The sequence below is a fragment of the Aurantibrevibacter litoralis genome (assembly GCF_034651555.1).
Classification (GTDB): domain Bacteria; phylum Bacteroidota; class Bacteroidia; order Flavobacteriales; family Flavobacteriaceae; genus Aurantibrevibacter; species Aurantibrevibacter litoralis.
The window spans coordinates 6,263-63,933 of record NZ_JAYEEQ010000007.1; the positions used below are offsets into that span (position 1 = coordinate 6,263).

40 protein-coding genes and 1 tRNA gene (1 of these 41 cut by a window edge) are annotated in these 57,671 nt (G+C 40.5%); 29 read left to right on the forward strand and 12 right to left on the reverse strand.

The window, feature by feature from the left end:
* Positions 1–136 precede the first annotated feature (136 nt).
* A tRNA-Met gene (locus U1E44_RS07750) sits at positions 137–210 on the reverse strand.
* 136 nt (positions 211–346) lie between these two features.
* Here U1E44_RS07750 and U1E44_RS07755 point away from each other — a divergent pair.
* Together U1E44_RS07755 and U1E44_RS07760 are read left to right on the forward strand one after the other, a co-directional pair.
* Positions 347–730, forward strand: coding sequence for an START-like domain-containing protein (locus tag U1E44_RS07755; protein WP_322930495.1), 384 nt, complete (start codon positions 347–349; stop codon positions 728–730).
* A gap of 62 nt (positions 731–792) precedes the next feature.
* The gene (locus tag U1E44_RS07760) at positions 793–1,638 is read left to right on the forward strand and encodes an aminotransferase class IV (protein WP_322930496.1); all 846 of its coding nucleotides are present in this window, start codon (positions 793–795) and stop codon (positions 1,636–1,638) included.
* Between the two features lie 107 nt (positions 1,639–1,745).
* Here the strand turns inward: U1E44_RS07760 and U1E44_RS07765 are convergent, their stop codons facing one another.
* Positions 1,746–3,083 carry a GntP family permease gene (locus tag U1E44_RS07765; RefSeq protein WP_322930497.1) on the reverse strand — a complete coding sequence of 446 codons (1,338 nt, stop codon included), beginning with the start codon at positions 3,081–3,083 and terminating at the stop codon, positions 1,746–1,748.
* 15 nt (positions 3,084–3,098) lie between these two features.
* Positions 3,099–4,829 carry an IlvD/Edd family dehydratase gene (locus U1E44_RS07770; RefSeq protein WP_322930498.1) on the reverse strand — a complete coding sequence of 577 codons (1,731 nt, stop codon included), beginning with the start codon at positions 4,827–4,829 and terminating at the stop codon, positions 3,099–3,101.
* Between the two features lie 174 nt (positions 4,830–5,003).
* Between U1E44_RS07770 and U1E44_RS07775 the strand changes: the two genes are divergently transcribed.
* From U1E44_RS07775 to U1E44_RS07865, 19 genes are all read left to right on the forward strand, one after another.
* Positions 5,004–5,750, forward strand: a complete 747-nt coding sequence (locus tag U1E44_RS07775; protein ID WP_322930499.1) for an SDR family NAD(P)-dependent oxidoreductase — start codon at positions 5,004–5,006, stop codon at positions 5,748–5,750.
* Positions 5,751–5,978: 228 nt separating this feature from the next.
* Entirely contained in the window at positions 5,979–6,473 is a 495-nt protein-coding gene (locus U1E44_RS07780) for a heme-binding domain-containing protein (protein ID WP_322930500.1), read from the forward strand.
* 272 nt (positions 6,474–6,745) lie between these two features.
* Positions 6,746–10,156 (forward strand): ThuA domain-containing protein, encoded by a 3,411-nt coding sequence (locus U1E44_RS07785; RefSeq protein ID WP_322930501.1) that lies wholly within the window; start codon positions 6,746–6,748, stop codon positions 10,154–10,156.
* Between the two features lie 31 nt (positions 10,157–10,187).
* The gene (locus U1E44_RS07790) at positions 10,188–11,078 is read left to right on the forward strand and encodes an EboA domain-containing protein (protein ID WP_322930502.1); all 891 of its coding nucleotides are present in this window, start codon (positions 10,188–10,190) and stop codon (positions 11,076–11,078) included.
* A gap of 1 nt (position 11,079) precedes the next feature.
* Positions 11,080–11,988 (forward strand): TatD family hydrolase, encoded by a 909-nt coding sequence (locus tag U1E44_RS07795; protein ID WP_322930503.1) that lies wholly within the window; start codon positions 11,080–11,082, stop codon positions 11,986–11,988.
* A complete protein-coding gene (gene eboC, locus U1E44_RS07800; protein WP_322930504.1) occupies positions 11,988–12,890 on the forward strand; it encodes a UbiA-like protein EboC in 903 nt (300 codons plus the stop codon). The genes U1E44_RS07795 and eboC overlap by 1 nt, the downstream gene beginning before the upstream one ends.
* A gap of 11 nt (positions 12,891–12,901) precedes the next feature.
* Positions 12,902–14,071, forward strand: a complete 1,170-nt coding sequence (locus U1E44_RS07805) for a 3-dehydroquinate synthase (RefSeq protein WP_322930505.1) — start codon at positions 12,902–12,904, stop codon at positions 14,069–14,071.
* 266 nt (positions 14,072–14,337) lie between these two features.
* Positions 14,338–14,697 carry a four helix bundle protein gene (locus U1E44_RS07810; protein WP_322930506.1) on the forward strand — a complete coding sequence of 120 codons (360 nt, stop codon included), beginning with the start codon at positions 14,338–14,340 and terminating at the stop codon, positions 14,695–14,697.
* A 156-nt stretch (positions 14,698–14,853) separates the two neighbouring features.
* On the forward strand, positions 14,854–16,065 hold the full coding sequence (gene eboE / locus U1E44_RS07815; protein ID WP_322930507.1) for a metabolite traffic protein EboE: 1,212 nt from the start codon (positions 14,854–14,856) through the stop codon (positions 16,063–16,065).
* Positions 16,058–17,431, forward strand: a complete 1,374-nt coding sequence (locus tag U1E44_RS07820; protein ID WP_322930508.1) for an alkaline phosphatase family protein — start codon at positions 16,058–16,060, stop codon at positions 17,429–17,431. The genes eboE and U1E44_RS07820 overlap by 8 nt, the downstream gene beginning before the upstream one ends.
* Positions 17,432–17,437: 6 nt before the next feature.
* Positions 17,438–17,800 (forward strand): transmembrane 220 family protein, encoded by a 363-nt coding sequence (locus U1E44_RS07825; protein ID WP_322930509.1) that lies wholly within the window; start codon positions 17,438–17,440, stop codon positions 17,798–17,800.
* Between the two features lie 209 nt (positions 17,801–18,009).
* Positions 18,010–18,477: a nuclear transport factor 2 family protein gene (locus U1E44_RS07830; protein ID WP_322930510.1), complete on the forward strand. Its 468-nt coding sequence runs from the start codon at positions 18,010–18,012 to the stop codon at positions 18,475–18,477.
* 168 nt (positions 18,478–18,645) lie between these two features.
* Complete coding sequence (locus tag U1E44_RS07835) at positions 18,646–19,197, forward strand: hypothetical protein (RefSeq protein WP_322930511.1); 552 nt, start codon at positions 18,646–18,648, stop codon at positions 19,195–19,197.
* 680 nt (positions 19,198–19,877) lie between these two features.
* Entirely contained in the window at positions 19,878–20,534 is a 657-nt protein-coding gene (locus U1E44_RS07840) for an ankyrin repeat domain-containing protein (RefSeq protein ID WP_322930512.1), read from the forward strand.
* A gap of 205 nt (positions 20,535–20,739) precedes the next feature.
* Positions 20,740–25,566, forward strand: coding sequence for a RecQ family ATP-dependent DNA helicase (locus U1E44_RS07845; protein WP_322930513.1), 4,827 nt, complete (start codon positions 20,740–20,742; stop codon positions 25,564–25,566).
* Positions 25,567–25,900: 334 nt separating this feature from the next.
* Positions 25,901–26,077, forward strand: coding sequence for a DUF4411 family protein (locus tag U1E44_RS07850; protein WP_322930514.1), 177 nt, complete (start codon positions 25,901–25,903; stop codon positions 26,075–26,077).
* A 438-nt stretch (positions 26,078–26,515) separates the two neighbouring features.
* Positions 26,516–27,058, forward strand: a complete 543-nt coding sequence (locus U1E44_RS07855) for an HNH endonuclease (protein WP_322930515.1) — start codon at positions 26,516–26,518, stop codon at positions 27,056–27,058.
* Between the two features lie 214 nt (positions 27,059–27,272).
* The gene (locus U1E44_RS07860; RefSeq protein WP_322930516.1) at positions 27,273–29,651 is read left to right on the forward strand and encodes a DUF2339 domain-containing protein; all 2,379 of its coding nucleotides are present in this window, start codon (positions 27,273–27,275) and stop codon (positions 29,649–29,651) included.
* A 10-nt stretch (positions 29,652–29,661) separates the two neighbouring features.
* Entirely contained in the window at positions 29,662–30,867 is a 1,206-nt protein-coding gene (locus tag U1E44_RS07865) for a DUF3999 family protein (RefSeq protein WP_322930517.1), read from the forward strand.
* A gap of 226 nt (positions 30,868–31,093) precedes the next feature.
* Here the strand turns inward: U1E44_RS07865 and U1E44_RS07870 are convergent, their stop codons facing one another.
* The 7 genes from U1E44_RS07870 to U1E44_RS07900 all read right to left on the reverse strand — a co-directional run bounded on the left by U1E44_RS07870 (position 31,094) and on the right by U1E44_RS07900 (position 42,223).
* Positions 31,094–32,503 carry a purine-cytosine permease family protein gene (locus tag U1E44_RS07870; RefSeq protein WP_322930518.1) on the reverse strand — a complete coding sequence of 470 codons (1,410 nt, stop codon included), beginning with the start codon at positions 32,501–32,503 and terminating at the stop codon, positions 31,094–31,096.
* A gap of 9 nt (positions 32,504–32,512) precedes the next feature.
* Positions 32,513–33,664 carry an alpha-hydroxy acid oxidase gene (locus U1E44_RS07875; RefSeq protein ID WP_322930519.1) on the reverse strand — a complete coding sequence of 384 codons (1,152 nt, stop codon included), beginning with the start codon at positions 33,662–33,664 and terminating at the stop codon, positions 32,513–32,515.
* Positions 33,665–33,667: 3 nt separating this feature from the next.
* On the reverse strand, positions 33,668–35,041 hold the full coding sequence (locus tag U1E44_RS07880) for an FGGY-family carbohydrate kinase (RefSeq protein ID WP_322930520.1): 1,374 nt from the start codon (positions 35,039–35,041) through the stop codon (positions 33,668–33,670).
* A gap of 10 nt (positions 35,042–35,051) precedes the next feature.
* Entirely contained in the window at positions 35,052–36,332 is a 1,281-nt protein-coding gene (locus U1E44_RS07885) for a sugar isomerase (RefSeq protein WP_322930521.1), read from the reverse strand.
* 174 nt (positions 36,333–36,506) lie between these two features.
* On the reverse strand, positions 36,507–38,612 hold the full coding sequence (locus U1E44_RS07890; protein WP_322930522.1) for a bifunctional aldolase/short-chain dehydrogenase: 2,106 nt from the start codon (positions 38,610–38,612) through the stop codon (positions 36,507–36,509).
* Between the two features lie 382 nt (positions 38,613–38,994).
* Complete coding sequence (locus U1E44_RS07895; RefSeq protein ID WP_322930523.1) at positions 38,995–40,017, reverse strand: GntR family transcriptional regulator; 1,023 nt, start codon at positions 40,015–40,017, stop codon at positions 38,995–38,997.
* Positions 40,018–40,588: 571 nt separating this feature from the next.
* Positions 40,589–42,223 (reverse strand): carboxylesterase/lipase family protein, encoded by a 1,635-nt coding sequence (locus tag U1E44_RS07900; protein WP_322930524.1) that lies wholly within the window; start codon positions 42,221–42,223, stop codon positions 40,589–40,591.
* Positions 42,224–42,330: 107 nt separating this feature from the next.
* Between U1E44_RS07900 and U1E44_RS07905 the strand changes: the two genes are divergently transcribed.
* The 8 genes from U1E44_RS07905 to trxB all read left to right on the forward strand — a co-directional run bounded on the left by U1E44_RS07905 (position 42,331) and on the right by trxB (position 56,227).
* Positions 42,331–43,044, forward strand: coding sequence for an NUDIX hydrolase (locus U1E44_RS07905; protein ID WP_322930525.1), 714 nt, complete (start codon positions 42,331–42,333; stop codon positions 43,042–43,044).
* Between the two features lie 374 nt (positions 43,045–43,418).
* On the forward strand, positions 43,419–44,390 hold the full coding sequence (locus U1E44_RS07910; RefSeq protein ID WP_322930526.1) for a sugar phosphate isomerase/epimerase family protein: 972 nt from the start codon (positions 43,419–43,421) through the stop codon (positions 44,388–44,390).
* Between the two features lie 241 nt (positions 44,391–44,631).
* Positions 44,632–48,300: a family 78 glycoside hydrolase catalytic domain gene (locus tag U1E44_RS07915; protein ID WP_322930527.1), complete on the forward strand. Its 3,669-nt coding sequence runs from the start codon at positions 44,632–44,634 to the stop codon at positions 48,298–48,300.
* 147 nt (positions 48,301–48,447) lie between these two features.
* Positions 48,448–50,067, forward strand: coding sequence for a carboxylesterase/lipase family protein (locus U1E44_RS07920; protein WP_322930528.1), 1,620 nt, complete (start codon positions 48,448–48,450; stop codon positions 50,065–50,067).
* Between the two features lie 105 nt (positions 50,068–50,172).
* A complete protein-coding gene (locus U1E44_RS07925; protein ID WP_322930529.1) occupies positions 50,173–52,485 on the forward strand; it encodes a glycoside hydrolase family 3 protein in 2,313 nt (770 codons plus the stop codon).
* A 314-nt stretch (positions 52,486–52,799) separates the two neighbouring features.
* A complete protein-coding gene (locus U1E44_RS07930; protein ID WP_322930530.1) occupies positions 52,800–53,963 on the forward strand; it encodes a formylglycine-generating enzyme family protein in 1,164 nt (387 codons plus the stop codon).
* Positions 53,964–54,002: 39 nt separating this feature from the next.
* The gene (galK, locus tag U1E44_RS07935) at positions 54,003–55,121 is read left to right on the forward strand and encodes a galactokinase (protein WP_322930531.1); all 1,119 of its coding nucleotides are present in this window, start codon (positions 54,003–54,005) and stop codon (positions 55,119–55,121) included.
* A gap of 131 nt (positions 55,122–55,252) precedes the next feature.
* Positions 55,253–56,227 (forward strand): thioredoxin-disulfide reductase, encoded by a 975-nt coding sequence (gene trxB, locus U1E44_RS07940; protein WP_322930532.1) that lies wholly within the window; start codon positions 55,253–55,255, stop codon positions 56,225–56,227.
* Between the two features lie 72 nt (positions 56,228–56,299).
* Here the strand turns inward: trxB and U1E44_RS07945 are convergent, their stop codons facing one another.
* Positions 56,300–56,746 (reverse strand): hypothetical protein, encoded by a 447-nt coding sequence (locus U1E44_RS07945; RefSeq protein ID WP_322930533.1) that lies wholly within the window; start codon positions 56,744–56,746, stop codon positions 56,300–56,302.
* 131 nt (positions 56,747–56,877) lie between these two features.
* A protein-coding gene (locus U1E44_RS07950; protein ID WP_322930534.1) for an aminotransferase class I/II-fold pyridoxal phosphate-dependent enzyme crosses the window boundary here: on the reverse strand, positions 56,878–57,671 show its 3' portion. Its footprint extends 250 nt past the window's final position; only the last 794 of its 1,044 coding nucleotides appear in the window; its start codon lies beyond the right edge, outside the window; the stop codon is at positions 56,878–56,880.

A 57,671-nucleotide genomic window follows, 5' to 3' on the forward strand; every position in this document is an offset into this window, starting at 1 on the left:
GCGATTTAAATCTTTGAATAAGGTCGGAAGTAATTCCCTTATAAAATACATTATGGGATTCGGAATAAAGTATGTAAACAACAAACTCGCACATAGTATTAAAAAAAGCTACCTCTTGCGAAGTAGCTCTTTTGCGTAGCGAGAGGGGGGCACGATCCCCCGACCTCCGGGTTATGAATCCGACGCTCTAACCAACTGAGCTACCTCGCCTACTCATTTTTTAAAATGGCTGCAAATATAAAGTTTAATTTCTGGACCATCAAAATAAGAACCGCAAAAATAAAATGAGCTTTTATTTTTTTATCTTTTAGAAATCTATATATTGCCCAAAAGAAATAGCATTGGCATGAGCGATAAAATTAAGTTTGAAATTGAGTTTGTAATACAGGCTTCGCCGCAGCTTTTATACCAGTATTTATCAACGCCATCGGGTCTTTCCGAGTGGTTTGCAGAAAACGTTAATTCTAGGGGGGAGATCTTTAGCTTTATATGGGACGATTCTGAAGAGGAGGCCAAACTTTTAAAAAGGAAGAGCGATGAATTTGTGAAATTTGCGTGGACTGCTTTGGACGATGGTAGTTTTTTTGAAATGAAGATCATTGTAGACGAAATAACCAAAGATGTGTCCTTGTTTATTACCGATTTTGCCGATCCTGATGAAGTGGAAGAGGCTAAGATGCTATGGACCAATCAGGTATCCGATTTAAAGCAGGTTTTAGGATCGGCCTAGAGGTTGCGCCAAATTTTCTTTAAAGAATACTATATTTGGCCTTGAATTTTCAAGGCTTTTTTATGGTTAATTTTAATGGGCAACTTTTTAACGAACTTCATACCTTTCTTTCGTATAAAAATCGAGGATTACGCTATGGTGATGCCTTATTTGAAACTCTCAGAACACGCGAGGGTAAAATTATTTTTTGGGAAGATCACTACCTGAGACTCATGGCTTCTATGCGCATGTTGCGTATGGAAATTCCCCTGAATTTTACCATGGAATTTCTAGAAGAACAAATAACCGGCACGCTACGTGTAAATGGGTTAGATACGGTTTCGGCACGGGTTCGATTCACAGTTTTTAGGGATAGTGATGGACTGTACCTACCCGATCAGAACGATATTGCATACATTATAGAGGCGCATCCACTAACGCACCCTTTCTATATTTGGACTAAAAAATCCTACGAAGTGGAACTTTTTAAGGATTTTTACGCCAATGCAGATCTGTTGTCTACCTTAAAAACGAATAATAAAATGCTTAATGTCTTGGGCAGTATCTATGCTAAAGAAAATGGGTATCAAAGTTGTTTGCTTTTAAATGGAGCAAAGCAGGTTGTGGAGGCCTTACACGGAAATTTATTTTTGGTACAAGGTGCGACTATACGAACACCTCCTATAAGCGATGGAGCTCTGAACGGAATTATCCGTAAAAAACTGCTAGAAATAGGTAAGAAGCTCGATACGTATAGCATAGAAGAAGCTTCAATATCGCCTTTTGATCTCCAAAAAGCCGACGAACTTTTTATCACGAATGCCATTATAGGCATACAACCTATTACCAAATACAGAAAAAAAGAATTTGCCACTACAGTAGCTCAAGAACTTTTAGGGAAACTGAATCTGTTAGCGCGATTACACTAAGTTCAATCAAAGTAAATCTTAACAACATCATTGGAAACCAGTTTCAGATTTGATTTTTAAAATAGACCCCAAAACGTCTCATTCAACTCACCCTGCTAAAGACCCATTTAGAAAATCATCGAGGCCAAATAAATAAAGAAACCGGCGGCAAGACCCACCACTAGGGTTCCAAGGGTATAGGCTTTATATCCTGTTTTAATATCGATGCCGGAGAATTGGGTCAGAATCCAAAATCCGCTGTCGTTGGCGTGAGAGACGACCATAGCTCCGGCGCCTATTGCGGAGACTACCAAGGCCTTATCCAAATCGGAAACAAACCCCAGTGCTGGTAATAGCGGCGCAATGATGGATGCGGTGGTAATAAGGGCAACGGTAGACGACCCTTGCGCTGTTTTTATGGCTGCACAAAGTAAAAATGGCAGCCATATACCAATATGCGCGCCCGAAAGCGCATCGGCCATAGTAATGGCAATACCACTATTCTGTAAAATAGTGCCAAAAATACCGCCCGCACCGGTGATTAATAAAATATTCGATGCATCGCCCATTGCCTTTCCTACCCATCCTGTGGTAGAGAGGATTTCTTTATCCAGTTTTTTGGGGAGTAAAAGTGCAAATAAAAGACCTATTAACAAGGCGATTACCGGCGAACCTATAAAATTGATGATTGCAAAAATGAGGCCGTTGCTACTCCCTTCCTCGGTTGTAAATTCCATAATGGATTTACTTATAATAAGGGCAATAGGCACAAGAATTGGCAAGAAAGATTTCAGGGCACTTGGTGCCTTCTTAATTTTTTCCGCAATAATGTCGTCCGATAAATCGGGGTTGGGATCGATATAGTATTTGGCAGCCACGTGTTTTGAATATAGAATGGCTACGAATAAGGATAAAATACCCACAACCAATCCAACCATCATGACCAATCCTACGTCGGCACCAATTATCCCTGCCGCGGCAATGGGCCCCGGCGTGGGCGGTATTAACACATGAGATACCATTAGTCCCAACAGTAAGGCCACAGCAGTGCCCACAATGGAGAGTCCGGCACGTTTGGTTAAACTTTTATTTAAAGGGGTGAGAATGATAAAACCACTATCGGCAAACACAGGTATGGAAACAATAAACCCCACAATACCCATGGCCGCATGCACCCTTTTTTTACCGATAACACTAAGGACAATTTCAGCGAGTTTAAAGGCACCCCCGGATTGCTCTAGAAAGGCACCGATAATAACACCTACTACGATGACGATACCTATTTTACCTAAAGTGCCCCCAAAACCCGTATTAATAGATTCTACAATTTTTTGCAAATCCATTCCTGAGCTCAGCGCAAAAAATAGGGCTACTCCCAAAAGTGCCAAAAAAGGATGTACATTCCATTTTACGGTAAGTAGAATAAGAAGCCCGACACTTAAAAGTAACAACAAAAAGGAGATCATAATTCGTGATTTTGTTTAGTGTGCATCCCGCGTTACGGCTTCTGTTGATTTCCCCCGAAGAAAATCAAGATCGGCGCCAAGATGCGCTTGCTGCACTGTTTTTGTGTATAGACTTACATACCCTCTTTCCAATACCGGTTTTGGGGCTTCCCAAGCAGTGCGTCGTTTTTGAAGCTCTTCTTCGCGGACTTCCAAATGCAATTTTCGGCCCGGGACATCCAGAACAATGTAATCACCGGATTGCACCAGACCCAAAACCCCTCCAATGGAGGATTCGGGCGAAACGTGTAGTACTACCGTGCCAAAGGCTGTACCACTCATTCTACCATCGGAGATGCGTACCATATCTTTAATTCCTTTTTGAAGCAATTTCTCCGGAATTTCCATATTACCTACCTCGGGCATTCCGGGATACCCAACCGGACCCACCCCTTTTAGAACAAGAACACTATCTTTGTCTACTTCCAATTCAGGATGGTCTACATTGGCTAAAAAATCTTCAATAGTTTCAAAAACCACGGCTTTCCCCCGATGACTCATTAGTTCGGGCGTTGCCGCAGAAGGTTTAATAACGGCACCATTTTCACAAAGATTTCCGTAAAGTACCGCAATACCTGCTTCTTCCAAAAATGGGGTTTCAATATTCGCAATAACCTCCGGATTGTAACATTCTGCTTTTTCGTTGTTTTCGCCTATAGGTTTACCGTTTACGGTTAGGGCATGGTTATGCAGGTGAGCTTTCATTTGTTTAATGACTACGGGGAGACCGCCGGCATCAAAAAAATCTTCCATTAGAAATTTACCGGAGGGCATTAAATTGACCAAAAGTGGAATTTTACTTCCGAGGGTATCAAATTCCTTCAGATCTAACTTCACACCAATTCTTCCTGCTATGGCCAGTAAGTGAATGATGAAATTGGTAGATCCACCCACGGCGGCATTTATTTTAATTGCATTTTCAAAGGCCTCTTTGGTTAGTATTTTAGACAATTTTAAATCCTCTTTAACCATAGCCACAATGCGCCGACCAGAGAGTTGGGCCATCACTTTTTTACGCGAATCTACTGCAGGTATTGCAGCAGCCCCTGGAAGCGTAAGGCCAAGTGCCTCAACCATACAGGCCATGGTTGATGCGGTACCCATGGTCATACAATGACCTGCGCTGCGTGCAGAACATATTTCGGCTTCAGTTTGATCCTCAGGAGTAAATCCTTCATTTTTTATTTTGTCTTTTAACGTCCAGACAAAGGTTCCCGAACCAATACGTTCTCCTTTGTACTTTCCGTTAAGCATGGGGCCGCCGGGCACAACAATGGTGGGCAAATCTACACTGCATGCGCCCATGACGGTGGAAGGGGTGGTTTTATCACAGCCTGTTAATAGCACAACACCATCGAGTGGATTCGCTCGGATGGATTCCTCGGTATCCATACTGGCCAAATTTCGAAAGAGCATGGCTGTAGGACGCATGAGTACTTCACCCAAACTGGTCACCGGAAACTCAAAGGGTACGCCACCGGCCTCTAGGACTCCTTTTTTAACAAATTCAGCAAACTCCCGCAAATGCCCGTTACATGGCGTTAATTCGGACCAGGTATTGCAAATTCCAATGACGGGTCTTCCTCGAAAATAATCGTCCGGATACCCCTGATTGCGTAGCCAAGAACGATGAATAAATCCTGATTTTGGGTCTTTTGGATTAAACCAATCTTCGCTCCTTAATTTCTTTTTAATGTCTTTTGCCATGTATTCAAATTATATTTCGAAAATTACTACTTTAATTTGTGAATATGATAATTAAGGAATGAAAGTATCCACTTTATCACAATAATCAAAATAGAAGTGTATTAAATTCATAGGGTTGTCATTCAGATTCTACGTATCTTAGACGTTTAGAACACAACAACGAATGTACACCATATGAATCAGCAATGGCAACATAAAACAGCCGTAATTACCGGAGCAGCTAGCGGATTGGGAAAAGCGTTAACACAGCAACTTTTACTATTTGGAGTTAAGGTAGCTGCCCTAGACATAAATAAGGATATCTTAAATCCTTCTTTTTTTGGAAGCCATGAACAAGTGTTTCCTTATGTCGTTGATTTGGTCGATGAAACTGCCGTGAAACAGGCATTTGAAGATTTTTATCAAAACGTTTCCCGAATAGATATCTTAGTAAATTGTGCCGGCATCACGGGGGTTACCAATATAAAGAGTCATGAGGTAGCCTTGGCCGACTTTAATCGGGTTATGGCGATAAATGTAGTGGGAACGTTTAATAGTTTTAAAGCGGTTGTTCCGCATATGCTACGTAATAATTATGGCCGTGTACTTCATGTGGCGTCTATTGCGGGCAAGGATGGTAATGCCGGTATGCTAGCCTATTCTACCTCTAAAGCTGCGGTTATAGGGATGACCAAGGTGCAAGGTAAGGAGTATGCCGAAACAGGAATTCGAATAAACGCCATTGCTCCTGCGGTGATACAAACGGAAATGTTAGATGGGATGCCCCAATCGCAAATCTCTTATATGACCGACAAAATACCCATGAAACGCTGTGGTACCCTAGAAGAATTTGTAAACGCCGCCTGCTTTATTATTTCGGACGACAATAGTTTCAGTACCGGATTTACTTTTGACCTTAGTGGAGGAAGGGCTTTGTATTAAATTCGAGATTTATGGTTGATACATAGGAACGTATCCATTATAGGTTGTTTTTCTTAAAAACCTTACATTTTATCCAAGGTTAGGTAACGACCAAATGAATATTTCATAACTTTGGGTTAAACCTTTTAGGTATAAAATCAATCCAATAAAAATGGGGTGTGTTTTTATTTTTTTGAGACGAAACCCATGTACCTTTCTAGAAATTAAATAATTTAAATAGGAGTTGTTATGTTAAAAAAAATAGGCATAGGCTTGGCTGTTGTGTTTATTGGGATTCAATTTATTCGTCCTGAAAAAAATCTTTCCAACGATCGTACGTACGACATAGGTCAAAAATACGCAGTGCCAGAAGAGGTAAACGCCATTTTAAAAGTTTCCTGTAATGATTGTCATTCTAATAAAACGGAATATCCGTGGTATGCAAATATACAGCCGGTAGCCTGGTGGCTCAATGATCATGTGGTAGATGGGAAACGCCATCTCAACTTTTCTAGTTTTACCAAGCTTCCCATTGCGGTTCAAAACCATAAGTTTGAAGAAACCATAGAAATGGTAGAAGAAAACGAAATGCCGCTTCCGTCCTATACCAATTTTGGGTTGCATAAAGAAGCCAAACTTACCGATGCGCAGCGTGCCTTGGTTATTGAATGGGCAAAAGCGCAAATGACCCATTTAAAAAACACCTATCCGGCGGATAGTTTGGTGCTGAAACGAAGATCGTAACCCGCACCTAAAACCGGATGTAGTCCCTAACACAATGCAATAGGCTTTGCTACTTCGTTGTTTTGAAAAAGAATTAGGAGACAAATCGAGTTTCACTTGTACAAATGTCTCCTTACAAAACGGCTTATTTTTAAGATGGATCGCTTTTTGTTCAGAGGTTTGCCATCACAATATCGAGTAAAATCGTTAAGGAAAAATCAATTTCAATATATAATTGTTTCAATTTGATTACTTTTAAACGCTAAAATCAACAATTCAATCAAAACTAATTTATGAAAAATTATTTTTTAACGGCGCTCGCGTGCTGTTTGATTTTGTTTGTAGGCTGTACCGGCAAACAACGAGAGGGAAATGCAAAAGTATTGGTATTTTCCAAAACCATGGGTTTTAAACACGCTTCCATTCCCAAAGGGATTGAAGCACTTCAGAAATTGGGCTCTGAAAATAATTTTCAGGTAGATACCACAAAAAATGCGGCACTATTTACCGATGAAAACTTACAGCAATATTCGGCCATCGTTTTTTTAAGCACAACAGGCAATGTACTAGATGCCAAGCAAGAAGCTGCTTTTGAACGCTACATACAAGCAGGTGGCGGTTTTGTTGGCATACATGCCGCTACCGACACCGAATATGATTGGGGCTGGTATACCAAATTGGTGGGAGCCCAGTTTTTGAGCCATCCGTCCGGTACTCCCGAGGCGGACTTTATTATCACAGATCGCAATTTTCCGGCTACCGAATTTTTTACGGATACGGTTTGGCATCGCACGGATGAACTTTACAATTACAAAAACATGAACCCCGATGTAAATGTGATAATGACATTGGATGAATCTACCTATGAAGGCGGTCAAAACGGTGACCACCATCCTATAGCATGGTATCACGAATATGATGGCGGCAGGGCGTTTTATACCGGTGGCGGACATACAGACGAGAGTTACACGGAGGACTTGTTTTTAAAGCATGTATTGGGCGGTATTCAATACGCTATCGGCAAGAATGAAATTCTGGACTACGGAAAGGCCACTTCTCAAATTCCACCCGATACCAACCGTTTCAGTAAAGTACCTTTAGTAGGAGGTGATTTTTTTGAACCTACGGAAATGACCATATTACCCAATAACGACATTTTAATTGGGCAGCGTAGAGGTGAAATATTACATTATAGTGCCACTACCAACGAAATGAAGCAAGTGGCACTCTTAGATGTGTATTTTAAAACGTTACAGACGCCCGGAGTAAATGCCGAGGAAGGATTGATGGGGCTTCAAAAAGATCCCGATTTTGCTGTGAATAATTGGGTATATGTTTATTATGCGCCTACAGGAGAGGCATGGACTAATCGGTTATCGCGCTTTAAATTCATAGATGGTGTTTTTGATACCGCTACCGAGCAAGTTATATTAACGGTAGACAGTCAGCGCGAAATTTGTTGTCATACTGGAGGTTCCATAGCTTTTGGCCCAGATAATTTACTGTATTTATCTACAGGAGACAATTCTACTCCTTTTAATGAAAAGGATCAGAAATACGTAAATAATGGTTTTGCGCCTTTGAATGACGCTCCCGGGCATGAACAATTTGACGCGCGAAGATCATCTGCAAATACCAACGACTTAAGAGGAAAAATACTGCGTATAAAAGTCAACGAAGACGGTTCGTACGATATTCCGGAAGGGAATTTGTTTCCGGTAGGCACCGACAAAACCCGCCCCGAAATTTACACCATGGGGCACCGAAACCCTTACCGTATTTCGGTAGATCCCAAAAACGGCTATCTGTTTTGGGGTGATGTAGGACCGGATGCCCGAGCAGATAGTCTGGGTACCCGTGGTCCAAAAGGCTACGATGAAATGAATTTAGCGATTAAAGCCGGTAACTTTGGATGGCCTATGTTTATAGGAAACAATAGCGCCTACCATAACTACAATTATGAGACAGGCGTATCCGGAGAAGCTTTTGACCCGGCCAAACCGATTAACGATTCCAGAAACAATACGGGCTTACGGGAATTACCTCCTGCCGTTCCTGCATATGTGTATTATCCCTACGACGAAACCCCTAGTTTTCCGCAAGTAGGTACCGGCAGTAGGAACGCCATGGCAGGGCCTACTTATTATTCCGATTTATTTCCCAACGGAGGTAGCCTACCAGCGCATTACAACGGTAAAACCATTATTTATGAATGGATGCGTGGTTGGATGTTCGCTGTGAGTCTATTTAAAGATGGCACCTTTAATAAAATGGAGCCGTTTGCGTCTGACATTAAATTAAGTAATTTAATTGATATGGAGCTAGGACCGGATGGGCGCCTCTACCTTTTGGAGTATGGCAGCGGATGGTTCTCCAAAAACGACGATTCCGGTTTAAGTTATATTGAATTTAACGGTGGCAATAGACCTCCGGTAATCGATAATCTCATCGTGGATACAGACACCGGAAAACTTCCATTAACCGTAACCGCAAAGGTAACGGCAGAAGATTTGGAAGGCGACAGTGTATCCTATCTTTGGGATTTTGGCAATGGTGATACTAAGGAAACAACTGTTCCGGAAGTAGCCTATACCTATGAAAATGGGGGCGATTATAAACTGTCTGTTGAAGTTAAAGATACGAAAGGTGCCAGTGCCAATAGCAGTTCCGTGTCTATAGTGGCGGGCAACTCCAGACCCCAAGTTACTATAGATTTACAAGGCGGTAATTCTTCATTCTTTATAGCAGGACAACCCATTTCGTATAAGGTAAACGTTACAGATGCGGATGGTACCGAAGATATCGATTTAGATAATGTATTTGTTTCTGTAGACTATATGGAAGGCATGGATCAGGCCAATAATTCGTTAGGGCATCAACAGGTATCTGCTGCCGTTACCGGAAAGGCACTTACCGAAGGCATGGATTGCAAATCGTGCCATAAGGAGGCCGAAAAATCGATAGGCCCCAGTTATCTTCAAATCGCAGAGAAGTATAAAAATGACAGAAGAGCCACCGCCTATCTGCAAAAAAAGATTGTATCCGGAGGTTCAGGCGTTTGGGGCGAAGTAGCCATGGCTGCGCATCCTAACATTACAGATGATGAAACACGGCAAATAGCCTTGTATATACGATCACTGGCCGATAGTGGTGCCAAGCAAAAATCATTGCCATTAGAGGGGCGTATTGTGCCAAACCCGACACCTACAGATAATGCCCTTATCATAACAGCCAGCTATACCGATAAGGGTATAAACGGAATACGTCCGCTAACCGGAGTAACATCGATCGCCCTGCAAGGAAGCACGGTTAAATTTTCCGGAAAAACCAAGGTAGAAGGATTTTCTCCCGTTTCTTTCGGAGGCATGGATTTGTTAATACTTCCTTCTGGCGAAGGTTGGTTTGCGTTGAAGGATATCGATTTAAAAGGGGTTTCTTCGGTAGTGCTTACAGCAATGTGGCAACAAACACCAACCGCAGGGGCCGATTTTGAAATGCATTTAGATGCCCCGGATGGGCCATTACTAGGAAAAGGAAGTATGCCGAAACCGGCACCCGGTCAGCCGGCAGGAACAGTTACCATCAAGCTAGATAAACCGGTGGCCGATAAAGCCCAAGAAATTTATTTTGTGTACAAACCCAAAGCGGATGCCGAAGCTCCCGGAATGATGGCTTTTGTCAATGCCAAATTCAACGGAAAATAAGGGATGAATTTTAAAAAAAGAATACGAATTTTTGTATGAAGAGATAGGCATGGCAGCAGAAGAGAATAAGTTTCATTTTTTGGATCGCATCACGGAACTGAGGGCGTTGGTTACCGCCAATACCACTCCAGATGTAACCCAATGGATAGATGGAAAACTTCATAAAATTATATCGGAGACATCCACTAAAGAATTGTATCTCACGTATAGTCTTTTGGCGTCCAAACTTAGTGCAAACAAGCCACTTGAATCTTATGACGGGGGTTCTGTAGGAGCCTACCTTAAGGAACATCATGCCAATGCGCTAGAACTGGGTAGGTTATATCTTTTGGTTCATGTGCTGGAGAAGGATGATGCTTTTGTAACGCCCGTGTTGCACATTATCCAAATCGCAGATAAGGAGGAACTTATAACCTTTTTAAAGTATTTAATTATCCTGCCCGGGGCAGCGCGTTTTAAAACTGCAGCCGTGGAAGCCTTACGAACCAATATTGCAACGGTTTTTGATGCCATTGCCTTGCACAATCCATATCCACAGATGTATTTTAATGAACAAGAGTGGAACCAGATGTACTTAAAGGCCGTCTTTATTCAAAGGCAGTTAGAAGATATTCAAGGCATAGATGAACGGGCGAATGAAGATTTAGCCCGAATTATTTCGGACTATGCGCATGAACGATGGGCGGCATCCAGACCTATAAATCCGTATTTCTGGAGACCCGTAACCCATTTTCTAGAAGGTATACTATTGGATGATATGAGGCGTTTATTAAATAGTACAGATTCCTCCGATCAAAAAGCCGGAGCTCTTTGTTGTTATCACTCACGTAATCATATGGCAAACGTATTGTTACATGAGTATCCGGAATTAGTAGAAAGGATTAAAACTAAAAAGCTTAGTTGGGAAACCATAAATGATTGATATGAGCGATAAAATGAGGTTTATAGACCCACATGTGCACATGAGCTCCCGCACCACGGACGATTACGAAGCCATGGCAGCAGCCGGGATTGTTGCGCTAATAGAACCTTCTTTTTGGTTGGGACAAGCGCGAACACAAGTAGGTTCGTTTCAGGACTATTTTAGTAGTTTGGTAGGGTGGGAAGCGTTTAGAGCCAGCCAATTTGGGATAAAGCATTATTGTACCATTGGACTAAATTCTAAAGAAGCCAACAATGAAGCCCTAGCAGAACAAGTCATCGAACTATTGCCGTTGTACCTCCATAAAAGCAATGTGGTCGGTGTAGGTGAAATTGGCTATGACGACCAAACTCCTGCGGAGGATAAATACTTTCGACTACAATTAGAACTGGCCAAGGAACTCGATATGGTGGTGCAAATACATACGCCCCACCGCGATAAAAAGGCGGGTACCATTAAGAGTATGGAAGTTTGTATAGAACATGGTTTAAATCCTGCACGGGTAATCATAGATCACAATAATGAAGAAACGGTACAGGAGGTTTTAGATCGAGGTTTTTGGTCGGCATTTACCATTTATCCCAAAACCAAAATGGGTAATGAGCGCATGGTAGAAGTAGTCAAAAAATACGGAAGTCATAAAATCATCGTAAACAGTTCGGCAGATTGGGGTGTCAGCGATCCGTTGGCGGTTCCAAAAACAGCCTCATTAATGCTGCAACGCGGGGTGGCCAAAGAAGATGTGGTAAAAACGTGTTATCAAAATGCGCTGGACGCATTTGGACAGACCGGAAAAATGAAAGAAACCGATTGGACCGAAGCCAAAGGCATCGATCAAAGTGTGTTGTACAATGAAAATAGTGTGCTCCGCGGGCAGCAGCCAAGAATAGATGGTGAGAAGATCGTGTAATGAACGGGGTGCTTAAAGGCTATTTACGCCTAACAAGACCTGCCAATTTACCCACAGCCGTAGCGGATATTTTAGCAGGCGTTAGTATAGCAGGTGTTTTTAAAGATTGGGAACATATGCTTGCCTTTACTTCCGAAATGTGGAGTGCCGTGTTGTTTTTGATGCTATCCAGTGTATGTCTATATGCAGGCGGGGTGGTACTCAACGATTTTTTTGATCGTAATTTGGATGCCATAGAACGACCGGAGCGACCCATACCTTCTAAGGTTGTATCTGCACAGGGAGCGTTTAGTTTTGGAAGTGTTTTATTGCTTTTGGGAATTCTTACTGCTTTTTACGTTACTAAAAGCGCTGGTTTTATTGCGGTATTTTTGGCGTTGGCTATTCTAATGTATAACGCAATTTCTAAACATCATGTCATTTTAGGGCCTCTGAATATGGGGTTTTGCCGAGGATTAAATTTGCTTCTGGGCATGGCTATTTTAGGAAACTTTAGCTTTTGGCCTTTGGGTGGTATCCCTATTCTATACATAGCGGCTATCACCTTGGTTAGTCAGGGAGAAGTTCTTGGAGGTAATACACGCAATGTGGGTATTGCTGCCGTGCTTTATGGCGTGGTTATTTTAGGTATTTTAGCCTTGGGTTACCATAAATCAATTAATTTTGTGGTGGTATTACTTTTTGTAGCCTTGTTTGCTTTTTTAATCTATAAACCCTTACTAAAATCGTACAGACACAACAGTTCGGAAAATATAAAAGCCGCAGTGAAAGCCGGAGTAATAGCACTGATTGTAATGGATGCCGCATTGGCGGTAGCCTTTTCACATTGGTGGGTAGGCCTAATGATATTAATGCTTTTGCCTTTGTCTAAATTTTTGGCACGGCAATTTGCAGTTACCTAAACAAAAACAAAATGAATACGTTTGCACCTATAGATCAATCGTTTACCGTTAGTTATAATTACAAATTATTTTTTACGGAAGGTTTGTTTTCGATTGATAATCCACTGTTTTCCGGAATTTTAGCTACTTATACGTCCGAAGGTGCTACCAAAGTGCTATTTGTTATAGATGAAGGCGTCTCTCAAAAGCATCCACAGTTACAAGATCAGATTGTGGCGTATTGCGCTAATTATAAGAAAATTATACAGTTTCAAGGCAGTATTCTGGTGCCCGGCGGAGAGCAATGTAAGAATGGCTCGGAACAGGTTGACGCCGTTCTAAAGGCTATCGAGCAAAAACGTATATGCAGGCATTCCTTTGTAATTGCCATAGGTGGCGGTGCTGTTATTGATATGGTAGGTTATGCCGCAGCAATTGCCCACCGAGGCGTAAAACTCATTAGAATACCCACCACGGTATTGTCTCAAAACGATTCGGCTGTTGGCGTTAAAAACAGTGTTAATGCATTTCATAAAAAAAACTTTTTGGGCACTTTTGCACCGCCCTACGCGATTATTAATGACTTGTGCTTTCTTTCTACTTTGTCGCAGCGCGATTGGATTTCCGGAATTTCGGAGGCTGTAAAAGTGGCTTTAATAAAAGATAGCACATTTTATGAATTTATTAAAAGTAAGGCTACCCTCTTGCGTAAGCGCGAAATGGAACCTATGCACTATGTAATATATAAATGTGCTCAGTTGCACATGGAGCATATTGCGTTGGGTGGCGATCCTTTTGAAAGCGGCTCATCCCGACCACTCGATTTTGGGCATTGGGCAGCACACAAATTAGAGTACATGACCAATTACGAACTTCGGCACGGTGAAGCGGTTGCCATAGGAATGGCGATTGATATTACCTACGCCTATTTAATTGGATTGATTACGGAAAAGACACATAAAGGCATTTTAGAAGTAATGATGTCGTTAGGCTTCAATCTACACATTCCCCTAGCTACCGATGCAGAAATAGACCAACTGTTGAAGGGTATTGAAGAATTTCGAGAACATCTAGGCGGACAACTAACCATCACCCTTATTTCCGGTATCGGAATCAAAAAGGACGTCCATGAGATTGATGAAAGTCTTATGCGCAAGGCTATTGCAATGGTCGGATCTTTAAATAGCGTTAAAGCGGTATAAGATTTGTGGTTTTGCCGTGAATTTCAGGATATAATAAAAAAGTGAGTTTAGAAGATATTTAGATTGTAGCTGTTAGCCATTAGCCTTTAGCTGTTAGCAATAAAGTGTACTATTTAAAGTTTTCAGAAATTTAGGGCATTCATCCGAAGAGCGACGGATTATTGTAATTTTAGGAATAAAATAAAAGCCAAAAGCCAAAACCCAACAGCCAAAAGCCAAACGCCAAAAGCCAGCAGCCAAACGCCAACAGCCCACACCAAATCCACATGAAGAACTTTAAAAAATTAAAAATTTGGGAACAAGCAATGGAAGTTGTCAGGAAAACGTATTCACTATCTAAACAATTGCCGGCAGCGGAAAGGTATGGTTTAACCTCCCAAATTACCCGTGCTGCTGTATCCATTCCTTCAAACATTGCGGAAGGAAGCAGTCGTACAACGGATAAAGAGAAGAAAAGGTTTGCTGAAATTGCTTTAGGTTCTGCCTTTGAGTTAGAAACACAACTTTTGATAATAAAGGAAATAGGTTGGGCAAACGCCGAAGAGTGGGATAAATTGATGGAATGCCTGCACGTAGAACAACGAATGATTAACAGTTATATTAGTACATTAAAACGCAATAGCTAAAAGCTGTTGGCTATTAGCTGTTAGCAATAAAGTGTACTATTTAAAGTTTTCAGAAATTTATGGCATTCATCCGAAGAACAACGGATTATTGTAATTTTGGGAATAAAATAAAAGCCAGCAGCCAAAAGCCAACAGCCAACAAACACCAGCAAAAAAATGTTCATAAACCAAAAATACCACCTTTCGTACTGTACCAATATCCATCCGGGAGAAGATTGGGCAGAAACCTTTGACAATATAGAAAAGTTTGTACCTGAAATTGCTTCTAAAGTTGCAGACGGACAAGCTTTTGGTATTGGGTTACGTCTGTCTAATGTAGCCAGTGAAGAATTGGGTTTAGGCAATACCTTAAAAGAATTTAAATCTTGGTTAGATAGGAATAACTTGTATGTCTATACCATGAACGGTTTTCCGTATGGCAATTTTCACCGAGAAAAAGTCAAAGATTTTGTACATCATCCGGATTGGACTACGGACGAAAGGGTAGCCTACACGATCCGCCTTTTTAAGCAATTGGCTTTTTTATTGCCCAAAAATCAATACGGAAGCATCTCCACAAATCCTATAAGCTATAAATATTGGCATGGCTCTCAGGAACAAGATTTGGAGCAAGTGTATAAGGTAAGCGCCTTAAATTATGCCAAAGTCATTGCATCACTTTGTGAAATAGAAAAAGAAACCGGCAAGCTGCTGCAACTCAGCATTGAACCAGAGCCCGATGGACTCATGGAAAATAGTACGGAAGTAGTATCTTATTTTAAGCAGTATTTGGTGCCTATAGGAGCTGATTATCTAGTGAGCGAATTGGGTGTTGATGCAGATGAGGCAGAAAGGTTGGTATACAAGCATATCAACGTATGTTATGATGTGTGTCATTTTTCTTTAGCCTACGAAGATCCGGAATATTCATTTAAAACCTTTAAAGACGCAGGAATCGCTATTGGAAAAATACAAATTAGCGCAGCACTGAAAATAATTTTTAATAAGGATGAGGTGGAAGAGACCTGGAACACCTTGTCCCTGTTTAATGAATCTACTTACCTGCATCAGGTTACGGAGAAAGTAGGGGATAAGGTTATTACCTATACCGATCTTCCTGTAATTTTGGATCGGTCAAAAGAGTTTAAAGAAATTAGGGCTCATTTTCATGTCCCCATATTTTTAGAACGCTTCGGCACCTTATTATCGACCCAAGATCAAATTCTAAAGGTGCTCAACTATCTAAAAAACTATGAGGTAACCCAACATTTGGAGGTAGAAACCTATACTTGGGGTGTATTGCCCACAGCGCTCAAAACCAATTTGTCCGATTCTATTAGTAGAGAACTCCTTTGGATGAAGGGAAAATTAACAGAAACAAATGCATAAAACGGTTGTTATTAATATTGTGGGCCTTTCACCGCGACTTATAGGCGAATACACTCCGTTTATAAATCAATTTATAAATAAAGGGAAATCGACCACCATCCACCCCGTGCTTCCCGCAGTAACCTGCACCGTGCAAGCTACCTATGTAACTGGTAAATGGCCTGCAGAACACGGTATAGTGGCCAACGGCTGGTATTTTGATGAAGAGTGCGAAGTAAAGTTTTGGCGACAATCCAATAAATTGGTACAGTCGGAAAAAATTTGGGAAGCCTTAAAAGCGGAAGACCCTACATTTACCTGCGCCACTATGTTTTGGTGGTACAATATGTATTCTTCGGCCGATTATAGTGTTACCCCAAGACCCAATTATTTGGCTGATGGCCGCAAAATTCCCGACATCTATTCGCATCCGGCCGGACTAAGAGATATTCTTCAGGAAAGACTGGGACAATTTCCCTTATTTCATTTTTGGGGTCCAAAAACCTCTATAAAATCCAGTAAGTGGATTGCGGATGCCTCGATTATAAATGACGAATTAAACGATCCGACCTTAACGCTGATTTATCTACCTCATTTGGATTATAACCTGCAACGTCACGGGAATAATTTTGATAAGATCAAAACTGATCTGCTAGAAATAGATACCATTGTAAAAGATTTGGTAACCCATTATGAAAAAAAGGATAGTCGTATCTTACTCCTTTCAGAATATGGCATTACCGATGTGCATCACCCTATTCACCTCAATAGAATTTTAAGGGAACATGATTATGTAGCCATTCGTTTAGAACGTGGTCTGGAACTTTTAGATCACGGTGCCAGCAAAGCGTTCGCAGTTGCCGACCATCAGCTGGCACATGTCTATTTGAATGATAAAAGTCTTTTAGAAAAGGTGAAAACCATTTTAAAAGAGGTAAAGGGTGTTGAACAGGTGTTTACAGGACAGGAAATTGAAAAGGCAAATCTAAATCATGAGCGTTGCGGCGATTTGGTAGTTGTGGCCGACAAAGATTCTTGGTTTACCTACTACTATTGGTTAGACGATGCCAAAGCACCGGATTTTGCCCGAATGGTAGACATTCATAAAAAACCGGGATACGATCCGGTGGAAATGCTTACCGATCCTAAAGACCCGTTTGTGGTTCCCAAAGTCATTTGGAAATTGGTCAGGAAGAAATTGGGTTTTAGAACCCTAATGAATATTATTCCTTTAAAGGCAAATTTAATTAAAGGTTCTCATGGCCGCATTCCCGAAAGTGCAGCAGATCATCCGGTGCTTATTAGCAATGCACCGGCGTATATTCCCTCCGATCCGGTATTGGGAGTAGATGTATCTAATATTATTAAAGCACACTTAAAATCATAACATAAGATGAAGCTATTTTTTAAAGGGTTTGGTTTTGTATTTGCTGCTCTTTTTATCTGGGCTGCAATTATGCAATATAATGATCCCGACCCTTATGTCTGGTATGCCATTTATGGTATTGCAGCAATAGTCTCTGTTGCTTTTGCTTTGAACAAGCTCTCTTTTAACCTGACCGTTCTCCTGGCTTTTGCCTATTTGTTGGACGGAATTGTAACTTGGCCCGCTAAATTTGAAGGCTTAGAAATAGGTCAGGGAGATATAAAAAATATAGAAGAAGGGCGGGAAGCCCTAGGCTTACTTTTCTGTGCGGGCATCTTTTGTATCTATGCACTTCGGTTACGTTATGTAAAAGGCGTAGAAAGGGGGTAAGGTCGTTTTGCTTTAAGATTATTTTGTTCTGGAATGCCTTTCTTGGGATAACAGTGGATAACTATAAAGGGTATAAGAACAGTAAAATTTACTAGATTAGTGGTATCCGCATAAAGTGGAACTATGAACACCGGTGTTCATAGCCATACATAACAACACTGTTGTTTATAGTGCTATGTTAGGTACAATTTGAATCAATAAAATCGCATATGAAAACACATTTGAAAATATTACTTTCTATTTCTTTACTTTTTTCATTAACTAACCAAATAATTGCCCAGGATGCTACCAAAGCCCATAAGGATTCGTTGGAAACAATTGTTAAGAAATATTATGATTTAAACCTTAAAATATTTCAAGCAAATTCTATAGTAGAGGACATCGACAACATCTTTGAACTTTTTACGGACGACTTTACGTATGTTCATCCAAAATATGGCGGAATATACACAAGAGAGGATTTGTATAGTGGATATGTCCGAAACCAAAAAAATGGAGGTTATGATGGAAAAGTCACGGATATTAAAATACATAACAAAATTGTCGGACTGAACGCAGTCGTTGTGCAAAAAAGTTTTGTGGAAAAAAAAGATGGAAAAATCAAAGATGGAAAACCAGAAATGACACTTTTTGAATTTAGGCACGGTAAAATATCTCGAATCTTTGAGTATTGGTAATGAAATAGAAAACTGTACCTAACAGCGGTTTGGCGCAATAGCTACTTTTACAATAAACAACACGTTCGATTTTCCGCTGGAAAATCTTATATTAGCAAGAAAATAATCGTTCACGCAGCCGCTACTGCGCCAAGCCGCGGAACGTTGTAGCACATTTAAGAAAACCCAATGGCAACATACCAATTTCTAACATTTGTACTTCCAAAAAAGCCTATTGAAGAAAAATATGGAGAAATACCAAAACAGCTTGAAATTAAACACACTGAATGGGAAGAATATTGGGAAAACTACGATATGGAATTGAATGACTCACCTGAACCTGAATTTGAAGATGCGATTTCAACAAAATGGTGGAAAGGAATAGAAATAGACATTGAGGAATTAAGAAACGATGTTGACAAAATAATTACTCGTGCGGAATGGAATGGCGGAAAGAGTTGGAAAACTGAAAAATCGGATTTTGACCACGATTTGAGCATTGACTATGACGATAAAGAAAATTATATAGATGATTTTAGATTTCGAACTGATTTGAGAGATACAAATTTGGATTTCCTAAATGGAATGTTGGAATTATGTGACCGGAATAAATGGATTTTAATGGACGAAAACGGAAATTTAAGTGAACCAAAAATTCAAAGTATAGCTGAATTAATCAAAGAATCTCGAGCACATATGTTTATTGCAAACCCAGAAGAATTCTACAACACTTTAAAATAAAAAAACGTGCTACAACAATGTATAACCGCAATTACGGCGGATTCGACTGCGTCCGAATCCACGCGTAATTGCTAACTTTCGAGTTTACTTGAAAAACCTTGTATATTTAGCCGTAACTGCGGTTATACTAAACGTTGGTGCTCATATAAATTGACTTTCGGTTAAAAAGAATGATCTGATTTTTAATGGAAAAAATCACTCGAAAAACCGACCTCGATTGAATGAAAAAACTGACCGAATTTTGACTCGGAATAAATTGCCGAAATGAGGATTTTAGGTAACGGAAAAACTGAATTTACGCGCGGAACGAATTACCGAATTGAGAATTTTAGGTGAAAGGAAAACGAAATTTATGTTCGGAATGAATACACGAAACGCAGAATTTCACGATTCGAATTTGATTTTAGGTGAGCGACAGACCGAAAATCCGAGCCGAGAAAAAACTAAACGGAACGAAATTAGCCGGATTGAAAAACCTGACTAAAATCGAAAACCGGAACTGAATTTTAAACCGAAAAAAATACGAGCACCAACACTGTGTATAGCTCATTGCGGGGCAAGTGATTGACTCGAAAGTTTGCGATTTTTTGCTAACTTTACGACTTACTCGAAACGACTCGCTGTTTTATCCGCACTACGCATAGCCTAGACCGTTGGGCGTCATACAAAACATCAGACGAATGAAAGAACTAATTGAAATAATTAAGATAGGTGATAACAATCAGTTAGCAAATAAACTGGATCAAGACCCTTCACTTGCAGACAGCAAAACCGAACAGGGAATTTCAATATTGCAATTTGCTGCATATTGTCGAAATATGGAAGCGGTTCAAATTATAAGAAGGCACAAATCTCACCTCGATATTTTCGAAGCAGCGACTTTAGGTGAAGTTGAAAGAGTTAAGCAACTATTGGAAGAAAAACCTGAATTATTAAATGACTATTCGAATGACGGTTTTACCTTATTGGGTCTTGCCGCATTTTTTGGTCATTTAGATTTAGCCCAAGAACTTCTTGAAAAAGGGGCTGACCCTAATATTGCAGCAAATAATCAATTCAAAGTTGCCCCAATACATTCTGCTTGTGCGACTTCAAATTTGGAAATGGCGGTACTTCTTATCAAAAACGGGGCTGATGTGAATGCAAAGCAAATGCAAAATGTGACCCCAGCTCATTCCGCTGCCCACAACGGACAAACAGAGCTTGTGCAACTACTTTTTGACAATAAAGCAGATATTAATGCAAAAATGGAAAATGGACAGACACCTCTGTCAATGGCAGAAGAAGCAAAATTTAAAGAAACTGCGGACTATATTAGAAAATTGGGTGGAAAATAAAAGTACGAACGCCCAACAATGTATAAACGTAATGCGGGCGAAAGTGCTAAATTTAAATGAATTGACTATAAACAAACATATTGCTAAACGGAAAGTGAAGTGCTTCTAATCCCGCACTACGCTTATACTTGACCGTTGAGGCACATGCAAAAAAGACAGTTAAAACATCAAAAATGATAAACAATTTGAATCTGAATAACTGAGCGTGAACTCTATTGCATTCATTGATACCGAGATTGAGCCAAAGAGCCGAAAGATTCTTGACATTGGAAGTGTTAAGGGTGATGGAAGTTCTTTTCACAAAACTTCGGTTGCTGGGTTCATTCAATTTCTGAACGGAACACGATTCATCTGCGGACATAACATTTTTAATCACGATATAAAGTATATTGGTAAAGCAATCACTGATGCTGGAATAAACTCTACAAACGTCATTGACACCTTGTTTCTTTCTCCCTTACTTTTCCCGACCAGACCTTACCATGCTTTATTGAAAGACGATAAGCTTCAATCAGAAGACACAAACAATCCTTTGAATGATTCCATCAAAGCAAAAGATTTATTCTATGATGAAATTGCAGCATTTAAACAAACAAACGAAATACTTAAACAAATATTCTATTTGCTCCTGAATGATAAAAAAGAGTTCCGCTCTTTTTTCCGTTTCATAACATACACAAGTGAATCCAAGGATCTTGAAAAATTGATTCGCCAAAAATTTGAAAATGAAATTTGCAAACAAGTTGACCTTTCCAAGATAATTTCAGAAAACCCAATTGAACTTGCCTACTGCTTATCGCTTGTAAACTCTTTCATTGAGCACAAAAAAATTCATTCAATCACACCACCTTGGGTACTGAAAAATTATCCGGAAGTTGAAAGAATCATGTTTCGCTTGCGAAACCAGCCTTGCGTGAGTGGTTGTGAGTATTGCAACAACGCCTTAGACATTCATAAAGGATTGAAAAGGTTTTTTGGCTTTGATTCGTTTAGAACATACGGAGGTGAGCCACTCCAAGAAAAAGCAGTTAAGGCAGCAGTTGACAACAAATCAATGCTTGCGGTTTTTCCGACTGGTGGCGGAAAGTCAATTACCTTTCAAGTTCCAGCATTAATGAGTGGTGAAGCTGCCAAAGGCTTGACGGTTGTGATTTCCCCCTTGCAATCTCTGATGAAAGACCAAGTTGACAACCTTGAAAAAATAGGGATTACAGAAGCGGTAACCATAAATGGTTTACTTGACCCGATTGAAAGAGCTAAATCTTTTGAACGAGTAGAAGATGGTTCAGCAACCATTCTTTACATCTCGCCTGAATCACTTCGTTCAAAGACCATTGAGAGATTGATTTTAGGTAGAAAAGTTGTCCGTTTTGTTATTGACGAGGCTCACTGTTTTTCTTCATGGGGTCAAGATTTTAGAGTTGACTACCTATATATTGGTGATTTCGTTAGACAACTTCAGGAAAAGAAAAATCTTGAGGATGGCATTCCCGTTTCGTGTTTTACCGCAACTGCAAAACAGAAAGTGATTGAAGATATTCACGAATACTTCAAAGAAAAGCTTTCTCTCGACCTTGAGCTTTATACATCCAAAGCATCAAGGACAAATCTTCAGTACAAAGTTTTTGAAAAGGGGAACGAGGAAGAAAAATATCAGGCAGCAAGAGATTTGATTGAGGAGAAGAATTGTCCGACTATAATCTATGTTTCAAGAACCAGAAAAGCCTATCTGCTTGCAGAACGACTAACCAAGGATGGTTTTAATGCCAAACCCTACCATGGAAAGATGGACAAACAAGAGAAGTCCGAAAATCAAGATTCATTTATCAACGGTGAAACCCAAATTATGGTGGCAACCTCTGCTTTCGGAATGGGAGTTGACAAAAAAGACGTTGGTATGGTGATTCATTATGAAATTTCCGATTCACTTGAAAACTACATTCAGGAAGCAGGAAGAGCCGGCAGAGATGAAAATATTGTTGCTGACTGCTTCGTATTGTTTAACGAAGAAGACTTAAGTAAACATTTCATTCTATTGAACCAAACGAAACTTTCAATCAAAGAGATTCAGCAAATCTGGAAAGCGATAAAAGACATTACTAGATTCCGATTAAAAGTTTCAAACTCTGCTTTAGAAATTGCACGAAAAGCAGGCTGGGACGATAATGTGGTTGAAATTGAAACCAGAGTAACAACAGCTATTGCAGCCTTAGAAGATGCAGGGTATTTAAAGCGAGGGCAAAATATGCCGAGAATTTTCGCCAACAGTATCCTCTCAAAGAATGCACAAGAAGCCATTGACAAAATCAACGCTTCGGAAAGATTTGAGGAAAAGCAGAAAGAAAAAGGTATCCGAATCATCAAGAAACTTTTTTCAAGCAAAAGCAGAAAGCAGTCAAGTGAAGATCCTGCTGAATCAAGAATTGATTACATCAGCGATCATCTGGGAATTGTGAAAGAAGAAGTGATAAACATTGTCAATCTTCTTCGTGAGGAAAAGATTCTGGCTGATGCAAAAGATTTGACTGCCTTCATCAAGAAGGGTGAAAACAAAAATCGCTCTCTCAATATCGTTGAATCATTCGGCAAAATTGAAAATTTTCTTTTATCAGTTTTTGAGGAACAGGAAAAAACATTTCACGTCAAAGAATTGAATGAGGAAGCCGAACAGAAAAGTTGTGATGATGTATCTCCAAATAAGATTAAAACTGTCATCAATTTTTGGGTAATCAAGAATTGGATTAAGCGACAAAACCTTCAATACTCAAAGAACCATATTGCTGCTATTTCGCTTCATCCGAGGGCTTTGCTGAAAGAGAAATTAGAGAAGCGGCACGAGTTGGCAAAGTTCATTATAGAATTTCTTCATGAGAAAAGTAATTTGAATGTAACTGAAGATGAAGTTGAAAAAGAAGAAGTATTAGTTGAGTTTTCAGTTCATGAATTAAAAACAGCTTATGAAAACCACCAAAGTCTTTTCAAGCTTGAAATTGGTATCGATGATGTTGAGGATACCCTCTTTTATCTTTCAAGGATTGAGGCAATCAAAATTGAAGGTGGGTTTCTTGTTGTTTATAACCGACTTACTATTGAACGAGTTGAGCAGGACAACAAAAAACGCTATAAAGTTGAAGATTATCAAAAGCTGAATCAGTTTTACGAAAACAAGGTTCAACAAATTCATATTGTTGGTGAGTATGCCAAGAAAATGATAAGTGACTACAAAGATGCTTTACAATTTGTAGAAGATTATTTTCAACTCAACTATCAATCGTTTCTCAATAAATATTTCAAAGGCAGCCGTCAGAATGAAATCAAACGCAACTTAACACCTGCCAAGTTCAGACAGCTTTTCGGAGAACTTTCGCCAACGCAATTGAAAATCATAAATGACAATGAAACAAAACACATTGTTGTAGCTGCTGGGCCTGGAAGCGGGAAGACAAGAGTGTTGGTTCACAAACTTGCTTCATTGCTTTTGATGGAAGATGTAAAACATGAGCAGTTGCTTATGGTGACTTTTTCAAGAGCGGCAGCAACAGAATTCAAAAAACGTTTGCTTAAACTAATTGGCAATGCAGCAAATTATATCGAAATAAAAACCTTTCATTCCTATTGCTTTGACTTATTGGGGAAGGTTGGCAGCTTGGAAAAGTCAGATGAAATTTTGAGAAAAACGATTGATAAAATTAAGAGTAGAGAAGTTGAGCCAAGTCGAATTACAAAAACCGTTTTGGTGATTGACGAAGCACAGGACATGGATGAAGATGAGTTCAACTTAATAAATGCCTTGATGGAACAGAACGAAGAAATGCGAGTAATTGCAGTTGGTGATGACGACCAGAATATTTATGAATTCAGAGGAGCAAGTTCAAAATATCTTGAGCAGTTTATTCAGGTGAACAAGGCGGTCAAACATGAGCTAGTTGAGAATTACAGAAGCAAAAGCAATCTTGTTGATTTTACAAATCAGTATGTAACAAGAATCCATCACCGTTTAAAAGACATTCCAATTATTGCCAAACAAACCGACAATGGAAAAATAAAACTGGTTCGATATCAAAGCGGGAATCTCATTACTCCGCTTGTACATGACTTGCATACAACCGAGCTTACAGGCACTACTTGTGTACTTACAAAAACAAATGAAGAAGCACTTCAAATCACAGGATTGCTTTTGAAAAACGAAATGCAAGCGAGGTTGATTCAGACAAATGACGGTTTCAGTTTGTATAACCTTTCGGAAGTCAGATTCTTTTTGAGTCAACTGAATTTAGCTGACGATGTTTTCATAATCAGTAATGATGTTTGGGCAAATGCTAAACGGGAATTGATAAATAAGTTTCGCAACAGCACAAAGTTGGAAGTATGTACGAACATCATTAAGGATTTTGAAGCGACCAATCCAAAGAAGAAATACAAATCTGATTTGGAGGTTTTCATTCGCGAATCCAAACTTGAAGATTTTTTCAACGAGAATGGTGAAACAATTTTCGTTTCAACCATTCATAAAGCAAAGGGTAAAGAGTTTGACAATGTTTTCCTGATGCTTGAAAATTTTAATCCTGCAACGGATGAAGCCAAGAGACAGTTGTATGTTGCCATGACAAGAGCAAAACAGAATTTGACAGTACATATTAACTCAAACTTTCTTGACAAACTTTCCGCAGAAAATTTAGAACGAATTGAGGATAGTGAAATTTACCTACCACCAAAAGAGTTGGTAATGCATTTAACCTACAAAGATGTTTGGCTTGACTACTTCGTAAATAGACAACATTTAATTTCTCAACTCATGAGTGGGAATGTATTGACTTTGAACGGTGATGAATGTTTGAACCTGCACGGTCAATCAGTTTTGAAGTTTTCACAGCTCTTTTTGAGACAAATTGAGAGCTTAAAGGAGAAGAATTATATGCTGAAAAGTGTGAAAGTGAACTTCATCGTTTACTGGTTAAAAGAAGGAGCAGAACACGAGGTGAAAATTGTTTTACCGGAACTTTACTTTGAGAAACAACAGAATGAAGAATAAAAGCACGATGCCTTTAACTTCTTTAAAACCAAAATAGAAAAAGGTGAAATAATAATCATTGATAAAGTTTTTCAAGAATGCACATACAACTCCAAGGGGATTGTGCTTACAACTCTTGATTATCTTAACGATAAGACATTTTTAAAATCTTCAAAAGTCCCGTATAAGACCGACTCATTACTTGCCCCTTCACCAGCAAAATTTTTACGACAAGTTGAAAATCAATTTGTGAATACAGTTGTAAGGCGGCAAAAGAAACTTTCTGATACTGAATTTGAAAATCAAAAAAATTCATTTCTGAATGATGCAGATATGAAGCAAATAGCCACTTTGCTTGAATCTTATTAAGGATGGTGAAAGGGTTGTCCTCGTGACAGAAGAAACGGAAATCAGTAACGACAATAAACTTTTCAAGAAAATTCCTGCCATTTGCAAAGAATTACAAATTGAAACAATGACTTTACCCGAACTCATTGCAAAATATGACGGTATCGAAATTGATTTCCTATAGAAAACCTACGCCCAACATCACTTATACGCAAGCATGGGTTTTCCCGCTTGAACGTGACAGGCTGTGCTTCGTAGGACAGGAAAGTGGTAAAATGAACGTTCTGTTCTTTGTAGATTAGAAGGGTGCAAAAGTGATTTGCACACGAGTACAAACCAGGGACAGCAAAGCAACGATGGACACAGGGGCGGAATAATCATTGTAATGATGAAGGTCTCTATTGGGGTGGATTGCAGGGTTAACCAATTTAATGTTGGCCCTACTAATTTGAAAAGAATGCGTTATTTTTGTATATTATGTTTAAATTACCGTGTAATGGGAGATGATCTGGCACGGTGTCCTATATGAACAAATAGACAGGTGTCAGACTCTGGGTAAAACGCCTTGCGTTTGCGCTACGCAAACACGTTGGTACTAATTTCAAATAAAACAGTTAGAACAATGAGAAACTATTGGAATGAACAATGGAAGAAAGTTCAATTTGATGATGGAATTGCAGAAAATGAAAAGTTTAAAATCTCAAATTACGGACGAATTTTAAACTGTAAAGGCGAAACGGAATTTTTGGTTAAAAAGTCGTTCATTAATGGATACCAAAACCTTCCATTAAAACAAAAAATGAACGGAAAATCTACCAGCAGATACGTTCATAAACTTGTAGCTGAACATTTCCTTGAACGGAATGACGGAGTTTATGTCATCCATCTAAATTATGACAAAACCGACAATCGGCTAGAAAACCTAAAATGGGCAACCAAGAGAGAAAAAGAACTTCACCAATTTAACAATCCAAATTGGGAAGGAATCATTAAAAAAAGAAATAAAAATATTGGTAAATTGAACGAGGGAAAAGTGAAAATCATCAAACGCCAATTAAAAAACAACCGAACCAGAATTAATATGATTGCCAAGCGCTTTGGTGTGTCTGATACCCAGATTCACAGGATAAAAAAAGGAGAGAATTGGAGCTCAGTAACCATATAGTAAGTAGGCTTTCCGCCACGAATTTATAATCTGTGCCAATAAGCATGGCATAACGTTGAAGGAATACCGGTTCATAGATTGCCAAACCACGCGAGCCATTTGCATATCCTTGTAAGTGGAGTCTTTGCGTTCTATTCTTGGCAGCTACATTACGGGGTACATAATTATATGAACTTTAAAGCGTTACTAAGAAGGGCTTTAAGACCTTTACACTATGGCTGAACCAAACGAAAAAATAGACCAACTTCTTGAAAGGATAGCGGTACTTGTGAAAAAACAGGACGACTTTTCAAGAGAAATACACCTGCTGCGATCGGAATTGAATAGCCTCAAAAATCCAACACCAATCAGTGCTGCAGAAAAAGTAGAAATTGAAACCAATATACCAAGTAGCGAAACGTACTTCGCCACCCAAAAAGCAAGTGCAAGGGCTGAGGTCGGTTCATTGCAGCATCAAATCAAGGAAGAGCGCATGCTTCAACCCGATTCTACTTTAAATAAACCTCCTAAAGGAAAATCGAACTTAGAAAAATTTATTGGCGAAAACTTAATTAACAAAATAGGAATTGCTATTACCGTAATTGGGGTTGGCATTGGTGCTAAATATTCTATAGAAAATGATCTAATAAGTCCATTAACACGGATTATTATAGGCTATCTGTTTGGTTTAGGGTTGTTAGGTGTTGGATTAAAGCTAAAACGAGACTATGAAAATTATAGTGCCGTTTTGGTAAGTGGTGCTATGGCTATTATGTATTTTATTACGTATTTTGCCTATGGGTTATATGCGTTAATCCCCCAGATTATGGCATTCGTCCTTATGCTCGTTTTTACCATATTCACGGTAATTGCAGCTATAAGCTATAACCGGCAACTAATAGCGCATATAGGACTTGTAGGTGCTTATGCAGTTCCCTTTCTATTAAGCGAAAGCAGTGGGAACGTGGCAATTCTTTTTTCGTATATGGCCATGTTAAATATGGGCATTCTTGCCATTGCCTTTAAAAAATATTGGAAACCGCTGTACTATGTTTCCTTCGTCCTAACCTGGCTCATTTTCTTGTCCTGGTATATTTTTAAATACCAAACTTCCGAGCATTTTGTTCTTGCTTTGGTATTTATTTCTATATACTTTACCCTATTCTACCTTATTTTTCTGGCGTATAAACTACTTCAAAAGGAAAAGTTTGTGGGTAGTGATATTGCGCTGTTAGTACTTAATTCCTTTCTTTTTTATGGAATTGGATACACTATTCTCGATGGGCATCAAACGGCGGGGCAGCTATTAGGTGTATTTACGTTGTGTAATGCTATGGTCCATTTTATAGTGAGTGTGCTCATTTATCGTAAAAAACTGGCCGACAAAAATATTCATTATCTCATTGCAGGCATGGTGCTTATTTTTGTTACCATAGCGATTCCGGTTCAGTTAAACGGCAATTGGGTTACGTTGCTGTGGGCAGGTGAGGCGGCTCTTTTATTTTGGATCGGAAGAACAAAAAATGTTTCGTTCTACGAAAAGCTTTCGTATCCCTTACTGTTTTTGGCTTTTTTTAGCATTCTGCAAGACTGGGATTCTGCGTATAATGCCTATTATACCCAAGGTTCGGAAGCAAGAATTACGCCCTTACTCAATGTACATTTCTTGAGCTCCTTACTATTCATTGCCGCATTTGTGTTTATCAATCTACTGCATCAAAATAAGAACTATGTCCCCGCGTATGCACCGCAAAGGACAATTTCAAAATTGATATCTTTTAGTATTCCGGCTATTCTCATTGTTACCATCTACTATGCCTTTCGGTTGGAAATAGCATCGTACTGGAATCAACTCTTTAGCGATTCGATCCTTAAAATTAATGAGGAAAATCAGGAATTTGCAACGACCTATTGGAATGACGACCTACACCGATTAAAGACCATTTGGATCCTCAATTATTCCCTGCTTTTTGTGTCGATACTTTCTTTTGCCAATCTAATAAAATTTAAAAGTAGGACGTTTGGCGTGATAAATCTTGGTTTAATCCTGTTGGTACTCTGTACTTTTTTAGTACAAGGCCTATATCAACTAAGTGAGCTTCGTGAAAGCTATCTAGCACAAACCTTAGCGCACTATTACCAAAGAGGAATTAGTAACCTATGGATGCGCTATATTTCATTTTCATTTGTGGCATTAGCGCTCTATGCATGCTATAAACACATCACACAAGATTTTCAAAAGAATACCTTTAAAATTGGTTTTGAACTCCTGTTGCATAGCACGATTTTGTGGATTGCGAGTAGTGAACTCATACATTGGATGGATATTTTTAATTCGGAACAATCGTATAAACTGGGATTAAGCATTTTATGGGGTCTATATTCCCTTTTCCTAATTGCTTTTGGAATATGGAAGAATAACAAGCCTGTGCGCATAGGAGCAATCGTTTTGTTTGGTATTACCTTGGTAAAATTGTTTTTCTATGACATATCGCACCTAAACACCATTGCGAAAACCATCGTTTTTGTGTCTTTAGGGCTATTGCTTTTGGTCATCTCATTTTTATATACAAAGTACAAGCACGTAATATCGGATCATGAAGGCGATACCTAAACACATCAGCATGCTGCTACTTTTTATGAGCGCTTTTGCTTACGGACAAATAGGGCAGTACAACTTTAAACGCGAACTTAAAGGGGTCTCAGAACAATGGCATACATTGATTCTGCCCGATGAGGTTTTCGGAAAAATTACCGATGCTGGAACAGACCTCAGAATCTTCGGTATTACAACAGATAAAGACACCATTGAAACCCCTTATTTTCTTCGAGTTGCATCGGAAAATGTAGTGCAGAAGGAAGTTGCCTTTAGCACCCTGAACACCTCGCATAATACGCAAGGTTATTATGTCACTTTTGAAATTCCGACTTCAGAAGCCATCAACCAAATTGCGCTCGATTTTAACCAACCTAATTTTGATTGGCAAATTAAATTAGAAGGAAGTCAGAACCAAAAAGACTGGTTTACCGTTTTGGAAAACTACCGAATCTTATCCATAAAAAACGAAATCACGGACTTTCAGTTCACTACCTTGGCATTTCAAAACTCAAAATACCGTTTTTTTAGACTACGTATTGAAAGCAACCAAAAACCGGTGCTGACCGCTGCCCGTATTGCCCGGCATGATGTTACAGACGGCACATTTAGAACGTTTGCCCATCGAAAATTGAAAGTAACCAACAATAGAGAAACCAAACAAACTGAAATTGATGTGGAATTACAAATACCTGTTCCGCTGAGCCGTATAAAAATTAATGTGAAAGATTCGTTCGACTATTATCGGTCAACAACCCTAAAGTATCTTACCGACAGCATCAAGACAGAGCAAGGCTGGAGGTACAATTACAAAACGTTAGCCTCCGGAACTCTAAATTCGCTTGATGAAAATGAGTTTAAATGTAATAGCACCACCCTGCAAAGACTTAAAATAGTCATTCAAAATCAAGACAATCAGCCCTTAACGATAGACGATGTAGTACTTAAAGGCTATGTACATGAGGTGGTTGCGCGTTTTACAGAACAGGGCACCTATTTTTTAACCTACGGGAATAAAAATGCGGCAAAACCCCAATATGACATTGCACGATTTAGGGACAATGTACCGGACAGTGTAAAGGTTTTAACGCTAGGTAGCGAATTGAAAATTGAGAAAGGAAACGGGCAAAAGACGGCACCCCTTTTTGAAAATAAGCTATGGTTGTGGGCTATAATGGGAATCCTCATCATAGTGCTCGGAGGATTTTCCATAAAAATGATGCGAAAAGAATAGCAAACGGCATACACGTTATCGAGTATCTTGCTTCGTCCTCAGGCAAGAGATGCGTTATAGATATATCTTAACCCTTGGTGTAAACTTAGGCTTCTTTGGATGATTTGCCAATTTTTTTTCAATTGTAAAATTTAAGGATCATAGAGGTACACTTTTGATTCCTACAAAAAAGGAAAATCTGTTATTGCTTTGTATGGTAGATTTTAGTAATGGAGGGTAACAAGTTTTAGGGTTTTCCTTGATTTTTCCGACTAAAAATCAAAAACAATATCCCACATAAGAGCCATGCCGGTAGTGTTACAAACGAAAGAAAAACGTTAAATTGGATCGATATAAAATAGAATAATCCAAAGCTTATCGCCCAAGCATAAAGCACGGCTTTATTATAGTTTAGGTTTGCTTTTTCAGCATAGTTTGGTAGTATTCCTACTTTTTCCGCAAAGAAATGTTCAAAGACAATGATAGCGCCAAATGGAGCCAAAATAAAGCCATATAGGGCTACAAAATCTAATAGTTTCATGGCAAAGGCCGGGAATAATCCGGCTATAGTAGCTATGCCACCGGCGATTAAAGTAACCCAAAAGGTGGATACTTTCGGAATCACTGCCTGAAACGCCAATCCTGCCCGGTATATGGTGGGGTTCGCTGTAGTCCATCCGGCTAAGACGACAGCGATAATTCCAAAAATACCAATAGCATTATGCGCCAAAGGCCCGGGTGCTACCGACGGAGCTTCGCCATTGGCTAAAAATGCCTGAGCTTCCGGCGATTTCAAATATACCGCATAGAGCAAGGCCGCCGCAATCCAAGCCATATAATGTCCTACATACATTCCGGCGGCGGTGGTCCAACCGGAACTTGCTTTTTTGGCAAAACGGAATACTGAAAGATCAGACATGCCGATGTGCATCGCTGCATTGGCAAACCAGGACCAAATGACCACATGCCAAAACGTATATTTTAACTGTCCGGGAAAAGGTTCCGAACCTTCGCCCCAAATAGCCCAAAAATCAGCAAAACTATGGACGCCGAGTTGTTGCAAGGCAACGATGCCACAGGCTAGAAACGCCAATACGATTACGGGCGACATCCAGTTCGCCGCTTTAGAGACGGTGTCGTAGCCCTTAGAGGCAACCAGAGAAATGACCGCCCCAACGGCGATTACGATCAAAACCCAAACCATACCATTGGGCATGGTATCTGTAAGTTTAGGCATTTCCATATTAAAAGGGATACCCACAGCCGTAGCCGATACCGTAATCATGGCACCTGCCAAAAAACAAAACAAAATACCATTGGCCAAGTTATATCCAATGACCAATTTTTTACCGCAGATTTTCTCTAATTGGTAGTAGAGTGTCAACCTGTGTTTCACAGCAATTTCTGCGGTAAGAAAGCGCCAGGTTAACACCGCAAGAAGGTTCCCTAAAAGTAGTCCAATAATTAAATCAAAAGCACTTACTCCTGCCGTTAAAAATAGCGGGCCAATCACGAATTCCGTACCGGCCGCATGTTCTCCGGCATACATTCCCAGAAAACTTTGCCATCCTTTTAATTTGGAGGTAGGTACCGGCGTTCTTTCAAATTCCCCGCCTGCAAGTTCTGTTACTTCTTCGTCTATATTATATTGGCTCATGTATAGGGTTTATTTGGATAGTAAATGATTTGGAAGGTCTTCTACACGCATACAGCACAGTTGATCCATGACTTGTTTAAACTGTCGTTTTAAAATTGCAATGGTATGGTCGCCGCCTTTGGCACCTAAAGCGGCAGTACCGTATAAGAAGGAACGGCCCATAAAGGTAAACTTGGCACCACTAGCCATACAGCGGGCAATGTCCGGTCCGGATCGGAGACCACTGTCTATCATTATTTCTATCTGATCTCCATATTTTTTGGCGATGTCTTGCAGGGAGTTTATAGTAGATTCGGCGGCATCCAATTGCCGTCCTCCATGGTTAGATACAATAATACCGTCGAATCCCATTTTAATAGCATCTTGAGTGTCCTGTTCCGATGCCACGCCCTTCAAGACCAGTTTTCCTTTCCATTGATCTCGAATGGGCTTTATCAGTTCCTCATTTAAGCGTCCTGAAAAAGTAGTGTCCATAAACTGCCCTAATTGTTTTAAATTGAGTCCTTTAGGGGTATAAGGTTTTAGCGTTTCAAAGGTGGGTTGGCCGTGCTTTAGGGTTTGGTAGGCCCATACCGGTTTTCCAAGTATTTGTAGGATGTTTGTGAGCGACATTTTTGGAGGTAGTGCAAGGCCGTTACGAATGTCTCTTGGGCGATACCCAAAAGTGGGTACATCGCACAATAACACCAAAACGGGACATTGCGCTGCCGCGGCTCGTTTTATGATATCTGTACGGATGGCGTCATCCACCGGATTGTACAACTGAAACCAAGCGTTGCCTTCGGTAAGTTCACTGGCCCGTTCTATGTTCATGGTGGTCACTGTACTCAAAATAAAAGGGATATTGTGCCGATGGGCTGCCTTTGCCAAAATTTCCGGCGAATTGGGCCACATGAGACCCTGAAGTCCAACAGGAGCAATACCAAAGGGAGCGTCGAATTCCATCCCTAAAACCGAAGTTTTGGTGGTGCTGTTGCCATAATTTTGAAGATACCGAGGCTGTAGCTGTATTTCTCGAATATCGGCCGTATTTCGCATCAAATTCACATCTTCATTGCAACCTCCATCTAAATATTCAAAGGCAAAGCGAGGCACCCGCTTTCGTGCCTTTTTACGTAAATCGTCAACAGAGGGGTACTTCGAATTAATTTGAGAGGACATAATTTAGTTGGTTTTAAGGACGGACAATTCTTTTAAAGCATAATTTTTTTCCAGAAAATCGGGATTCAGTTTCGATGGCGAAATAACAATGGCGGCTCCTAAGGCTGAACCGATGGCTGCATTCGTGGTCTGTATTTTTAGGGGATCAAAAAAATGCGCCAGCAGTTGCATGTATAATTCATTATCACTAAAACCACCATCCACAAAAAGTCGATCTATGGGTTCATCGCCTATAACGGCTTCAATACTTTTTAGTTGCAACAGCACCAGCTCGTAGACCAATTGATGGTAGGCATGTTCAAATGTGTCAAAAGGGATGCGGGTTTTCGGAATAGGATACGCATTGGCAATGCTTTTCCATTTAAACATTGGCTGAAAGTCCTTTTGAAGTTCAAAAAAAACGGTTGGATCGAATTTTACACTGCGATGGTATGTTTCGGGTACATTGAAATGGGCGGACAATACTTTTACCTGAAGTTGGTGCTCATTGCCAAGGAATAAGCGGGATGCTTTTGCGGGACTACCGTTAACCTGCATATTGTAAAGGCTTCCGCGCCCTATGTCTTCCTTGGACAAAGGTTCTTGGGTAAACGGATTGATGGAAATGCTCCAAGTGCCGGTGGATACCAACACAAACGGCTTGGACTGGCTTCGTACGTAAGGCACAAGAGCCGACGAGCTATCGTGTATGCCGATCCCTATTTTGATGCTTTTTCCGTTTATTACGATGTCAAACGTAGTGTTGGTGGGAACAACAGGAGGCAATACGCGATCTATTTTTTCCTGCTGCACCCAATCATGGTAGGCTTTTTTTTCGTAATCCCATAATAGCGTATGGCACCCGATACTGGTATATTCGCTTACCGGAAAGCCTGTGAACAGATAGCTGAGGTATTGGGGCAGGTGTAAAGCGTATGTTATCTTTTTAAAGGTTTCGGGCTTTGTTTTCTTTAGCCAATACAATTGCATTCCCGTATTGAGCATCCCTAATTTTGGCGACCCTGTAATCCTCGATATCTCCGATTCCGGGCCATATTCGGCATAAAAGGAATCGGATACCTTTGCTGCCAATGGCTTCATATAATTGTACAGCGGAGTCAGTACTTGTCCGCTTCCATCAATATGCACCATACTGGCACCGTAGCAAGAAAAATTAAGGGATACTATATCATAATCCGGTAGCGCCAACATACGGTAAAATACTTCTTTGGTCCACTCCTCTAACGCTCTTATATTTTCGGTGGGATAACCATCCTCATCGGCAATCTCATCAAAATGAGCATACTCCCGATATACTTCTTGGAAAGCAGCATCAAAAAGAAAAAACTTCTTATTGGTGCGCCCAATATCAAAAATTGCGGTTACTTTTTTCTTCATCCCAAATAGATTACAAGCCAGTGGCCACTGTATCTTTTCCCCGTTCTTTGATCAATTGTTCCCGCACCTTTAAGAAACGATAAGCTTTTAAGGGTTGTAACGCAGCCCCCCTTTCCAATCGGGCTCGTTCTAATAAGGGGCGCACATCGGTTCTATAGGCGTTTTGCAGGATTTCCTGACATTGAACCACATCGTTTTCCTGTTGCGCCGTTTTCAATTGCAGTTGATCTACTAATAATGCTTTGGCGTATGCTTCTTGGATGGCCTCCAAAGATTGCATCAAATCCTCTAAGGGATCCTTGCTATTATGACTGGCGTCGATCATCCACGCCGGATAGGGATTTTGTGGATTGTTTTCCATGCCATACACCAATTCATTAAAAATAAGAAAAAGGGCATAGGGTTTTATACTGCCTGTAGTAACATCGTCATCCCCATATTTGCTATCATTAAAGTGGAATCCCCCCAGTTTGCCTTTTAACATTAAGGTAGCCACAATCTGCTCTATATTGGTATTGGGTAAATGATGACCTAAATCTACCAAAGTGTATGCCTTTTCGCCACAGGCATTGGCCAACATAAAAGAAGTGCCCCAGTCTTGTATTACCGTGCTGTAAAAATGGGGCTCGTACGGTTTATATTCTATAAAGAGTTTCCAATCGGTAGGCAGCGCACCGTAAATTTTTTTCAAACTATCCTGAGTATGTTGTAAGGCTACCTGAAAATTGTGCTGACCGGGAAAATTGGAGCCATCGGCCAACCAAACGGTTACACTTTTAGAGCCCAACTGTTCGCCAATACGGATTACATCTATATTATGCTGAATAGCCTGTGCTCTAACAGCGGCATCCCCATGGCTCAAGGAACCGTATTTATAACTTTCTTTTTGGTTTTTCTGATCCTGAAAGGTATTGGAGTTTACCGCATCAAACAACAGATGATGCGATGCAGCTCGTTCTTTTATGGCGGAAAAATCTTGAGGTATGTCCCATGGAATGTGCAGCGAAATAGCACCCGCCGTTTGCGTTAGCGCATGCAATAGACCCACATCGTCTATTTTTTGTTCTAAACTAGCCGGTTCTCCGTGAAAGGAAAATCGGCCAAATCGGGTGCCGCCGGCACCTAAAGCCCAACTGGGAATGGCGACTTGAAAATGAGCCAGCTTGCCAATGATATCGGCTACGTGAAATCCCTGCTTGTGCAAGGTATCGGCCAAAAAGCCAAACCTTCTATTGTGATCCTCTAGATCCTCACGGTTGATTTTTTGGATGTGGTCTATATGTAACTTCATAGTGGTAATTTAATCTAAATAATTCATGGATGCGCCTTACAACCTCCATTTTATACCTTCTTTTTTTCAGTTGGGTGCGATAAAATAAAAAAAATCCCAAGAAATTTTTATTAAAAAACCCCCATGAACCAAGCTTGATTCATGGAAGGTTTCCTTGAAAAAAAACGAAACAACTTATCGTACAAAGGCGTTAGCCATGCCCCCATCTACATTAATAATGTTTCCGGTAGTTTTGTCTAAAATGCCTACTAATGCAAAAACGCCGTTGGCAATATCTTCGGGGTAAATAATCTCATTCAGAAGGTTTCTTTTAGCGTAATAGGCCGGCAAATCGTCTACGTTAATTCCGTAGGCCTTAGCACGACCTTCGGCCCAGCTTCCTTCCCAAATTTTGCTACCAACGATGACCCCGTCCGGATTCACGGTATTCACTCTAATTTTATCAACGCCTAATTCTGCCGCCAACAAGCGCGCCATGTGTTGTTGCGCCGCCTTTGCCGTACCGTAAGCCACGTTATTAGGGCCGGACACCAAGCCGTTCTTGCTGGCAATACTTATGAAATCGCCTCCCAAATCTTGTTTTTTTAAAATAGCAACACCTTGCTTTGCAAGTTCAAACTGCCCTTTAACGAGTACGTTTTGTAGCAAATCCCAATCTTTTTCGGTGGTTTCTTCCAAGGGTTTAGATATGGCTAAACCGGCACTATGCACTATAATATCAACACCACCGAATTCTAAGCAAGCTATTTCATAAGCTGCTTGGACTGAGTTGGTCTGCGTTACATCGCAAACGGCATACGTAGCAACATCGCGCTTATAGGTATTTACGGCTTCCTTTAGTCGATCTTCAGCAATATCCGTAAGCACCACATTGGCACCTTCTTCGGCGAGCTTATCGGCTATCGCCTTTCCTATACCGCCGCCGGCACCTGTGATCAGTGCTACTTTTCTGGAAAGGGCCTTCTCTTTGGGCATGCGTTGCAATTTGGCCTCTTCTAAGAGCCAATATTCAATATCAAAGGCTTCTTGTCTGGGGAGGGACGTATAGGCAGAAATAGCCTCTGCGCCGCGCATAACGTTGATGGCATTTATATAAAACTCACTGGTTACGCGGGTCGTTTGTTTGTCCTTAGAAAAGCTGAACATTCCTACGCCGGGATAGATGATAATCACCGGATTAGGGTCTCGCATGGCGGGACTGTCGGCGTGTTTGCAATTTTCGTAATAAGCTTTGTATTCATTCCGATAGGTCTCGAATGCCGGGCGCAAGACGTTTAGTATGGCATCCGAATCCGAAACGTCAGTCGTAGCATCTAACTGCAGTACCAGCGGTTGTATCTTGGTGCGCAAAAAGTGATCCGGGCAGGAAGTTCCCATAGGGGCTAACCGAGCCAAGTCTTGACTATTGATAAACTCAAGTACCACATCGGTATCGGTAAAATGACCGATCATTCGTTTTTCGGAAGAGCATAGCCCTCTAAGCAAAGGCATTAATTGCGCCGCTTTTTTCAAACGTTCTTTTTTAGGAAGACTCTCAACTTTTTGTCCGCCAAAAACACTTCCCTTTTCCTTGATTTTTTTCGCAATGTATTCCGAAGCCATTTCAATAACCTCTAAGCTATTCATATAACATTCGTAGGAGGTGTCTCCCCAGGTAAAAAGGCCATGGCTGCCAAGCACAATACCTCGTATTCCGGGATTGTCGTTCAGGCATTTTTCCAGTTGTAGTCCCAAATCAAAACCGGGCCGTTGCCAGGGAACCCAGCCCATGGTGTTGCCCCAAATTTCTTTGGTTACTTTTTCGCTGTCTTTGGCGGCCGCCACGGCAATAAGCGCATCGGGGTGCAGGTGATCTATATGCTTAAAAGGCAGTAACCCGTGCAAGGGGGTGTCTATGGAAGGCGCTTTACTGTCCAAATCATAAATACAATGATTAAAAAGTCCCACCATTCGGTCTTCATCATGCAAGCCCTGGTACACTTTTTTTAAATTCCGAAGTCGCGCTGTATAAAGTCCGGCAATCCCCGCACGGGTAAGCGTTCCAATGTCGCCGCCCGAACCTTTTACCCACATGACCTCTACCGCTGCGTTGGTGAGGGGATCTTTTTCAATGGTTTTACAACTGGTATTACCACCTCCATAGTTGGTGATGCGTAAATCCTGCCCCAGAATATTTGATCGGTATAGAAAAAGAGCCACTTCATCGTCGCCCAAACGGGCCGCATGGTCGTCGTCCCATAGATAACTCACGTTTTTGAAAGTTTTTGTACTACTATTCATAGATAAAAATATTTAAGTTCAAAAATAGCACTTTGCTATAAAGGTACTGTGCCGTACTGTTCTGTTTGAGTAAAATAAATTCCATTTTAAGTGAATTGAATTAGTTTTGGGATTGGGCAAAAAGATGTACAGGTCCCAATAGCCCGGATGGCAAAAGCGCTGATTCTTGGGTATAAAAAGGCATTGTTGTAAATGTTATTTTTTCTTTTACATCGGGTTGGGTATCGCCGATCAATCGATTGACCCAGGTGTTGGTTACCTTTATAGCGATACTTGGTAACAGGCGTTAAAATAATCAAGGGAAATCTATGTTGATTTACGGAATTAGTTGGTTGTTCTAGTGTTCACAGGATCAGTAGAAATACAAAAATTTTGTTGGGTTTTAAAGCGAATTTCTGGGAATAACGTAGAAAGGATTATTGAACTGTAGGTGCTCTTTTTTTTGGATAATATGGGCGGTTTGGACTCCCAGTTTTTCAAAATCGGTAGAAATTACGGTAATTCCGTTGAGCAAAATTTCTTTTAAAGGCGTGTCATTATAGGAGATAATACCCACATCTTTACCCAAAACGAACGAAGTGTTTTTTATTTTTTTTATGAGTACTACAAGATCATCTTCCTTCAAGTTAATGTAGGCGGTGTTTGGTTCAATTTCCCTGTGTTCAATATCTTCTATTATTTCAGAATCGTAGGCAAATTCTCCGCAGAAGCGCACAAACCCTTTTTTTATTTCTAGAGGGTGATAGGTTTTTCTTTTGAAAAGCAGCTTTATTTTTTGATACTTTTTTAAGAGCGGATTTAACTCGGTTAGCGCATCATAAATATTAGTATCAAAATCTTGATACACACATGCGATGTTATTATCGATACCCTCAATTTTCTTATCGAGTACAATGAGCTTCTCGGACGGAATATGCTTTTTAATGAAACCGATAAGATCCTCGCCGCCCTCTTCAAAATGAGCAATAATGACATAATGCGTATAATCGCGTTCCTTGCTTTTAAGGATTAAGTCTTTAAAATGGCGATAGTCGTTTTCGTAAATAAAAAAGTCGATGGTTGCGTTCTCGCCCAAGGCTTTGTAAAAAGCATCGTAGATAATTTTCTTGTGGGTACTTAATTTGTTGAATAACAAAAAGACTTTCGCTTTTAAGACCAGTCCCGTTTTTTTTATGTAAAATCCTTTACCCGGAACGGAAACGATAAGCCCCTTTTCTTTTAAATAATCGTAAGCCCGTACCACTGTATCCCGCGAAATATCGAACTCAATTAAAAGTTCGTTTACCGAAGGCAATTTGGTGTCTACCTTTAGGTTTCCATTTTCAATAGCGTTGAGAATGGCATTGATGATCTGTTTGTATTTCGGAACTTTAGAATGTTCGTTTATTTTTATATACTGCAGCATCGCTAGACTTCATTTTTTTGTCAGACCATAGCGCCAAGAACTACAATTGTGCGTAACTATAATTATGAAACTAAATTACCATAATTTATTGATATTAGTTTCTAAACACAAACAAATAGCATTAGCATGTTATTGAAAGGTATTTTTTAAAAATAACGTCAAGTTTCAAACCGTCTAAGTATGTTTAATGAATCGATTTTGAATCTAAAGATTCCCCGACCCTTGGGTCGGGGTTTCCTATTTATCGCTCCTTTGTAGAGGTCGGAACTGTCTTTTTGCAGTTCCGGGTGAGGTAAAATACAAAATTTCGGTTTTTGGTCCAAAGGCCAAAATGAAACGGGCGAAACCCGTACTGAGCGCAGTAGAAGTATACCCCTATCGCTTGCCTCGGGGATAGTCAGTTTCAAGAATTTTTTTATTCCAATACCTCCTAGTAACCTACGCTATGATGCAGGCAAACAATACCGCGGTACAGGATTATAAACAGACAGCAGAAAAAATCACGGTATCCCTTAGGACACGTAAATGAGTGCCGTGAAATTTTATGAAATACCGTGGGTGCGCTGTATTCTTAGTGCAATCTGTAGGTTTTATCTAAGAATAAATATCGGTCATCATGGATTGCCTTAAACCCTTTGCTTTCTACATTAATATCCATTACGGCCGGTTTGGTATCATTAGGTAGGGCCGCCTGCCACTCCGGGACGGTTGTTCCATTGGGATTTCCGGTCTTAACGAAATTGGCAAAAAAAGTGAGCATGGTTTTAGAAACGGAAAAATCGTCTTTGCTCCAAGCATAGTCATCGACCAAATATAAATTACCCATACAGTATTCAATTTCTGAGGCATGTGGTGCGCCAACAGGTATTGGAACGGGTGGGGCATCGGTGTCTCGTGCTACCGTACCACCGGCAAGACCGGAAGCGAGGTTATCATTGACCAAATTGGGACGAATTCTACTGAATAAGTAGCGATAAACAGGCTTATTGCTGTTTTTTCGATGCAAATCGAACCATTTCCAGGTGCTGTAGGAAATGAACTGATCCGAAGCCAGATCCGTTGCCGATTGCTCAATTTCTTTTTCAGAACTGTGTGGATACAATTTAAGCACCTCGTTAAAGTCATTAGGATACACCTCTTTAACTTTAGTTATATAATTTTCCTGCTTGTAGGGTTGTCCCTGCATAAAAGCCATACCGGGTATTTCGGCAGAATTCCAACCCACTAATAAAGGGACTTGCGCCTGATTTTTTGCAGAAAATATTTCGGGTAACGAACTTGGAAGAAAATAACCATCAATTACGGTAGGGAATCCAAATCGTTGCGATTCGTTATAAATTTCATAAATTTCTCGGGTGCTTAGTTTGCGCAATTCGGCAATACTTTTATAACCGGCCTTGTCCAAAAATTCAGCCCCTTGCTTTTCGGCTTCTTTTAAAGGAACAGGTGCCATGGTAGGGTGTATAGCCGCACCACTTTCTCCAATGGCACCGGCAATGAGGTTCTTAGAAAGCGGCGAAGCCATTTGAAGGCTTACGCCAATAGAACCGGCAGATTCACCGGCAATGGTTACTTTAGTCGGATCTCCCCCAAAAGCAGCAATATTATTTTGTACCCATTGCAAGGCTGCATTTTGATCTAAATACCCATAATTTCCTGAGGCCTTATAGGGCGCCTCGGCGCTCAGCTCCGGATGTGCCAAAAATCCAAACACATTCAAGCGATAATTAATGGTCACCACTACAATCCCTTCTTTAGCCATACTTCTACCGTCATACCGAGGTTCAGAGCCATCACCCGCTACATTACCGCCACCGTAGAAGTATACTAAAACGGGCAAATCTTTGGAGTTTCTTGTGGCCGGAGTCCAGATGTTAAGGTATAAACAATCTTCGCTTACGCCTGCGGAGCGCGACTTCATATCTCCAAAAACCTGTGTTTGCATGGGCCTTGGGCCAAAACTTTTGGTGTGTTTTACACCATTCCAAGGTGCTAGGGGTTGCGGAGCTTTCCAACGTAGTGCTCCTATGGGAGGTTGGGCAAAAGGAACACCAAAATAGGTTTGTATGCCATCTTGTGTATTGTAATTACCTTCAATAATACCGTGTTCTACCTTTACTTGTACCGCAAAAGCATTGGTGTCTTGACTGTAAATGTGCGTTTTCAGCATAAGGATCAAAAATAAAGGAATTGCTATTTTTTTCATATCTTACATTTAGATTTTTTTATTGTCTCAATTTGTTACAATAATACTTTGTTTTTTTGAAATTTTAGCATTTCTTTGGAAAAAATGTAATTTTTAAGGATCGTATTTTGAAAGAACTTCCTGAAATAACCGGTTTTATCCCCAATGTAGCTTACGATTCGGTTATTTTTGGTTTTAATGGGAAACAACTTAAAATTCTAATTTTAGAATACCACAACACCCATCTTTTTGCACTTCCGGGCGGATTTATTAGAAAGAACGAAAATTTAAACGAAGCCGTACAAAGAGGCGTAAAAGAAAGAACCGGTTTGGATAATATCTTTTTAGAACAGTTTTATACGTTTGGTGATGCCTCTCGTTCAAAACCAGGTATTATGCGCCGTATTTTGGAAGCCAACTACGGCGTAGTTGCAGAAGACCACTGGTTGTTAGGACGTTTTATATCCGTGGCCTTTTATGCGTTGATCAATTATGACAACGTGAAGCTAATGCCCGATGCGCTGTCGGACTCCATTAATTGGTACGCGGTTGATTCATTGCCTCCATTAATGATGGATCATGAGATTATTGTGGAAAAGGCAATACAAACACTTCGAGAAAACCTGGAACGAAAATTAGTAGGGATGAACCTATTACCGCCTAAATTTACCATGAAAGAATTGCAACAGGTGTATGAAGCCGTACTAGGAGAAAAGTTGCGTCGTACTGCCTTTCAACGAAAAATGTTAGGGATGGATATTTTAGAACGGCACGAGAAATTATTTATGGGAACCGCCCATAAGGCACCCTATTTATACAGTTTTAAACCCAAAAGGGAATGAGAACCATATAAAAAGGATAGGTCATTATGAGGATCGATGCTACGAGGCGAATACCTGGCCAACATTATTTGTAAACAGGAAACGCTTAGGGTGGATTTATGGTAAATAGGGTTTATGGAGTGTAAATCGTACCAAATTACAAGGATAGTAAGGATGTTTTTTTAATAATCAACCCGTTATTTATTTTGACATAATGTCTTCCATTTTTACCCTGCCCTAAAGGATATAGCGAAGAAATCTTTATTATTTCCAAACGGATCCGGGCAAATGATAACGATTTTAGGATCAAATTAGTACAAAAGACTAAAAATGTACAACAGATTTCATCCTATGCAGACTATGAAACATAAGAATTTAACAAAAACTACATGATAATGAAAAGAAATGATTTTTTAAAACAACTCGGAATGCTCACCGGTGGTAGCCTTTTACTTGCGGAAAGTGCCCTAGCTTCACCAGGCTTGTGGAAACTGCCAAAATTGGTGAAACAGTTGGGCATACAACTTTTTTCCTTACCCAAAATGTTAGAAGCCGATTTTGAAGCTACCATAGCCATGCTGTCCAAAATGGGATATTCGGAAATAGAATTGTTTGGCCCCTATACGTTTAGTGCACCCAGCGCACAAGAGCGTTGGAAAGCGGTTACGCCCATGTTGGGTTTTAATGGCAGTGGTTATTTTGGCCTTAGGGAGCAAGAAGTAAAAGCGATTTTTAAAGCGCACCAAATTACAATCCCATCCATGCATACCGATTTGGACACCTTAGAAAACCACATGGAAAGTTTGGGTAACGCAGGGCAAGCCCTCGGGGCAACCTATGTGGTGTTGCCGGCCATACCCGACGAAAGAAGGCAAACTCTAGACGACTATAAGGCGATGGCAGATACCTTTAACAAAATTGGAAAAAGCGCAAAAGAGGTTGGGTTAAAATTTGCCTATCATAATCACGGCTATGGCCTAAGTCCGGTAGACGGACAAATTCCATTGCATCTTATTTTAGATCATACAGACCCCGAACTTGTTTTTCTAGAAATGGATATCTTTTGGACTATAGCCGGAAAGGCAGACCCTATTGCTTATTTAAAAAAGTATAAAAACCGGTATCATTTAATGCATGTAAAGGACATGAAAGAACATCAAACCTTTTCCGGAGACGGCGGTGATGCGGCGCAATGGATTGCCTTGTTTCCGAATATGGCCTCTTGTGGCGAAGGGGTTTTAGACCTAGAGGCTATTATTCCTGCGGCATTGGACAACGGCGTAAAGCATTTCTTTGTAGAACAGGATATGGTAGCAGATCCTGAAGTAGCATTGAAAAAAAGTAGTACATACCTATCCAAACTTTAGGGATTTTGGGAACAAAATAGGATAACCGGCGAGAAGCTACATTTTATCGATCCAAATATGCTTAAAAAAATGATTCGAAAATGTTGATATCTCGGTGATACCTAGCGGGAATGGCAGGGTAAACCATAGTTTTTAATTGCCTATATGTGGTATTCATAACAGTACGGAACGGTAGTATTGGCTATAAAAGGTAACATTGTATATCCTTAATTTTCAGGAATAACTTAAAAAGCTCACGTCAATGGCAACATTCAAAATCAACTTAGTAACATTAAAACGGACTATACTCTTATGGCTCATGGTATTCTCGCTACCCGCTTTAGCCCAAACACAAGTACAGAACCTACAAGTAGAATATCAGACGAATCCAATAGGGTTGGATAGTGCATCGCCTAGATTTAGTTGGCAGCTTGTTTCCTCATCCGCAGAAAGGGGTGTTTTTCAAAGCGGATATCAGATAAAGGTGATAGATGAACAAGGTACAGAAGTTTGGAATTCGGGTAAGGTTGAGACTGATGTTTCTCTGGGTATTGCCTATGCCGGTCGCCCTTTACAGCCGGTAACCCGATATACCGTTAGCCTTGCGGTTTGGGATCATAGAAATACGATAGTAAGCACTTCGTCTTGGTTTGAAACAGGGTTGCTAAATCCCGATCCTTCACTAGTAACTTGGGATGGTGCCCAATGGATTGGCGGAGGTGATGAGGACATGGTTTTGGCATCACATTACTTGTCAGTGTTTAAGCTAGCGTACGCATTGCAGTTAGATAAGGCATCTAAGAGTACCAAAGCGGCATTTGTTTTTGGAGCAAACGATAGGCGTTTGATGGATCGAAACAAGAACATACAAGGGGTGCAAAGCGGTAAAAATCAAAATTATATCGCTTTTGAATTGGATATTGAAGGGGTAAATGAGCAAAAAAAGGAAGGGTTTGCTCAATTTAAGGTGTATCGTGTAGGCTATGCCCAAACGGATCGATCTGATGTGCCTTTTAAAAGTTTCAATATCCCACAGCGTTTAATTAATTCAAAAAATAAATACGACAAACATCAATTTTACGTGGAATGCAATTTTGGGATTTTTGAAGTCTATCTCAATGAAATTAAGAACGAAAACAAATTGGTATTCACGGAAAATCCAAATCCATCCCCATTTGCCGATAACGGACTTAATCTTAATCCGGTGGGTAAGGGCAATGATTACATTAGTTTTCCTATGGTTGCAGACATCGGATTTTGGCTGCCTCAACAACAGAAGGCATCATTCGCTGATGTTACCCTAAGAAATTACAGAACACCTTATAATGTCTTATTTAATGAGTCTCCTCAAAATACAGATTATCAAGGAATATTTAAAGAATTTGCAGATAATAGCGACCTACACATTGTTGATCAAACCTATCACGTAAACGGAGGCACCTCAGGGGTCTTAATCTTGGCAAATCCAAGTAAAAATGGGACACCGATGCTGCGAACCTCATTTACAACTTCGGAAAAAAAAATAAGAAAAGCCAGACTCTATATTACGGCAAGAGGTATTTATGAGGCGTACTTAAACGGAATAAGAGTTGGGAACGATTATTTCAATCCGGGACTTACCCAGTACAATAAAACCCAGATGTATCAAACCTATGATGTTACAGCTTTGGTGACTCAAAACAGCAAAAATGCATTGGGGATATGGCTCAGTGAAGGTTGGTGGAGCGGCAATATTACCTACCGTGGCGAAAATTGGAATTATTTTGGGGACAGGCAATCCGTGTTGTCCAAATTGGTTATAACCTATAGCGATGGATCTGAGAAAGTTGTTGCATCTAATGATACGGATTGGAAATTGTTTACAGAGGGTCCTATACGATATGGTAGTTTTTTTCAAGGGGAAATTTACGATGCAGCTAAAGAAGCTGCAATTACAAATTGGAACAATCCGGATTTTGATGATACCTCATGGAAACCGGCTGTAGAAGTGCCGTTAAAGGGTACGGCTGTTGTGGGTAGTTATCAAGATCCACAGGGACGCACCATATCCTTAGACTATGAAACCCAAAAAATTACGGGTCAGATCGGAGAAAACGCCAAACAGGTTAAAACGCTTACCGCACTACGGATGAACGAAGTACGACCCGGTGTATATGTGTATGATATGGGACAGAATATGGTGGGTGTGCCTCAAATAACCTTGCAAGATGGTAAACCAAAGGATACCATTACATTGCGATTTGCCGAAGTGCTTTATCCAGATCTACCAGAATATGGAGATCATAAAGGTATGGTAATGCTAGAGAATATAAGGGCGGCACTTGCACAGGATCTATACATAAGAAAAGGAGGCGTAGAGGTTATTCAGCCAAGATTTACCTTTCATGGGTATCGGTATATAGAAATAACAGGCATAAACGCTCCGTTACTTTTAGAAAATGTAAAAGGACTTGTAATCAGCTCTGTTGGGGATCTGGCCTCTTCTTATGAAACTTCCAATGATTTGGTCAACAAACTTTGGGAAAATGTAACTTGGTCTTTTAGAGGTAATTTTTTGTCTATTCCAACAGATACGCCGGCTCGAAATGAGCGTATGGGCTGGAGTGGAGATATTAATGTTTTTGCCAAGGCAGCCACTTTTTTGGGTGCTGTGCAACCTTTTTTAAGACGTCATTTAATAGCCATGCGAGATATGCAAGCCCCCACCGGGCGGTTTACCGATGTAGCACCTGTGGGCGGTGGCTTTGGCGGAACCCTATGGGGAAGTGCCGGCATTGTAATACCTTGGGAATTATACCAACAATATGGTGATGTAGCGGTGTTAAAGGAGCACTATGACGCTATGAAGGCTTATGTCGCATTTTTGGCTACCAAAGAAAATGAAAACGGCGTTTTAGACGAAGGGCCTTTGGGCGATTGGTTAAGCCCTGAAAATGATAAGAACGACAATACGGCCATGTGGAATGCGTACCAAGTGTATAATCTCGACATTCTGGCTAAAACGGCCACAATACTCGATAAAAATGAAGAGGCAACCGAATTCCGAAAGCAATATAATCTTAGAAAGACTTTTTTTAACCAAACTTATGTACACCCTGTTTCGCATAAAACCCAACACACGGGTCATGTTGGTTTTCGGTTTGACCCCCCACCACCGGAAGATCAACGTAAAAAGTTAGGTGATTTGGTAGATACTCAGGCATCCTATGCCATTCCGTTGGCGCTAAATGTATTTAACGAAGTACATAAACCCGCTGCGGTAAATCATTTAGTCGATGCTGTTTCTAGAACAAATAGGGATGATTTAGGGAAATTGAGACCTGAATATTCCTTAATGACCGGATTTATAGGTACCGCTTCATTAAATGAAGCACTATCAGCCAATGGCAAGCATGCCGAAGCCTATAGGGTATTACAGCAAACATCGTACCCATCATGGCTATACTCTGTAGTCAATGGAGCAACAACGATTTGGGAACGTTTAAATTCGTATACCGTTGAAGAAGGGTTTGGAGGCAATAACAGTATGAATTCGTTTAATCATTATTCTTTTGGTGCCGTGTTGGCTTGGATGTATAATTATTCCTTAGGAATTCAAAGAGATCCGGATAATCCCGGTTTTAAACATTTCATGTTAAGACCAACACCAGATCCGGATGGTGTAATGACATGGGCTAAAGGGTATTATGATTCCACCTATGGAAGAATTGAAAGCGAATGGCGCAAAGACGAGAAAAAGTTACGATACCTAACCACCATACCTGCCAATACCACGGCTACCTTATATTTACCTGCAACAGCTCTAAAAAATGTGACGGAAAGCGGTAAAAAGATAAAAAAGAGCAAAGGAGTAACCTTATTAAGACAGCAAGAAAATCATCTTGTTTTTGAGTTGAGTTCAGGATCCTTTGTGTTTGAAGTGGTAGAATAAAGCATGTTCGAGATTTAAATTTTTAGGGAAGTAAACACAATTTCAGTGTTTCATATCGGCAAGAACCAAACTATAAATCAATAAAAGTAACTCGCATTTTTGAACCTACAGCATTAAAATTAAATTAACTTAAAAGACAAACTAATAATGAAAAGAACAAAAAAAATTGTAGTTGCCATTATTTGGATAGTAACGTTTCCCTTTGCCAATGCCCAAGAAGTGATAACGGGCGAACATATAGCGGTTACCCAAACCGAATCGGGAAAAGTAAGAGGGTATATCCACAACGGAATTTATACCTATAAAGGCATCCCTTATGCACAAGCTGAACGTTTTTTACCACCTTCCAAATTAACCCCTTGGGAGGGCGTAAGGAGCTCAACAACATATGGTCCAGTAGCGCCTTTGGTTACACCCACAACAACTGTGCAGGACGAATCCGAATTTGTGTTTGATCATGATTGGGGGTATACGAATGAAGATTGCCTACGTATTAATGTTTGGACACCGGAAATTTCTGATGGCAAAAAAAGACCGGTGCTGTTTTGGATTCATGGCGGTGGATTTACCGCAGGATCTAGTCAGGAATTACCTTCTTATGACGGTGAAAACCTAAGTAAAAAAGGGGATGTTGTGGTTGTTTCCATAAATCATAGAATTAATGTTTTAGGATTTTTGGATCTTTCTGCATATGGCGAGAAATATAAACATTCTGCCAATAACAGTATGTTGGATATTGTTGCTGCTTTGGAGTGGGTAAAAACGAATATAGCCAACTTTGGGGGCGACGCGGATAACGTGACCATTTTTGGGCAATCTGGGGGAGGAGCCAAGGTAAATACCCTTATGGCAATGCCAAAGGCTAAAGGGCTATTTCATAAAGCCATTAATCAAAGTGGTGCGTTTCGTACTGCCGTTTTGGAAAAGGAGGTAACCCAAAGTATTGCCAAAGAAGTGTTGACGGTCTTGGGATTAAGGGAATCTCAGGCAGACAGTTTGCAAAAAATTCCGTTTTCCGTCCTAAGTGAAGCCAGTAGTAAAGCATTGCAAACCGTGGCCAATAAACTGGCTGCTCAAGGTACACCTGTTGTTGGTTTTGGACTTAACTGGGGTCCTAGTGTGGACGGCGAAGATATTCCGCATCAGGTTAACTCCAAAGAAGCCTACGGTATTTCTAAAGATATTCCATTACTCATTGGAACGGTTAAAAATGAGTTTGCCCCTTTTGCCAATATGAGGTTTGTAAATGCGACCGAAGCTGAGATTATGGCACATATTAAAGCGCAGTATAAAGATAATTCAGAGGCATATATTAAGGCGGTAAAAAAAGCCTATCCCGCAGATACCGATCCTAAAGATTTGCTAGATGTAGATACTATGTTTAGACCCGGTGCCGTGGCGCAAGCCAATACAAAGTCGGCCATTGCCGGTGGAGCTCCGGTATATATGTATTTGTTTACTTGGCAGTCTCCGGTTTTTGACGGAAAATATAAGTCCTTGCACTGTATGGAATTGCCTTTTGTTTTTGATAATGTGGAACGTGCCAAAAACATGACCGGCGGAGGTAAAGAAGCACATATACTAGCAGATAAAATGAGCAGGGCGTGGATTAATTTTGCCAAAACAGGAGATCCCAATCACGACGGTATACCAGAATGGCCTAAATATAATATCAAAAACACAGCTACAATGCATTTTGATAACACGACTGGTGTAAAGCCGCAATTAGACAAGGAACTATTTGCGTTGGTAGCACAAAATCAATAATTAAAATAAAAAATTGGAAACGAGTTATGCTACAAAGCGTAACATGCTAGAGAAAGATTTTTGGCGAGTTCCATCTAACCACCTAACTGATATAAATATAAACAGATGAAACTAAAGGACAGGTTTTTTTTACAATTTTTTCTAGTCGGCGTATTGGTTCTTTCCGGATGTAAGCCCAAATATACAACTGAAGAGAAAGAGGGTTTTGTACTAATAAAAAATAAAGAAGGGAAGACATTAGGGTATAACACAAATTCGGGGGTTCGTATTTTAGAAGTGGATCGTTTTGCATTTAAAGATTTAAATAAAAATGGCCAACTCGACGCCTATGAGGACTGGAGGCTTCCCGTAGAGGAACGTGCCAAAGATCTATCAAAAAAACTATCCACAGAAGAGATTGCAGGCCTAATGCTATATAGCTCTCATCAGTCCATTCCCGGAGGAGCCAATAGGGCATTTGGACCGGTAACTTATAACGGTAAATCTTTTGCAGAAAGTGGAGCCCTAGCAAGTGATTTATCAGATGCCCAAAAAGAGTTTTTAGAAAAAGATAACCTGCGTCATGTGCTTATCACAACGGTAGAAAGTCCAGGGATTGCGGCGCAATGGAATAACAACGCCCAAGCTTTTGCCGAAAAATTGGGTTTTGGGATACCGGTAAACACAAGTTCCGATCCCCGACATGGCAGTGATGCCAGCGCAGAGTTTAATGCAGGTGCGGGTGGAAAAATATCTATGTGGCCTCATTCTTTGGGTCTTACGGCCACTTTTGATATCGATCTTATGAAGCAGTTTGGGGAAATTGCCTCCAAAGAATACAGGGCTCTAGGCATAACAACGGCCTTGTCGCCACAAATAGATCTGGGAACGGAACCCAGATGGTACCGCTACCCGGGCACTATGGGCGAGGATCCAAATTTAGCAGCTGCAATGGCTCGAGCTTATGTAGATGGATTTCAATCCTCCAATGATAACAGCGGATGGGGATTTCAAAGTGTCAATGCCATGGTAAAGCATTGGCCGGGTGGAGGGCCTGAAGAAGGTGGTCGGGATGGTCATTTTGGCTATGGTGCTTATGCCGTATATCCGGGCAATAATTTTAAAGACCACATAAAACCATTCACAGAAGGGGCTTTTAAGCTAGAAGGCCCTACCAAAATGGCTTCTGCCGTAATGCCTTATTACACCATCTCGTTTGGACAGGATACTAAAAATAACGATAATGTAGCGAACGGATTTAACAAGTATTTAATTACAGATGTCCTTAGAGGACAATATGGCTACGAGGGTGTCCTGTGTACAGATTGGGGTATTACACGAGATATATCAGCCATAGACGTATTCGAAGGAAAACCGTGGGGAGTGGAGCAACTGACGGAGGCAGAACGCCATTTTAAGGTCATTGAGGCCGGAATGGATCAATTTGGCGGCAACAATGACATTGGGCCAATTCTAGAAGCCTACCAAATGGGAGTGACGGCACATGGGGAAGCGTACATGAGGATAAGATTTGAAACCTCGGCTGTTCGTTTGCTTCGGAATATTTTTAACGTAGACCTTTTTGAAAACCCATATTTGGAAGTGTCCGAAACCGAAAAAACGGTTGGGAATCCGAATTTTATGCAAGCCGGTTTTGAGGCACAGGTAAAATCTGTGATTCTGCTTAAAAATCAGGATAAGACCTTACCTCTAAAAGCACGGTTGAAAGTTTATGTTCCTCAAAGGTACGTCCCATCCACCAAAAACTGGTGGGGTATTGTTACGCCTGCAAAAACGGAGTATCCCTTTAATCTTGAAATTGTTAAAAAATATTTTGAGGTGGTAGAAAATCCAGCAGAAGCAGATTTTGCATTGGTAGGTATAAAAAGTCCGGATGGGGGTGTAGGTTATGATAGAGCAGATTTAGAAAAGGGAGGAAATGGGTATGTTCCCATCACCTTACAATATGGCGAATATACCGCCAGTACCGCTCGTGAAGTAAGTTTAGCAGGGGGTAGCCCACTGGAAAATTTCACCAATAGAAGTTACAAAGGTAAAAAAGTGATCGCCTCTAACCATTCCGATATGAAATTGGTAAACGACACCAAGAAACTCATGGGAAATAAACCCGTAATAGTCAGTATAAATGTTTCTAACCCAATGGTATTTTCCGAAATAGAACCAAGTGCTTCCGGAATTCTTGTTCACATGGGAGTTCAGGATCAGGCATTAATGGATTTAATAACCGGACAGTCCGAGCCTTATGGTCTGTTGCCATTTCAAATGCCGGCAGATATGCTTACGGTTGAAGCCCAAAAGGAAGATGTCCCAAGGGATATGACTCCTTTTACAGACACGGAAGGCAACACCTACGATTTTGCTTTTGGACTTAATTGGGAAGGAATTATAAACGATGAAAGAGTCACAAAATATAAATAGCTTGTTGTAAGTCAAACACATTACCTAGAAATAGTACAGCGGTTTGTTAACCGCTGTTTTTTTTAGGCGGGATTGCTAGGGATACTGCTCGTTAAAAAAGACTCCTTTACCTATATTTGCCATCTGTATCACAATAAAAGGATTATCAAAAAAAGGTAGTAGGCGCAGCTTGCGTGAGTAAAAAAGGGTGCACACCTGTAGCCGCTATGGATGATTCGGAATTTCTCAAGGAAATTGCACCATAAAAGAGGATAAATGAGAATTCGTTAGGGAGTCCTAATTTTGATTGCAGTAATGTAAAACTCGTATTTAAGATGAGATATCGTATAATTAATTGGGCAACTAAACGTAGAAATAGCGTACATCGCGTCCTTGTTTTTGGTTTGTTCCTAGTTGTTTTTGGGCAATGCGGAAGACAGCCAAAAGAAGCTAAAACACTAGAGATAATTGAACCTTCGGCTTTGGGAACACGAGATACATTAGAATTGGTGCAATACCCTCCAAATCATGTAAATGCCCCTGAGGGTATGGTTTGGATTCCCGGTGGTACTTTTGTGCAGGGAGCGGTTTCCGATGATCCTATGGCGATGTCGCACGAAAAACCGGCACATCCTGTAGCGGTCGATGGATTTTTTATGGATATTCATGAGGTTACCAATGCCGATTTCGCAAAATTTGTAGCAGAAACCGGCTATATTACACTTGCAGAACGAGAGGTAGATTGGGAAGTATTAAAAGCGCAACTGCCAGAGGGAACGCCCAAACCCCACGATTCACTTATCCAACCCGGTTCGCTTACCTTTCGAAAAGCAAAAAGCACTGTGGCCAATTTGTATGATTTTTCGCAATGGTGGATGTGGCGCATTGGTGCCAATTGGAAACATCCGAAAGGCCCCGATAGCGATATTAAGAATAAAGAAAACCATCCTGTAGTGCATATCGCCTATGAAGATGCTTTAGCATATTGCGAATGGGTAGGTAGAAGACTGCCTACAGAGGCAGAATGGGAATATGCCGCCAGGGGAGGGCATAGAAATAGGATTTATGTATGGGGCAACACACCGGAGGCATTAGCCACTCATGCCAATACGTGGGAAGGAGAGTTTCCTGTGGCTAATACGAAAACAGACGGGTACGAAGGCAGTGCCCCCGTAAAATCGTATCCTCCGAATGAATTTGGTTTGTATGATATGGCAGGAAATGTATGGGAATGGACCAGCGACTGGTATAACGTATCTTATTTTAAAGAATTACAGCAAACAAATACTACTGTGCGCAACCCTAAAGGAGCTCCGGCACCCTATAATCCAACGAACCCGTATGCAGAAGAAAAAGTAATTCGGGGAGGCTCTTTTCTTTGTAATGCTTCGTATTGTGCCAGTTATAGGATTTCGGCCCGTATGGCTACGACCCAAGATTCGTCCTTAGAACATCTGGGGTTTAGGACGGTGGCTATCCCAGAAATGGTGAAAAACTAAAATAACTAAGCGTTACATGCAGATGTTTAAATGAAATTTATGACACATTTTAGTCCCGAACTTGTGGTTAATTCACCGGGTAGAATTAATATTATCGGGGAACATACGGATTACAATCTAGGCTTTGTATTGCCAACGGCCATCGAAAAAAGCATCACTTTTAAGTTTCAAAAAAATGGCTGTAAAACGAAATGTCATATCTATAGCCAAAACTTTGATGTCGGTTTTGTAGTTCATTTAGAGGCTATAAAAAAGAGTGCCGTAGCATGGGAAAATTATGTTTTAGGAGTTTTGAATGAAATTGCAAAAAGATCGAATGGGTTGGCTGGTTTTGATTGTATCATTGAAAGTAAATTACCCACAGGATCGGGTATTAGTTCGTCGGCTGCCTTGGAGTGTGGCTTAGCCTACGGCCTAAATGAACTTTTTGATCTGGGATTAACCAAAATGGATATCGTAACACTTGCAAGAGATGCCGAACATCGCTTTGTGGGCACTCAATGTGGTATTATGGATCAATTCGCTTCGGTCATGAGCAAGGAAGGGCATGTAATTTTATTAGATTGTAAAACCCTTGAACCTACCTATATTCCATTTCAGATTGCGCCCTACACCCTTGTCTTGCTCAATACAAACGTTACCCATAATTTGGCGTCTAGCGCATACAATACCCGAAGGATGGAATGCGAAAAGGGGGTGCGCCTTCTGCAACAATACTTTCCCGAAATTAAATCACTTAGAGAGGTTACCAAAGCCATGCTAGAAAGGGGTAAGGAGGATATGGATAGTACAGTTTACCATCGTTGTTCTTATATTGTTGCCGAAAATGATCGGGTTTTAGAGGCTGCCGCTGCATTGCATAAAAATGATATTAAGGAACTGGGTCGCATTTTATATGAGGCACATGACGGGATGCGCAATGATTACGAAATCAGTTGCCCGGAGCTCGATTTTTTAGTCGATTTTTCTAAAGGTATTCCGGCGGTAGTGGGTGCCCGTCTCATGGGGGGTGGTTTTGGAGGATGCACCATTAATTTGGTACACCAAGCGTACAAGGATAGCTATATAGCACAAGCTTCGGAAGCCTATGAACAACAGTTCGGTAGAACGCTTTCGGCATTTGAAGTAACACCTAGCAAAGGCACTTCCATAGTCTAGATTGGGATGGAACAAAATGTATCGTAAAGGATAGCCCATCAAATTTTAGAATAACTTTTTATAACTTTAATCGTAAGGTTTTTTACGAATACGCTACTTTTGCAATTGATACTTTTTAGAATACATAGATCATGTCAGAAAAAATAGAAAAAGTTAAAACATTGATTATCGGGTCAGGTCCGGCGGGCTATACGGCAGCCATTTATGCTGCAAGAGCCGATCTAAAACCACTTCTATATACAGGTATGGAACCCGGAGGGCAATTGACTACTACCACAGAAGTGGATAATTTTCCTGGGTATCCCGATGGGGTAGATGGGCCCACAATGATGGTTCAACTACAGCAACAGGCGGAACGATTTGGAACGGAAGTTCGGATTGGTATGGTAACTGCGGTAACGCTTAGCGACGAGCTAGGAGGCATCCACAAGGCCACTGTTGATAACGGTACCGTAATTGAAGCTGAAACTATTATCATTGCTACGGGGGCTACAGCCAAGTATCTGGGCATTCCTAGTGAGCAGCGTTTGCGTGGCGGTGGCGTATCGGCCTGTGCCGTGTGCGACGGTTTTTTTTATAAAGGACAAGATGTGGCCATCGTTGGTGCAGGCGATACGGCCGCGGAGGAAGCGTCCTATTTAGCCAATATTTGCAAAACGGTAACCATGTTGGTGCGCCGCAATGAAATGAGGGCTTCAAAAGCCATGCAACATCGGGTGAATAGCTTGAAAAATATTGATATTCGGTACAATACCGAGGTTGATGAGGTTTTGGGAGATCAGGTGGTAGAAGGGCTTCGTATCGTGAACAATCAAACGGGCGAAAAAGAGGATATTGCCATAACCGGGTTATTTATTGCCATTGGTCATAAACCCAATACCGACATTTTTAAAGGTCAGTTAGATATGGACGAAACCGGCTATTTAATCACCAAGGGAAAATCTACAAAAACCAATAAACCAGGGGTTTTTGCCAGTGGTGATGCGCAGGATAAGGAATATCGTCAAGCCGTTACGGCAGCGGGAACAGGCTGTATGGCTGCCTTAGATGCAGAACGCTATTTAGCCACCATAGAATCTCCTGAAGAAGTTTCTAATTTACGGTAAGACTAGCGCAAAACAGAAAAAACCGTCCCATGGAAATTATAAAAATTTCAGATTGGGGCGGTTTTTTTTGATTTAATTTAGACGCTTATAGTTTTCAGAAAACGTTCTGTTTCCTTCGGCGTCTAGTGATATTTGACGATAATTTTTTTCATCAATCTGAAGTTCAAAGGTAAATACACTTAGGGTATCTGCAATTTTACGCATAGATGCAGACATATACTCTAAGGATTCCGTTAGCGAATTGTCTGTGGTCTTATACGAACCGTAACCAAACCATTCCACCGAATCTGTGGGAACGTAGCGTGTCCACATTACTTTCCCGTTATAGTACATCTTAATTTGGCGGTAACCGTTAGTGGCCGGTACCGTATCAATCACTTCATTATTGTCGTAATTGTAATGACTTACGAGTTCCCATGTGCCTTCAATGGAAGGTTGTAACGGAAGCTTTGGTGCTTCATTTGTGGTGGCAGAAACCAAAAGCACCATCAAAAACGTAGTTAAAAATAGTTTTTTCATGGCAGTGTTATTTTAAAAGATTAATTTTTTGAATAGCAAAAAGTTACGAATAATTTTAGTATATCCATAATTATTTAGTTGAATAATTATGAATATGAAACAAAATAAATAAAATAGCCTTTTTGAAATTGCTAGTATGTATTTAAAACATGCGCTAGGCGATAAATATCTTCCGATGTATGTGCTGCGCTAAGGACAATTCTGCTCATAGTAGCTGCATTTTCTCGGGGATACTTAAACGAAGTAACCAGAATATGATGTTCCTTTAAAAACCGGGTGCGTTGCGTATCCGAAAAGCTGAATGCCGGATGACCTTCCATATAATTGAAAGGCGTTTTATCTTTTAATAGGTTCAGAAAATAGGAAAGGTGCTGCTGTAATAGAGCTCTTCGTTGCTTGTATATGGAGGCAGCCTCGATGAGGGTGGCCATGTAGGCTGGTGCAGAGGGACTAGCCCCTCCGAAAAAATCTGTATCTGAAATTTCTTGTATTCGTGTTCTAGACCCAAAAAGCGCTCCTGCCTGCACCCCCATACTTTTACCAAGTGAGGCGCACACGATCAATTCCTTGGGTTCAAGAGCTGCTAACATAGCATATACACCTCCTCCTTGCGTACCTATGATACCAAAACCGTGAGAATCGTCTACCACAAGAATGATATCCCGCAAGGGAAGTGATTTTAAACTTTCAAAATGGGGATAGTTGTTGCCCGAAAAATCGATGGCATCCAGAAAAAGGACTGGAGGGTGTCTCTGCGGCGTTGCCAAATGCTCGCTTACTCCAATATGAAGTGCCGTGAAGGTGGCATAGGGTTTTATTTTGGTCTGATAGAGTGCCGAATGCGTATTGGGGGCATAAAATAGTTTTCCAGCCCTATTTCCAAAATAATTACGCACTGCTTGTCCCGCTAAATAACCGGACGAGA

Bases quoted from the DNA above. Each gene is read 5' to 3' on its own strand.
- U1E44_RS07755 (WP_322930495.1), top strand. From the start codon at position 347: ATGAGCGATAAAATTAAGTTTGAAATTGAGTTTGTAATACAGGCTTCG.
- U1E44_RS07805 (WP_322930505.1), top strand. From the start codon at position 12,902: ATGAATACGTTTGCACCTATAGATCAATCGTTTACCGTTAGTTATAAT.
- U1E44_RS07860 (WP_322930516.1), top strand. From the start codon at position 27,273: ATGGCTGAACCAAACGAAAAAATAGACCAACTTCTTGAAAGGATAGCG.
- U1E44_RS07840 (WP_322930512.1), top strand. From the start codon at position 19,878: ATGAAAGAACTAATTGAAATAATTAAGATAGGTGATAACAATCAGTTA.
- U1E44_RS07945 (WP_322930533.1), bottom strand. From the start codon at position 56,746: ATGAAAAAACTATTTTTAACTACGTTTTTGATGGTGCTTTTGGTTTCT.
- U1E44_RS07885 (WP_322930521.1), bottom strand. From the start codon at position 36,332: ATGAAGTTACATATAGACCACATCCAAAAAATCAACCGTGAGGATCTA.
- U1E44_RS07870 (WP_322930518.1), bottom strand. From the start codon at position 32,503: ATGAGCCAATATAATATAGACGAAGAAGTAACAGAACTTGCAGGCGGG.
- U1E44_RS07880 (WP_322930520.1), bottom strand. From the start codon at position 35,041: ATGAAGAAAAAAGTAACCGCAATTTTTGATATTGGGCGCACCAATAAG.
- U1E44_RS07785 (WP_322930501.1), top strand. From the start codon at position 6,746: ATGAAAAATTATTTTTTAACGGCGCTCGCGTGCTGTTTGATTTTGTTT.
- U1E44_RS07855 (WP_322930515.1), top strand. From the start codon at position 26,516: ATGAGAAACTATTGGAATGAACAATGGAAGAAAGTTCAATTTGATGAT.
- U1E44_RS07775 (WP_322930499.1), top strand. From the start codon at position 5,004: ATGAATCAGCAATGGCAACATAAAACAGCCGTAATTACCGGAGCAGCT.
- U1E44_RS07810 (WP_322930506.1), top strand. From the start codon at position 14,338: ATGAAGAACTTTAAAAAATTAAAAATTTGGGAACAAGCAATGGAAGTT.
- U1E44_RS07825 (WP_322930509.1), top strand. From the start codon at position 17,438: ATGAAGCTATTTTTTAAAGGGTTTGGTTTTGTATTTGCTGCTCTTTTT.
- U1E44_RS07770 (WP_322930498.1), bottom strand. From the start codon at position 4,829: ATGGCAAAAGACATTAAAAAGAAATTAAGGAGCGAAGATTGGTTTAAT.
- U1E44_RS07820 (WP_322930508.1), top strand. From the start codon at position 16,058: ATGCATAAAACGGTTGTTATTAATATTGTGGGCCTTTCACCGCGACTT.
- U1E44_RS07835 (WP_322930511.1), top strand. From the start codon at position 18,646: ATGGCAACATACCAATTTCTAACATTTGTACTTCCAAAAAAGCCTATT.
- U1E44_RS07795 (WP_322930503.1), top strand. From the start codon at position 11,080: ATGAGCGATAAAATGAGGTTTATAGACCCACATGTGCACATGAGCTCC.
- U1E44_RS07930 (WP_322930530.1), top strand. From the start codon at position 52,800: ATGAGATATCGTATAATTAATTGGGCAACTAAACGTAGAAATAGCGTA.
- U1E44_RS07780 (WP_322930500.1), top strand. From the start codon at position 5,979: ATGTTAAAAAAAATAGGCATAGGCTTGGCTGTTGTGTTTATTGGGATT.
- galK (WP_322930531.1), top strand. From the start codon at position 54,003: ATGACACATTTTAGTCCCGAACTTGTGGTTAATTCACCGGGTAGAATT.
- U1E44_RS07895 (WP_322930523.1), bottom strand. From the start codon at position 40,017: ATGCTGCAGTATATAAAAATAAACGAACATTCTAAAGTTCCGAAATAC.
- U1E44_RS07910 (WP_322930526.1), top strand. From the start codon at position 43,419: ATGAAAAGAAATGATTTTTTAAAACAACTCGGAATGCTCACCGGTGGT.
- U1E44_RS07915 (WP_322930527.1), top strand. From the start codon at position 44,632: ATGGCAACATTCAAAATCAACTTAGTAACATTAAAACGGACTATACTC.
- U1E44_RS07925 (WP_322930529.1), top strand. From the start codon at position 50,173: ATGAAACTAAAGGACAGGTTTTTTTTACAATTTTTTCTAGTCGGCGTA.
- U1E44_RS07760 (WP_322930496.1), top strand. From the start codon at position 793: ATGGTTAATTTTAATGGGCAACTTTTTAACGAACTTCATACCTTTCTT.
- eboC (WP_322930504.1), top strand. From the start codon at position 11,988: ATGAACGGGGTGCTTAAAGGCTATTTACGCCTAACAAGACCTGCCAAT.
- U1E44_RS07875 (WP_322930519.1), bottom strand. From the start codon at position 33,664: ATGTCCTCTCAAATTAATTCGAAGTACCCCTCTGTTGACGATTTACGT.
- U1E44_RS07830 (WP_322930510.1), top strand. From the start codon at position 18,010: ATGAAAACACATTTGAAAATATTACTTTCTATTTCTTTACTTTTTTCA.
- U1E44_RS07890 (WP_322930522.1), bottom strand. From the start codon at position 38,612: ATGAATAGTAGTACAAAAACTTTCAAAAACGTGAGTTATCTATGGGAC.
- U1E44_RS07920 (WP_322930528.1), top strand. From the start codon at position 48,448: ATGAAAAGAACAAAAAAAATTGTAGTTGCCATTATTTGGATAGTAACG.
- eboE (WP_322930507.1), top strand. From the start codon at position 14,854: ATGTTCATAAACCAAAAATACCACCTTTCGTACTGTACCAATATCCAT.
- trxB (WP_322930532.1), top strand. From the start codon at position 55,253: ATGTCAGAAAAAATAGAAAAAGTTAAAACATTGATTATCGGGTCAGGT.
- U1E44_RS07765 (WP_322930497.1), bottom strand. From the start codon at position 3,083: ATGATCTCCTTTTTGTTGTTACTTTTAAGTGTCGGGCTTCTTATTCTA.
- U1E44_RS07865 (WP_322930517.1), top strand. From the start codon at position 29,662: ATGCTGCTACTTTTTATGAGCGCTTTTGCTTACGGACAAATAGGGCAG.
- U1E44_RS07900 (WP_322930524.1), bottom strand. From the start codon at position 42,223: ATGAAAAAAATAGCAATTCCTTTATTTTTGATCCTTATGCTGAAAACG.